General features: G+C 71.9%; 50 protein-coding genes and 2 tRNA genes (2 of these 52 only partly in view). 20 read left to right on the top strand and 32 right to left on the bottom strand.

The features are described 5' to 3' along the window. The 5 genes from ACWGJY_RS09660 to ACWGJY_RS09640 form a co-directional block, all read left to right on the top strand. Positions 1-134 carry the final stretch of an ABC transporter ATP-binding protein gene (locus tag ACWGJY_RS09660; protein ID WP_453260223.1) on the top strand. 961 nt of this gene lie to the left of the window's left edge, so only the last 134 of its 1,095 coding nucleotides appear in the window; the start codon falls outside the window, past its left edge; its stop codon occupies positions 132-134. Then, positions 131-949, top strand: a complete 819-nt coding sequence (locus tag ACWGJY_RS09655) for an ABC transporter permease (RefSeq protein ID WP_453260222.1) — start codon at positions 131-133, stop codon at positions 947-949. The genes ACWGJY_RS09660 and ACWGJY_RS09655 overlap by 4 nt, the downstream gene beginning before the upstream one ends. Positions 950-987: 38 nt before the next feature. Continuing rightward, positions 988-2,244 carry a sensor histidine kinase gene (locus tag ACWGJY_RS09650; RefSeq protein WP_453260221.1) on the top strand — a complete coding sequence of 419 codons (1,257 nt, stop codon included), beginning with the start codon at positions 988-990 and terminating at the stop codon, positions 2,242-2,244. Between the two features lie 91 nt (positions 2,245-2,335). Beyond that, entirely contained in the window at positions 2,336-2,941 is a 606-nt protein-coding gene (locus tag ACWGJY_RS09645) for a response regulator transcription factor (protein WP_453260259.1), read from the top strand. Positions 2,942-2,995: 54 nt separating this feature from the next. After that, positions 2,996-3,068 (top strand) — tRNA-Gly (locus ACWGJY_RS09640). A 186-nt stretch (positions 3,069-3,254) separates the two neighbouring features. On the opposite strand, the gene ACWGJY_RS09635 is transcribed toward ACWGJY_RS09640, so the two are convergent. Both ACWGJY_RS09635 and ACWGJY_RS09630 read right to left on the bottom strand, forming a co-directional pair. Beyond that, a complete protein-coding gene (locus tag ACWGJY_RS09635) occupies positions 3,255-4,154 on the bottom strand; it encodes a phosphoribosylaminoimidazolesuccinocarboxamide synthase (RefSeq protein WP_453260220.1) in 900 nt (299 codons plus the stop codon). A gap of 98 nt (positions 4,155-4,252) precedes the next feature. Next, the gene (locus ACWGJY_RS09630; RefSeq protein ID WP_453260258.1) at positions 4,253-5,545 is read right to left on the bottom strand and encodes an MFS transporter; all 1,293 of its coding nucleotides are present in this window, start codon (positions 5,543-5,545) and stop codon (positions 4,253-4,255) included. A 185-nt stretch (positions 5,546-5,730) separates the two neighbouring features. Between ACWGJY_RS09630 and ACWGJY_RS09625 the strand changes: the two genes are divergently transcribed. Then, the gene (locus ACWGJY_RS09625) at positions 5,731-6,630 is read left to right on the top strand and encodes a LysR substrate-binding domain-containing protein (protein WP_453260257.1); all 900 of its coding nucleotides are present in this window, start codon (positions 5,731-5,733) and stop codon (positions 6,628-6,630) included. Between the two features lie 134 nt (positions 6,631-6,764). Here ACWGJY_RS09625 and ACWGJY_RS09620 read toward each other — a convergent pair whose 3' ends face one another. From ACWGJY_RS09620 to purD, 3 genes are all read right to left on the bottom strand, one after another. Continuing rightward, complete coding sequence (locus ACWGJY_RS09620; protein WP_453260219.1) at positions 6,765-8,246, bottom strand: N,N-dimethylformamidase beta subunit family domain-containing protein; 1,482 nt, start codon at positions 8,244-8,246, stop codon at positions 6,765-6,767. Between the two features lie 372 nt (positions 8,247-8,618). After that, positions 8,619-10,424, bottom strand: coding sequence for a hypothetical protein (locus ACWGJY_RS09615; RefSeq protein WP_453260218.1), 1,806 nt, complete (start codon positions 10,422-10,424; stop codon positions 8,619-8,621). A 476-nt stretch (positions 10,425-10,900) separates the two neighbouring features. Continuing rightward, on the bottom strand, positions 10,901-12,175 hold the full coding sequence (purD, locus tag ACWGJY_RS09610; protein WP_453260217.1) for a phosphoribosylamine--glycine ligase: 1,275 nt from the start codon (positions 12,173-12,175) through the stop codon (positions 10,901-10,903). Positions 12,176-12,463: 288 nt separating this feature from the next. On the opposite strand from purD, the gene ACWGJY_RS09605 reads away from it, so the two are divergent. Further along, the gene (locus tag ACWGJY_RS09605) at positions 12,464-13,228 is read left to right on the top strand and encodes an SLATT domain-containing protein (protein ID WP_453260216.1); all 765 of its coding nucleotides are present in this window, start codon (positions 12,464-12,466) and stop codon (positions 13,226-13,228) included. 201 nt (positions 13,229-13,429) lie between these two features. Here ACWGJY_RS09605 and ACWGJY_RS09600 read toward each other — a convergent pair whose 3' ends face one another. The 3 genes from ACWGJY_RS09600 to ACWGJY_RS09590 form a co-directional block, all read right to left on the bottom strand. Further along, positions 13,430-14,080, bottom strand: coding sequence for a hypothetical protein (locus ACWGJY_RS09600; RefSeq protein WP_453260215.1), 651 nt, complete (start codon positions 14,078-14,080; stop codon positions 13,430-13,432). A gap of 106 nt (positions 14,081-14,186) precedes the next feature. Then, positions 14,187-14,864 (bottom strand): GntR family transcriptional regulator, encoded by a 678-nt coding sequence (locus tag ACWGJY_RS09595; protein WP_453260214.1) that lies wholly within the window; start codon positions 14,862-14,864, stop codon positions 14,187-14,189. A gap of 164 nt (positions 14,865-15,028) precedes the next feature. Beyond that, the gene (locus ACWGJY_RS09590) at positions 15,029-16,402 is read right to left on the bottom strand and encodes an aminotransferase class III-fold pyridoxal phosphate-dependent enzyme (RefSeq protein WP_453260213.1); all 1,374 of its coding nucleotides are present in this window, start codon (positions 16,400-16,402) and stop codon (positions 15,029-15,031) included. Between the two features lie 755 nt (positions 16,403-17,157). On the opposite strand from ACWGJY_RS09590, the gene ACWGJY_RS09585 reads away from it, so the two are divergent. Continuing rightward, entirely contained in the window at positions 17,158-18,891 is a 1,734-nt protein-coding gene (locus tag ACWGJY_RS09585) for a serine/threonine-protein kinase (protein WP_453260256.1), read from the top strand. 97 nt (positions 18,892-18,988) lie between these two features. Here the strand turns inward: ACWGJY_RS09585 and ACWGJY_RS09580 are convergent, their stop codons facing one another. Beyond that, positions 18,989-20,275 (bottom strand): adenylosuccinate synthase, encoded by a 1,287-nt coding sequence (locus ACWGJY_RS09580; RefSeq protein ID WP_453260212.1) that lies wholly within the window; start codon positions 20,273-20,275, stop codon positions 18,989-18,991. A 236-nt stretch (positions 20,276-20,511) separates the two neighbouring features. On the opposite strand from ACWGJY_RS09580, the gene ACWGJY_RS09575 reads away from it, so the two are divergent. Continuing rightward, positions 20,512-21,453, top strand: a complete 942-nt coding sequence (locus tag ACWGJY_RS09575) for a diacylglycerol kinase family protein (protein WP_453260211.1) — start codon at positions 20,512-20,514, stop codon at positions 21,451-21,453. Positions 21,454-21,506: 53 nt separating this feature from the next. Here the strand turns inward: ACWGJY_RS09575 and ACWGJY_RS09570 are convergent, their stop codons facing one another. Further along, on the bottom strand, positions 21,507-22,076 hold the full coding sequence (locus ACWGJY_RS09570) for a GbsR/MarR family transcriptional regulator (protein ID WP_453260210.1): 570 nt from the start codon (positions 22,074-22,076) through the stop codon (positions 21,507-21,509). Between the two features lie 282 nt (positions 22,077-22,358). Here ACWGJY_RS09570 and ACWGJY_RS09565 point away from each other — a divergent pair, with 282 nt between their 5' ends. Continuing rightward, on the top strand, positions 22,359-22,823 hold the full coding sequence (locus ACWGJY_RS09565) for a BP74-related protein (RefSeq protein WP_453260209.1): 465 nt from the start codon (positions 22,359-22,361) through the stop codon (positions 22,821-22,823). An 84-nt stretch (positions 22,824-22,907) separates the two neighbouring features. On the opposite strand, the gene ACWGJY_RS09560 is transcribed toward ACWGJY_RS09565, so the two are convergent. The 14 genes from ACWGJY_RS09560 to ACWGJY_RS09495 all read right to left on the bottom strand — a co-directional run bounded on the left by ACWGJY_RS09560 (position 22,908) and on the right by ACWGJY_RS09495 (position 37,763). Further along, positions 22,908-23,564 carry a response regulator gene (locus ACWGJY_RS09560; RefSeq protein WP_453260208.1) on the bottom strand — a complete coding sequence of 219 codons (657 nt, stop codon included), beginning with the start codon at positions 23,562-23,564 and terminating at the stop codon, positions 22,908-22,910. Then, the gene (locus ACWGJY_RS09555) at positions 23,561-24,931 is read right to left on the bottom strand and encodes a sensor histidine kinase (RefSeq protein WP_453260207.1); all 1,371 of its coding nucleotides are present in this window, start codon (positions 24,929-24,931) and stop codon (positions 23,561-23,563) included. The genes ACWGJY_RS09560 and ACWGJY_RS09555 overlap by 4 nt, the downstream gene beginning before the upstream one ends. A gap of 67 nt (positions 24,932-24,998) precedes the next feature. Next, complete coding sequence (locus ACWGJY_RS09550) at positions 24,999-25,778, bottom strand: alpha/beta hydrolase family protein (protein WP_453260206.1); 780 nt, start codon at positions 25,776-25,778, stop codon at positions 24,999-25,001. Then, positions 25,775-27,121, bottom strand: coding sequence for a kynureninase (kynU, locus tag ACWGJY_RS09545; RefSeq protein WP_453260205.1), 1,347 nt, complete (start codon positions 27,119-27,121; stop codon positions 25,775-25,777). Before kynU ends, ACWGJY_RS09550 begins: the two co-directional genes overlap by 4 nt. Continuing rightward, positions 27,114-28,022: a tryptophan 2,3-dioxygenase family protein gene (locus ACWGJY_RS09540; protein WP_453260204.1), complete on the bottom strand. Its 909-nt coding sequence runs from the start codon at positions 28,020-28,022 to the stop codon at positions 27,114-27,116. Before ACWGJY_RS09540 ends, kynU begins: the two co-directional genes overlap by 8 nt. A gap of 182 nt (positions 28,023-28,204) precedes the next feature. Further along, positions 28,205-28,618, bottom strand: coding sequence for a DUF3151 domain-containing protein (locus ACWGJY_RS09535; RefSeq protein ID WP_453260203.1), 414 nt, complete (start codon positions 28,616-28,618; stop codon positions 28,205-28,207). A gap of 280 nt (positions 28,619-28,898) precedes the next feature. Continuing rightward, a complete protein-coding gene (locus ACWGJY_RS09530; RefSeq protein ID WP_453260202.1) occupies positions 28,899-30,464 on the bottom strand; it encodes an MFS transporter in 1,566 nt (521 codons plus the stop codon). 202 nt (positions 30,465-30,666) lie between these two features. Beyond that, positions 30,667-31,689: a class II fructose-bisphosphate aldolase gene (fbaA, locus tag ACWGJY_RS09525; RefSeq protein WP_453260201.1), complete on the bottom strand. Its 1,023-nt coding sequence runs from the start codon at positions 31,687-31,689 to the stop codon at positions 30,667-30,669. 216 nt (positions 31,690-31,905) lie between these two features. Beyond that, complete coding sequence (pyrE, locus tag ACWGJY_RS09520; protein ID WP_453260200.1) at positions 31,906-32,448, bottom strand: orotate phosphoribosyltransferase; 543 nt, start codon at positions 32,446-32,448, stop codon at positions 31,906-31,908. A 10-nt stretch (positions 32,449-32,458) separates the two neighbouring features. Continuing rightward, positions 32,459-33,322, bottom strand: coding sequence for an aldose epimerase family protein (locus ACWGJY_RS09515; protein WP_453260199.1), 864 nt, complete (start codon positions 33,320-33,322; stop codon positions 32,459-32,461). A 165-nt stretch (positions 33,323-33,487) separates the two neighbouring features. Beyond that, positions 33,488-34,417: an SRPBCC domain-containing protein gene (locus ACWGJY_RS09510; protein WP_453260198.1), complete on the bottom strand. Its 930-nt coding sequence runs from the start codon at positions 34,415-34,417 to the stop codon at positions 33,488-33,490. 157 nt (positions 34,418-34,574) lie between these two features. Continuing rightward, entirely contained in the window at positions 34,575-36,296 is a 1,722-nt protein-coding gene (locus tag ACWGJY_RS09505; protein ID WP_453260197.1) for a polyamine aminopropyltransferase, read from the bottom strand. A gap of 302 nt (positions 36,297-36,598) precedes the next feature. Next, positions 36,599-37,120, bottom strand: a complete 522-nt coding sequence (locus ACWGJY_RS09500) for a DUF2617 family protein (RefSeq protein WP_453260196.1) — start codon at positions 37,118-37,120, stop codon at positions 36,599-36,601. Between the two features lie 325 nt (positions 37,121-37,445). Beyond that, positions 37,446-37,763, bottom strand: a complete 318-nt coding sequence (locus tag ACWGJY_RS09495; protein ID WP_453260195.1) for a hypothetical protein — start codon at positions 37,761-37,763, stop codon at positions 37,446-37,448. 198 nt (positions 37,764-37,961) lie between these two features. On the opposite strand from ACWGJY_RS09495, the gene ACWGJY_RS09490 reads away from it, so the two are divergent. Then, entirely contained in the window at positions 37,962-39,140 is a 1,179-nt protein-coding gene (locus ACWGJY_RS09490) for a pyridoxal phosphate-dependent aminotransferase (RefSeq protein WP_453260194.1), read from the top strand. Positions 39,141-39,281: 141 nt separating this feature from the next. Here ACWGJY_RS09490 and ACWGJY_RS09485 read toward each other — a convergent pair whose 3' ends face one another. Beyond that, on the bottom strand, positions 39,282-39,818 hold the full coding sequence (locus tag ACWGJY_RS09485; protein WP_453260193.1) for a YbjN domain-containing protein: 537 nt from the start codon (positions 39,816-39,818) through the stop codon (positions 39,282-39,284). Positions 39,819-39,974: 156 nt separating this feature from the next. Continuing rightward, positions 39,975-42,605: an ATP-dependent chaperone ClpB gene (gene clpB, locus ACWGJY_RS09480; protein WP_453260255.1), complete on the bottom strand. Its 2,631-nt coding sequence runs from the start codon at positions 42,603-42,605 to the stop codon at positions 39,975-39,977. 235 nt (positions 42,606-42,840) lie between these two features. On the opposite strand from clpB, the gene ACWGJY_RS09475 reads away from it, so the two are divergent. The 3 genes from ACWGJY_RS09475 to ACWGJY_RS09465 all read left to right on the top strand — a co-directional run bounded on the left by ACWGJY_RS09475 (position 42,841) and on the right by ACWGJY_RS09465 (position 44,783). After that, positions 42,841-43,416, top strand: coding sequence for a Uma2 family endonuclease (locus tag ACWGJY_RS09475; protein WP_453260192.1), 576 nt, complete (start codon positions 42,841-42,843; stop codon positions 43,414-43,416). A gap of 62 nt (positions 43,417-43,478) precedes the next feature. Further along, positions 43,479-43,883 carry a pyridoxamine 5'-phosphate oxidase family protein gene (locus tag ACWGJY_RS09470; protein WP_453260191.1) on the top strand — a complete coding sequence of 135 codons (405 nt, stop codon included), beginning with the start codon at positions 43,479-43,481 and terminating at the stop codon, positions 43,881-43,883. A gap of 495 nt (positions 43,884-44,378) precedes the next feature. Further along, positions 44,379-44,783, top strand: a complete 405-nt coding sequence (locus ACWGJY_RS09465) for a hypothetical protein (protein ID WP_453260190.1) — start codon at positions 44,379-44,381, stop codon at positions 44,781-44,783. 211 nt (positions 44,784-44,994) lie between these two features. Here ACWGJY_RS09465 and ACWGJY_RS09460 read toward each other — a convergent pair whose 3' ends face one another. Genes ACWGJY_RS09460 through dnaK form a run of 4 tightly spaced genes read right to left on the bottom strand, consistent with a single transcriptional unit; the run spans position 44,995 to position 49,188 of the window. Then, a complete protein-coding gene (locus ACWGJY_RS09460) occupies positions 44,995-45,447 on the bottom strand; it encodes a heat shock protein transcriptional repressor HspR (protein WP_453260189.1) in 453 nt (150 codons plus the stop codon). Between the two features lies 1 nt (position 45,448). After that, positions 45,449-46,624, bottom strand: coding sequence for a molecular chaperone DnaJ (gene dnaJ / locus ACWGJY_RS09455; protein ID WP_453260188.1), 1,176 nt, complete (start codon positions 46,622-46,624; stop codon positions 45,449-45,451). Between the two features lie 45 nt (positions 46,625-46,669). Then, complete coding sequence (gene grpE / locus ACWGJY_RS09450) at positions 46,670-47,320, bottom strand: nucleotide exchange factor GrpE (protein ID WP_453260187.1); 651 nt, start codon at positions 47,318-47,320, stop codon at positions 46,670-46,672. Beyond that, positions 47,317-49,188: a molecular chaperone DnaK gene (gene dnaK / locus ACWGJY_RS09445; protein ID WP_453260186.1), complete on the bottom strand. Its 1,872-nt coding sequence runs from the start codon at positions 49,186-49,188 to the stop codon at positions 47,317-47,319. The genes grpE and dnaK overlap by 4 nt, the downstream gene beginning before the upstream one ends. A gap of 289 nt (positions 49,189-49,477) precedes the next feature. Between dnaK and ACWGJY_RS09440 the strand changes: the two genes are divergently transcribed. The 4 genes from ACWGJY_RS09440 to ACWGJY_RS09425 all read left to right on the top strand — a co-directional run bounded on the left by ACWGJY_RS09440 (position 49,478) and on the right by ACWGJY_RS09425 (position 54,855). Further along, positions 49,478-51,745: a heterodisulfide reductase-related iron-sulfur binding cluster gene (locus tag ACWGJY_RS09440; protein ID WP_453260185.1), complete on the top strand. Its 2,268-nt coding sequence runs from the start codon at positions 49,478-49,480 to the stop codon at positions 51,743-51,745. Between the two features lie 96 nt (positions 51,746-51,841). Beyond that, positions 51,842-53,164 (top strand): FG-GAP repeat domain-containing protein, encoded by a 1,323-nt coding sequence (locus tag ACWGJY_RS09435; RefSeq protein ID WP_453260184.1) that lies wholly within the window; start codon positions 51,842-51,844, stop codon positions 53,162-53,164. Between the two features lie 72 nt (positions 53,165-53,236). After that, positions 53,237-53,800 (top strand): N-acetyltransferase family protein, encoded by a 564-nt coding sequence (locus ACWGJY_RS09430; protein WP_453260183.1) that lies wholly within the window; start codon positions 53,237-53,239, stop codon positions 53,798-53,800. 98 nt (positions 53,801-53,898) lie between these two features. Beyond that, complete coding sequence (locus ACWGJY_RS09425) at positions 53,899-54,855, top strand: Yip1 family protein (protein WP_453260254.1); 957 nt, start codon at positions 53,899-53,901, stop codon at positions 54,853-54,855. A gap of 387 nt (positions 54,856-55,242) precedes the next feature. Here ACWGJY_RS09425 and ACWGJY_RS09420 read toward each other — a convergent pair whose 3' ends face one another. Both ACWGJY_RS09420 and dcd read right to left on the bottom strand, forming a co-directional pair. Then, positions 55,243-55,740: a phosphoribosyltransferase gene (locus ACWGJY_RS09420; RefSeq protein WP_159481707.1), complete on the bottom strand. Its 498-nt coding sequence runs from the start codon at positions 55,738-55,740 to the stop codon at positions 55,243-55,245. 84 nt (positions 55,741-55,824) lie between these two features. Then, complete coding sequence (dcd, locus tag ACWGJY_RS09415; protein WP_453260182.1) at positions 55,825-56,400, bottom strand: dCTP deaminase; 576 nt, start codon at positions 56,398-56,400, stop codon at positions 55,825-55,827. Between the two features lie 639 nt (positions 56,401-57,039). Here dcd and ACWGJY_RS09410 point away from each other — a divergent pair. Next, positions 57,040-57,113, top strand: a tRNA-Gly gene (locus ACWGJY_RS09410). A 301-nt stretch (positions 57,114-57,414) separates the two neighbouring features. After that, positions 57,415-57,480, top strand: the 5' portion of a protein-coding gene (locus ACWGJY_RS09405) for a trypco2 family protein (protein ID WP_327688921.1). It continues 261 nt past the right edge of the window; only the first 66 of its 327 coding nucleotides appear in the window; its start codon is at positions 57,415-57,417; the stop codon falls past the right edge of the window.

Below are 57,480 nucleotides of genomic sequence, written 5' to 3'. Positions count from 1 at the left end.
AACTGCAGCGGGCCGCGACCGGAGTGCTGCTCTGGGCGCGGGACAAGGGGATCACGCTGCACGGCCTGGACGTCAGATCCGCGTCCCTGGAAGAGGCATTTCTGCACATCGCAAAGGGGCTGGAGAACACATGAGTGCAGGTACGACCGAAGCCGCCGGCAAGGTGCGGACGAAAATTCCCGCGGAAACCCGCACCGTGGGCCGTCTACTCTCCCTGGGGCGGGCCGAGTTGACGCTTCTCGGCCGCAACAAGACCGCGCTGTATGTGTCGCTGATCCTCCCGATTGCCATGGCGGTCGCCATGAAACAGACGGTCAGCTCGATGAACCTGGCCGGCACGGGGCTATCGGTCGAAACGATGCTGCTGCCCGGCACTCTCGGATGCGTGCTGATCTTTGCCGTCTACTCCAACCTCACCGGCGCCTATGTCGCCCGGCGCGAGGAACTGGTGCTCAAACGGCTGCGCACCGGAGAGCTGCGGGACCTGGAAATACTGACCGGCACCGCGCTGCCCTCCGCGCTGATAGGGCTGGCGCAGTGCGCGCTCCTCATCGTCCTCGGCAGCCTGGCGCTGGACACCGGACTGCCCACGGCGCCGCACCTCCTGATCGCCGGGGTGCTGCTCGGCATGGTCGTGGTCATCGGGCTCGCAGCGGCGTCCTCGGCCTTCGCAAAGTCCAGCGAGGCCGCTCAACTGACCGTGCTCCCCTTCACCCTGGTGTCGCTGGCCGGGTCCGGGATGATGGTTCCGCTGGACGTCTTTCCGAAGAACGTCGCCGCGTTCCTCGAATTCCTCCCGCTGTCACCGGCAATGGAGCTGATACGGGCAGGCTGGACCGGCGGCGGTGACGTCAAGCAGACGGTGCAGCAGCTGATTACCGGCGTGGTCTGGGCCGGGCTCGCGCTGTTGGCCGTACAGCGGTGGTTCCGCTGGGAGCCGCGGCGCTAGCGACACAGGGCGATCGGGACGACGGGGGCGGGCAGCGCATGATCGGACGGCTACGGGCGATGTGGCGGCGGCGGGGCCAGCTGGGCATGGTCGATGCGTACTTCCGCTGGACGCTGTACGCCCTCCCCTGGTTTTCCGTGTACGGCGGGGTCGCGCCCCTCATGGGCCGGACGGCAGACAACCCGTTGCCGCTCACTTTGGCCGCTGTCGCCGGGGCACTGAATGTGGTGCAGGGTGTGCTCGCCGTACCGCTGTTGAAGCGGGCTCTGGACCGCTATCTGAAGCTGAGGGCGACACCGCACAGTCTGCTGCTCGTCTCGGGTGCGCTGACCCTCGCCGCCGAGATCGCGCTGTGCACACTGGTCGCGGTCACGGGAACGGCCGACACGGAGAGCCTGGGCACGGTGGCCGTGGCGCTCTGCGCCACCCTCACACCGTTCTTCATGGCGTACTGCCTGGTGGTGTCCAAACGGAGATTTCTGGCAACGCTGGCCGGCGCCGCCGCGGCGCTCATCCTGCTGCTCGCCCTGATCACGGGGTCCTGGCCGGTCCCGCTGGCCCTGGCGATCCTGATGGTCGTCGCCGGCGTGTGGAGCTTCGGTACGGCCCGGCCCACGGGCTGGACACTCGGCGTCTTCCAGAAGCTGGACGCGGCGCGCAGCACGGAGACACGGCTCGCGATCGCCGAGGAACGGCTGCGCTTCGGCCGGGATCTGCACGACGTCATGGGCCGGAATCTGGCGGTGATCGCCCTGAAGAGCGAACTGGCGGTCCAGCTGGCCCGGCGGGAGCGGCCGGAGGCCATGGAGCAGATGGTGGAGGTGCAGCGGATCGCCCAGGAATCACAGCGGGAGGTGCGGGAGGTGGTGCGCGGCTACCGGAAGGCCGATCTGCAGGCGGAGTTGGCTGGCGCCCGCTCCATCCTGCGCGCGGCCGGGGTGGACTGCCGCGTCGAGGGCGAGGCGGAGACACCATTGTCACCGGAGGTGGAGTCGGCGCTCGGCTGGGTCGTACGCGAAGGCACCACGAACGTCCTGCGGCATGCTGCCGCGGTGCGGCGCTGTGCGGTGCGGACCCGGATCGATCCGCAGCGCTCGGTGCTCGTGATGACCATGGAGAACGACGGCGTCACCCACCCGCCGGCCCCGCCCGGCGCCGGCGCGCTCCCCGGCAACGGCCTCAAGGGACTGCAGGAAAGGCTCCATCCCCTGGGCGGCACCCTGACCTCGGGCCCGGTCCTGGACGGCTCCTACCGTCTGACGGTCGAACTCCCGATGGCAGCGGCTGCGGGATAGGGCGAGGGTATGGACGGTATGGACGGCTCGGTTCGGGGGTTCGTGGTGGGTGGAGAGGCGGTGGCGGGGTGAGTGACGGGTGCGTGACGCGATGATCCGGGTGTTGCTCGCGGATGACGAGCATCTGATCCGGGGGGCGCTGGCGGCGTTGTTGTCACTGGAGGACGATCTGCTGGTGGTGGCCGAAGCGGCCTCGGGTCCGGAGGCGCGGGCGATGGCGCGGGCCCACGGACCGGATGTGGCGGTGCTGGATCTGCAGATGCCGGGGGCGGACGGTGTGGCGGTGGCCACATCGCTGCGGGGTGAGGTGCCGGGGTGCCAATCCATGATCGTGACGAGTCATGGGCGGCCCGGACATCTGAAGCGGGCGCTGGAGGCCGGGGTACGGGGGTTTGTGCCGAAGACGGTGTCGGCGCAGCGGCTGGCGGAGATCATACGCACGGTCCATGCCGGAAACCGTTATGTGGACCCGGAGTTGGCGGCGGATGCGATCAGCGCCGGAGAGTCGCCATTGACGGTCCGGGAGGCGGAAGTGCTGGAATGCGCCGAGGACGGGGCGCCGGTCACGGAGATCGCGGAGCGGGCGTCGCTGTCGCCGGGGACGGTGCGGAACTACCTCTCGTCGGCGACCGCGAAGCTGGGCGCTGAGAACCGTCATGCCGCGGCGCGCCTCGCCCGGGAGCGAGGTTGGCTATAGTGGTGCCCGCACCGCGCGGCGGCGACTGATTCCAGGAGCTTGTGCCCGGAGCATGCGGACGTAGCTCAGTTGGTAGAGCGCAACCTTGCCAAGGTTGAGGTCGCGAGTTCGAGCCTCGTCGTCCGCTCAGCAGAAGAAGGCCCCGTCCGGCAGTGATGCCGGACGGGGCCTTTTCGTATGACAGGGGGTGCGGTGGCGCCTGGGGACGTACGGGTTGTCCCGGCCGGCCCGGCCCGGTGCGGGCCCCGCCGGGTGGCGGGCCCGGCCCGGGTGGCGGCCCCGGGCCGGGTGGCGGCCCCGGGCCGGAGAGAGGTCAGGACCAGCTGAGGCCCGTGAGGCGCTCGTAGGCCTCGACGTACTTGGCGCGGGTGCTCGCGACGATCTCATGCGGGAGGGCGGGCGGCGGCAGCTCGCCCGTACGGTCCCAGCCCGCGGCGGGGGAGGTCAGCCAGTCGCGGACGAACTGCTTGTCGAACGAGGGCTGGGCGTGTCCCGGCTGCCACAGGTCGGCGGGCCAGAAGCGCGAGGAGTCGGGCGTCAGAACCTCGTCGGCCAGGGTCAGCTGCTCGCCGTCGAAGCCGAACTCGAACTTGGTGTCCGCCAGAATGACGCCGCGCTCCCGGGCGATGTCACGGGCCCGGCCGTAGACGGCGAGGGTCGTCTGCCGAAGCTGGGCGGCCACCTCGGGGCCGACCTGGTGGGCGACCTCCTCGTACGAGACGTTCTCGTCGTGGTCGCCGACGGCGGCCTTGGTGGCCGGGGTGAAGATCGGCGCGGGGAGTTCGGAGCCGTCGACCAGGCCCTCGGGGAGGGCCAGCCCGCAGACCGTACGGGTCTGCCGGTATTCGGCGAGGCCGGAGCCGGTGAGGTAGCCGCGGGCCACACACTCGACGGGGACCATCCGCAGCGACTTGCAGACCAGGGTGCGGCCCGCCCAGTCGGCGGGGGCGCCGGCCGGGACGTCGGTGGAGACGACATGGTGCGGGACCAGGTCACAGAGCTGCTCGAACCACCACAGGGACAGCTGGGTGAGGACGCGGCCCTTCTCCGGGATCTCGGTGGGCAGCACCCAGTCGTAGACGGAGGTGCGGTCGCTGGCGACCATGATCAGGTCACCGGCGGCGTTCTGGTAGAGGCCGCGCACCTTGCCGGTGTGAAGGTGGGTGAGCCCGGGAACCTCCACCGGCTCAGGCTTTTCTACAAAACCGGGCACGCTTCCTCCGCGTAGGTTGATCCAGGAGTCATACCGATTCTCCCTTACGCGGGGCGGTGGTGGCGGACGGGGGCCGGGTACGCCGGTGGAGCCGGGCGTCAGACGGTGGCGCGGGCGCCCCGGCGGGCGATCAGCGCGAGGGTGGCCGCGGCCGGAACGACCGCGGCGAGCAACACCGTGGCCGGGGCGAACGGGCCGGTGAGCAGTGTGATCACGTACGGGGTGCCAAAGCCCAGGTAGCACAGGGCCCAGAAGCGGGCGGTCAGACGGGCCAGCCGGTCCGGGGGCGCAAGGGCGGCGACCTCGGTGAGGCCGTACGCCACGCACAGTCCGTATCCGGCGCCGAGTACGGCGGCGGCGAGCAGTGCGGCGTCGGGCCGGATGCGGGCCACCGCGAAGGCGGCGAGGAGCAGGCCGACGATGACGGCGGCGAGTCCGGCCACGGCGGTGGCGACACGGTGCCGGGCGGCGAGGCGTCGGGCGAGGGGTGCGACGAGCAGACCGGTGCCGGGGGTGACGGCGGTGACGATCCCGGCGTACACGGTCTGCCAGCCGGTGAGCCGGGCATCGACGAGCCCGGGGAGGGTGGCGAGGGCGATGCTGGGGGCGACGAACACCCAGGGGGCGACGGGGGCGACCAGATGGCGGAAGGCCGGGCCGGGGGCGGTGGACGGTTCCGGTGCGGGGCCGGGCGGCGCGGCGGTCCGGGCCGTCGTCGAGCCGTCGGGCACGGTTGCCGGCACCGACGCGGAGGCATCGAGCACGGTTGCCGGCACCGACGCGGAGGCATCGAGCACGGTTGCCGGCACCGACGCGGAGGCATCCGGCCCGGGAGCCGCCGGCCGGCTGCCGGTGCGGGCGGTTTCCGGCGCGCGGGCCGCCAGGAGCGCGGCCGCCGCGGAGAGGACGAGGTGGGGCAGGTACGCCGTGATCATGGGCGCCGGGGCCCACTGGGCTGTCAGCGCCGCCACCAGCCCCCCGGCGGCGAAGCCCGCGGAGAGGAAGAGTCCCGCGCGGCGGGCCGCTGCACCGCCCGTGGCGCGGGTGTCATAAGGAGGCGAGGACAGCTCCTTGATCCAGGCGCTTCCGGCGCCGAGCAGGGCGCCGGCGCCGATCCCGGTCAGGAAGCGGCCGGGCCACAGCAGGCCGGTGGCCACCGAACCTGCCATCAGCAGCACGGTCGCCAGCGCGGAGAGCGCGAGAGCGGCGAAGACGACGGGGCGGCGGCCGCGGCGGTCGGCGGCCGGACCGCCCAGGAGCAGGCCGGGGATCAGGCCCAGGACATAGACGCCGAAGAGGGCGGTGGTCGTGGCCACGGTCAGACCGAGACCGGAGTGGTAGGCACCGAGGAGGGCGGAGAACTGGTTGGCACTCCAGCCCGAGGTGGTCATCACCCAGCCCGTGCGCAGCCAGTGGCGGTGACCGAGCGGCCGGCGGGTGGTGCGGGGTGTGGCAGGGGGTGCCGTGGTCGTCATGGAACGTTTTGTACGGGCCGCGCGGGCCGCGGCGCCTCCCCCGTTCAGGAAAAGTGAACGACCCCCTGTGGCGGCGCGGGCCCGGAATTATTGTGGACCGCATGGATCTGCGGCGGCTCTCCTCCTTCCTTGCCGTGGTCGAGGAAGGGCACTTCGGGCGGGCGGCGGCCCGGCTGTTTCTGTCTCGCGCGGCGGTGACCGGCCATGTACAGCAACTGGAGCGGGAGTTCGGCACGCCCTTGCTGGAGCGCAGTCCCGTGGTGCCGACCGCGGCGGGGCGGCGGCTGGTCTCCCACGCCCGTACGCTGCTCGCCGCCGCCAACGCCGCCATGGACGATGTGACGGACGTGGCGCAGGGGACGGCGCCGGCCCGGCCGCTGCGGGTCGGCGTCATGGGGCACGGATCGGCGGAGGTGACCCCGGCCGCGATCAGCGCCTTCCGCCGGGCGCGGCCCGACGTCCCGTTGTCGCTGGAGCAGTTGACCTTTACCGAGCACTGCAGTGCGCTGTGCGAGGACCGGGTGGACGTGGCGTTCGTGCGGCCGTTGGTCCGGAGTGCGGAGATCGAGATCGATGTGCTGACGACCGAGCAGCGGATCGTGGCGGTGCCGGCGGCGTCACCGCTCGCGGACGCCGCACAGGAAGGGGTGCGGATGCCGGACATCATCGACCTGCCGTATCTGCGGCTGCCCTCCCACACACCGCAGCCCTTCACCGACTACCTGTACTTCAACGAGGGCCGGCGACGCGGCCTCGACCACGCGCTGACCCCGCAGGATGTGCTGACGAGCGTGGCGGCGGGGCGGGGAGCGGGCTCGGGGCTGAAGTCGTTCGCGCGCTACTACCCGTGGCCGGGGGCGGTGTTCGTACCGGTACTGGACGCGCCGTGGGCGCAGAGCGTGCTCGCCACTCGCGCCGGGGACCCGAATCCGGAGGTGCGGATCTTCCGGGCGCTGACGGTCGCGCTGGCACGGGAGTTGGGGCCGGCCGCCGCGCGCTAGCAGGCGGAGGCCGCGGCCCCCTCGGCGGGCGGGGCGCGGCAGGGGGCGGACGACGGGCGGGGCGTTGCGCGGAGGCGGGGCGTTGCGCCCAGGCGAGCCTCGGGCGGATGGCGGATGGCGGATGGCGGACGGGCTCAGTCGCGTTTGCAGATGCGGTCGAGGAGGTTGGCGGTGGCGCGTTGGACGCGCTCGTCGACATGGCCGGGGCGGTCGAGGGCCGGGGACCAGGCGAAGGTGCCGGAGGCGAAGACCCAGGCGCCGCTGGGGGCGCGGTAGAGGGAAGTCTCCTGATGGCGGCGGGCGCCTTCGCTGTCGCGGTAGGGGGAGTGGGCGAGCAGGATGCGATGGGTGTGCTCGGGGAGGCTGGTGCGCGGGAAGTAGCGGTCGGCCTCGCCGGCGACCAGGCCGGGGAGTTCGTCGCCTTCGTGGGCGCCGGTGGCGTCCCACAGCCAGTGCGCACCGTTGCGGACGACCATGGGGGCCGGCTCGGGGACCCGGCCCGCGTACTGGATGCCCATCAGCCGTTGTTCGGGGTCGCCGAGCTCCCGCCAGAGCGCGGGGCGTCCGGGGCCCTGGCGTTTGCGGCAGTGGAGCAGGGCGTCCGGGCCCGAGGGGGACGGGGAGAGTTCGACCTGCCAGTACATGGTGTTGGCGGAGAGGAAGACGAGGGAGGTGCCGGTGTCGCGGGCGTGCTCGACCGTACGGCGCATGGGCACCGACCAGTACTCGTCGTGGCCGGGGAAGACCAGGCCGCGGTAACGGGACGGGTCGACGCGGCCGGCGTGCAGATCGCGGGCGTCGGCGTAGGCGAGGTCGTAGCCGTAGCGCTCGGCCCAGCGGATGAAGTCGTAGGCATGGCCGACATGGAGGGGCAGTCCTGCGCCGGCGTAGGGGCGGTCGAAGGAGACGGTGGTGGCGGCGTCCGCTTCGCCGAGCAGGGCGCCCTGTTCGTCCCAGGCGTGGTAGAGGCTGGCGCCGGTCCGGCCGTCCTCCGGGTAGAGGTTGTAGGCCTGCCAGGTGATGTCGGGGAGCAGCAGGAGGAGGTCGGCGGGCTGGTTGTCGCGGACCGTGAAGGGGATGTGCGAGCGGTAGCGGCCGTCGGCGGTCGTCAGCACGGCGACATACGCGCCGAGCTGCCAGTAGGTGGGGACCTGGAGGCGCCAGGACAGCCACCAGTGGTGGCACGAAGCCGTGCGGTCGGCGGTCAGCGGGGGCGGCTGGACGATGCCGGCCAGCCGGGGGCTCGTGGTGATCTTGGAGGCGCCGGTGCCGGCGTAGTGGCCGATGCGGTAGATGTCGATGTTGAACGGCTGGGGTGGATCGACCGAGACCCGGAAGTCGATGGCCTCGCCGGGGGCCACCGCGCCGGGGCCGGCGAAGCCCTTGATCTGGCGGTGGACGTCATCGGCGGTCCGCGGGCCGTTGTGCTTGCTGGGGGCGGGCACCCGCAGATCGCCCTGGGCGACGGCGGGGTTGACGTACCAGGGAATGATGCGGCCGGAGTCGAAGTAGTTCTCGCTGCCGCGCAGCCAGGGCAGCGGGCCCTGGCCGAACGGGTCCGTGACCGCGTGGGCGAGCGCGCCCGACTCCCAGCGCCTGATCTGATCCGTCGCCACCTTCCACTCCCCTCCCGCGTCCCCGATCGGCCGCGACCGATCGGGCCGGTGCTGCGTCCGTCCGGGCTAACCCGGCCGGCCATCCCCCAGCACATCACATTACGCACTCACTTCGTCACCCTTCGTCGTGAATTTAGAGGGCACCGCACCCGAAATGCGAACTGGAAGGGAACATTCAGCCGGTGGTGCGGGAGATCCGGAACGACGGCCCCGGCCCCCGCCGGGCGGATAAGTGCGGCTTTCCGTTCCTACCGGCGGGACCGTTCCTACCGGCGGGACCGGCCCTACCGGCCCTACCGGCCTACGGTCCGGACCGTTTCCGTCTGCCGGACCGTTTCTGTCAGCCGGACCGCTCCCTACCGGTCGGACCGTTCACACCAGCCGGACCGGCTTCTCGGGGCGTACGCCGATCGTCATCAGCCAGCCGCGGAGCGGCTCCGCATCGCCGTCGTCGACGAGGCTGAGCACCGGGCGGCCGAAGTCGGCGCGGCGGGCGCCGTCGACCAGCAGCGCCGGGCCGTCGAGCCAGTCCAGGCCGGGGGCGGCGCCGGCGGTGTCGACGGCGGCGCAGCAGACCATGGCGGTGACGTGGTCGGCGAGGAGTTCGCGGCCCGTACGGGGCGGCTGCAGCGGGAACAGCGGCAGGCCACCCTCGGCGACCAAGCCGTCGCCCCAGGCCAGGCCGGCGGCGGCGTCCTGCGAGGGGCCGCCGCGGGCGGCCTGCCGGGCGGCTTCCTCGCGTTCCTCGCGCGCGACCTCGGCGCCCAGCCCGGCGGCGACCAGGTCGCCCGCCCGCTCGTCCTGGACGAGCCGGTCGATGACGCGGGCCAGCGTCGGACCCGGGGCCGGTGCGGCGGGCGGGTCGGCGGCCGGCGGGTCGGCGGGTCGGTGGCCGGCCGGGTGGTGGCCGGCGGGCGTACGGGCGGAGGAGCGGGCGTACGAGAGGGGCGGCGCGGAGGCGGGGTCCGGGGCGGGGGCCGCCGCCGGGAGCGCGGTCGCCGGAAGGTTGTCGAGAACGCGGTGCAGACGGGCGGCCTCCAGACGCCATTTCCGGTCCACGACCTCTTCCGGGTACTGGTTCCAGCCGACCGGCGACCAGTCCGGTCCCGCCTCGGCCGGGCCGCCGTGGAAGAGGCGGGCGGCCAGCAGGGAGGCGGCGCGGTCGATGGCGCCGGGCTCCTCCAGGAGGTCACAGGCGGGGCGCTCGCCGAGACGGGAGGCGAAGCCGTTGGCGAGGCGGTCGCGGCGGGAGAGTTCAGTGAGCGCAGCGACCACACCGGCGTCCAGCCGGGAGGGCCAGCGGCCCATCCGCCAGGCGGGCAGCGCGACCCGGGTCAGCAGCCGGTCCCAGCCCGCGTAGGCGAGGCCGACCTGTTCCTGGGCGACGATCCGCAGGCCGTAGTCGACGGTCTGGGCGCGCTCGGAGGCGGCGGCCGCAACGGCGCGTTCCATGATCGTGGCGTGTTCGCGGCCGGCGCGCAGCAGCAGCCGCGCGACCCGGCCGACGAAGCGGAGCGGGAGCGCGCGCAGCGGTCCCCGGGCGCGGGCCGCGACCGCGACGGCGGCGTCCAGGCCGCGGATGAAGCGGCGGGCGGCGGCTATGTCCGGGTGGGCGGAGGGGCCGGTGCCGGCGACGACGGGGGCCAGCAGGGCGCGCAGCTCGGCGACCCGCATCCACCACAGGAAGGGGGAGCCGATGACCAGGACGGGCGCCTCGGGCGTCCGGCGCCCTTCGCCGGCGGCCGCTCCCCCGCGGCGGGGCGGGCCGTGAGCGCGGTGCGTACGGTCCTCCAGCCAGCTGTCGCAGTCCGGGGTGAGCGCTATGGCCGAGGGCGCGGGGACCTCGAGGCGGTCGGCGAGATCGCGGACGAGGCGGTAGAGATCGGGGGCCGATTTCTCGGAGATCGGCACGGACGGGCTGAGCGCGGGTCTGGCGCGCGCGACGACGACGGCGACCAGCGCGGCCAGGAGCAGACTGAGCACCGCGAGGCCGCCGGCGATCCAGCGGGCGAGATCCCAGCCCGCGCCCGCGCCGAGATGGCCGGTCGCCCGGCCGGCGAACAGCACGACGGCGACGGCCGCCGGCAGCAGTGCGACGGCCAGTGCGGTGCTGCGGATCCGCAGCACGGCGAGGGCGCGGGCACGCGCCGCCAGGACGCCTGTTTCCGGACTTGCCACGAGCCTGTACACCCCCTGCTGTCCTGAGGAGCCGGACGGAGAGAACACGGGACGGACGTACGAGAATTGCGCGAGGTGCGGAGCGAGGGCACTCCACCACCACTGTGGCACCGGCCACTGACATCGCAATGCCGGTGAGCCACTTGCCGGACGCCGCCGTGGCAACCGTGCCGGATTCCGGCCCGGCAGTCACAGGACGCTTGCGCGGCACCCTAGTTGGGGGTGCGGGCCTCGTCAGCCGTATACCTGGTGCGGTCACTCGATGGAATGGCTTTGGGGAAAGCCGGGAACCGGTGGCGGGCGGGTATGGGCCGTGGACACCCCGGCCCGGTCTGCGCCGGGAGGACTGGGGCACATGTCAACGTATGTGGCATATGCCCCAGGAGAGATGTTACCGACCGGAGCGGCCGCGCCGAGCGCGCCCGCACGCCCGGCGCGCGCCGGGCCCGGTCCGCCGGACCGGGGCCGGAGAGTTCCTACGCGCCCTGCGCCCGGACCGCCGCGTCCGCGACCTCGGCGGCGATGTCCGTGCGGTGCTGCGAGCCGTCCAGAAAGATCCGGCCGACGGCGCGGTAGGCACGCTGCCGGGCGGTGGTGAGGTCGGCACCGGTGGCAGTGACGGACAGCACCCGGCCGCCCGCGCTGAGCACCGCTCCGGAGTCGTCGCGCCGGGTACCGGCGTGCAGGACGTACGCCTTGGGGCCGTCCTGCTCCGCGACGTCGGCGAGGCCGTCGATCGGGTCGCCGGTGCGCGGGGTGTCCGGGTAGTTGTGGGAGGCGATGACGACGGTGACCGCCGCGCCGTCGCTCCAGCGCAGCGGAGGGAGGGTGGCGAGGGTGCCGGTGGCCGCGGCGTGCAGCAGACCGGCGAGCGGGGTCTTGAGGCGGGCCAGGACGACCTGGGTCTCCGGGTCGCCGAAGCGCGCGTTGAACTCGATCACGCGCACCCCGCGGGAGGTGATCGCCAGGCCCGCGTAGAGCAGCCCGGAGAACGGGGTGCCGCGGCGGCGCAGCTCGTCGACGGTGGGCTGCAGGACGGTGGCCATGACCTCGTCGACCAGCTGGGGGTCGGCCCAGGGCAGCGGGCTGTACGCACCCATGCCGCCCGTGTTGGGGCCCTGGTCGCCGTCGTAGGCGCGCTTGAAGTCCTGGGCGGGCTGCAGCGGGACGACACTCTCGCCGTCGGTGACCGCGAAGAGGGAGACCTCGGGGCCGTCGAGGAACTCCTCGATGACCACGCGGTCACAGGCCAGGGCGTGCGCACGGGCCGCCGCGATGTCCTCGGTGACCACGACGCCCTTGCCGGCCGCCAGGCCGTCGTCCTTGACGACGTAGGGAGCACCGAAGGCATCGAGGGCCGTGTCGACCTCGGCGGGGGTGGTGCAGACGTAGCTGCGGGCGGTGGGGACGGCCGCGGCGGCCATCACGTCCTTGGCGAAAGCCTTGGACCCCTCCAGCTGGGCGGCCTGGGCCGAGGGGCCGAAGACCGGGATGCCACGGGCGCGTACGGCGTCCGCGACGCCCGCCACCAGGGGGGCTTCCGGGCCGACCACGACCAGATCGGCCTGCAGACCGGCGGCGAGTTCGGCGACGGCCGCGCCGTCGAGGGCGTTGACCCCGTGCAATTCGGCCACCTCGGCGATGCCGGCGTTGCCGGGAGCGCAGTGCAGCGCGGTGACGTCGGGGTCGAGGGACAGAGAGCGGCACAGGGCGTGTTCGCGGGCGCCGCCGCCGATGACGAGGACCTTCACGGTGGCAGCCTAGACGAGAGTGCCGGGCCGCCGGACGGCGGCCGGGCGCGGGCGGCGGGAGGGCCGGGCGCGGCCGGAAACCGTGCGTCGCCGCGGTGGCAACTCTTTCGGGTGAGATACCCGGCGGCCTTATATCCGATCCCGCACCACTTCCGGGCGGAAAGAGCGTGATCGTGGGGCCGACGCCAGCCGTTCGGCGGTAGGAAGGGGGCTGTGCGCAACGGCCGTCTCGTACGTCACGCATGCACCGCACGTATCCGTGGAGAGCTATAGAGAGGGAGTGCACGGGTGAGTCATCCGGAGATGCAGCCCGAGGGGCCCCCTCGGGAGGGCGGCCGCCCCACGCGGGAGAGCGGCAGCCGGGGCCGCGGCCGGAAGGATCTTGCGGGGCGGGTCTTTCCGCTCGGCGACTGGGGGGAGCCGGCCGACCGGCTGGACACGCTCTATCTCTGGACCGAGGCGGGCGCGCTGCGCGCCGCCGACTGGTATCTGCACGGCCGCCTGGCCAAGCGCCGCGGCGCGCGGGCGCTGCGGCTGGGTGCCGCGGCCGGAGTGGCCATGGGCGGGGTGCTCCCGCTGCTGGATCTGGCCGGGATCTGGGAGGGCGGGGCGCCCTGGGGCTGCCTGTCGCTGCTGCTGGCGGCGGTCTGCGTGGGCGGCGACCGGTATTTCGGGGTGACCGCGGGCTGGATGCGGGATCTGGCGACCGCCCAGGCGATTCACCGGCGGCTGGAGGCGCTGCAGTTCGACTGGGCGGTGGAGAGCGTGCGTGAGGTGCTCGGGCCGGCCGAGGGCACGGCGGGCGAGGCGGCGGAACGCTGTCTAGGCGTGCTGCGGCGGTTCAACGAGGACCTCGGTGAGCTGGTGCGGGCCGAGACGGCGGACTGGATGGCGGAGTTCCGGGCCGGTCCGGTGCCGCAGACCACCCAGTCGATGGTGCCGTGGGCGGCGGCGCGGCAGGAGGGTGCGGGGCAGCCGGGACGGTTCCCGCTGCCGCCGCCCGGTGCGCGCCCGAACATGCCCCGGCAGCGTCCGCCTGAGTCGCCGCGCTGAGGACCGGCCGCCCGCGCCTCCGTATGCGCGCGGCACCGCGGTCGTACAGCACCGCGGTCGTACGGCACCGCGGTCGTACGGCACCGCGGTCGTACGGCACCGCGGTCGTACGGCACCGCGGTCGTACGGCACCGCGGTCGTACGGCGCGGGGACGGCCCCAGTGCGCTCCCCCGGCCGTCCCCGCCCGCACCGGTCCCGTATCAGCTGAAGACGATCATGGAGCCCTGCCCCAGGCTTCGGGTGGCGGCCGCGTGCAGGCCCAGCCACACATGCCGCTCCCGGGCGAACGGGCTGTCGTCCAGGGGCACCGCGCCCGCCCGCTCCTCCAGAGAGGTGGGGCCGGCCGGCGGCGCGGGGGCGGCCGGCGGATTGGCCGGATCGATACCAAGAGATGGCGCAACCAGTTCCAGCTCGCGCAGCAGGCCGTGCGAGGAACCCAGCGGGCCGCCGCCCTCCAGCAGTTCGTCATCGGCGAGCGGGTGCGGGAAGTCGACCGGGACGTACGCGCCCGCATGGTCGTAGTGCCACACCAGATGGGACTGCTGGGCGGTGGTCTCGAACATCTCCAGCAACTGCTCGTAGTCGCCGCCCAGTTCGTCGACCGGCGTCACCTCCAGGCCGCACAGGCGCAGCAGGTAGGCACGGCGCAGGAAGTGCAGTGCGTCGTAGTCGAAGCCGGCGACGGGGGCGACGTCACCGGACAGGCCGGGCATATAGCTGAAGACCGGGACCGGTGGCAGGCCCGCTTCCGTCAGGGCCTTGTCGTAGACGGCGATCTCTTCGGAGAACGGGTTGTCGGGGCTGTGGCACAGCACATCGACGAGGGGTACCAGCCACAGGTCACATGCCACGAGTGAGGGCTCGCTTCCGGTCGGGAACAGGGACACCGGGCGCACGTACAGCTACGGGTACGGCCCATTACGGCCCATTACGGCCGATGGTCGGGACAGCGTAGTGCTAGCCGCGCGTTCCGACGAGAGCGAGGGAGTGCTCGTTGTACTCCGCGATCAGCCGCTGGACCGCGGGCAGGTCGTGCTGGAGCAGCGCGTCGGCCAGCGCGCTGTGCGCCGACCACAGATGCCCCTTGAGGTCGGCCTCGCGGCGCAGCAGCGGCACCGCGAACATCCATGTCTGGACGCGGATCCGGTCCAGGAAGTCACTGATGTAGGCGTTGTTCACCATGCAGCTCAGCTCGCGCCAGAACCGCAGGTCGTAGCCGATCAGCACGTCCAGGTCGCCGCCCCGCGCGGCCCGTTCGGCCTCGTCGGCGCGGCGCCGGATGGAGATCAGCACCTCGGCGGGGGTGTCCCGCAGCGCCCGCTCGGCGCCGCTGCGGAAGATGCCCTCGATGATCAGGGTGCGGGCCTCGACCATGGCGCGGAAGTCGTCGGCCGTGAAGGCGTGCACCTTGAAGCCGCGGTGCTGTTCGACGTCGAGCAGGCCCTGCGCACACAGGTCGAGCAGCGCCTCGCGCACCGGGGTGGCGGAGACGCCGTACTGCTCGGCGATCTCCTTGACGGTGAAGGGGTGGCCGGACGGCAGCCGGGCGGCCAGCACCTCGTCACGCAGTGCCTCGGCGATCTGCTGACGCAGGGTGCTGCGTTGTATGACTGGGCTGTCTCCGCCGGCGGCCATCGTGTGCGTCTCCTTCGACGTCCCTGACCGCGCAGGTGGGAGCGGCCCCCGCCCACGATAGGCGAGGGCCGTGCCGGTACGCCGCGCGAGGTGACCGCCGGTCGGCCCCGGGCCACGCCCGTGACCTGCGGTTCCGCTCACCCCGACGGCGTCGCCCGGCGGGCTCAGACGGTGTGGGCGTCGGCCGCCGCCAGCGCCTCGTCGAGGGCCGCGAGGCCCTCCTTGGCCTCGGCCTCGGTGATCGTGCAGGCCGGGACGACATGCGTCCGGTTCATGTTCACGAACGGCCACAGACCGCCGCGCTTACAGGCCGCGGCGAATTCCGCCATCGGGGCGTTGGCGGCACCGGCGGCGTTGTAGGGGACCAGCGGCTCGCGGGTCTCCTTGTTCCTGACCAGGTCCAGCGCCCAGAAGACACCCATGCCGCGGACCTCGCCGACGGACGGGTGCCGCTCGGCGATCTCGCGCAGCGCGGGGCCGATGACCCGCTCGCCGATCTCGGCGGCGTTCTCCACGATCCGCTCCTCGGCCATCGCGTTCATGGTGGCGACGGCGGAGGCACAGGCCAGCGGGTGGCCCGAGTAGGTCAGACCGCCCGGGTAGGGGCGCTGGTCGAAGGTCGCGGCGATCTCGGCGCTGATCGCGACGCCGCCCAGCGGGACGTAGCCGGAGTTGACGCCCTTGGCGAAGGTCAGCAGGTCGGGGGTGACACCGAAGTGGTCGGCGGCGAACCAGCTGCCCGTACGACCGAAGCCCGCCATGACCTCGTCGAGGATGAAGACGATGCCGTGGCGGTCGCAGATCTCGCGGACGCCGGCGAGGTAGCCGGCCGGCGGGACCATGATCCCGGCGGTGCCGGGGACGGTCTCCAGGATGATCGCCGCGATCGACTGCGGGCCCTCGAAGGCAATGGTCTGCTCCAGGTGCGCGAGGGCGCGCTCGCACTCCTGCTGCTCGTTCTCGGCGTGGAAGGCGGAACGGTAGAGGAACGGGCCCCAGAAGTGCACGACACCGGCCGAGGCGGTGTCGGAGGGCCAGCGCCGCGGGTCGCCGGTCAGGTTGATCGCGGTGGCGGTGGCGCCGTGGTACGAGCGGTAGGCGGACAGCACCTTGGCGCGGCCGGTGTGCAGCCGGGCCATCCGGACCGCGTTCTCCACGGCCTCCGCGCCGCCGTTGGTGAAGAAGATCTTGTCGAGGTCGCCGGGGGTGCGCTCGGCGACCAGCCGTGCGGCCTCGGACCGGACGTCCACGGCGAAGCCGGGCGCGATGGTGCACAGCTTCGCGGCCTGCTCCTGGATCGCCGCGACGACCTTGGGGTGCTGGTGGCCGATGTTGGTGTTGACCAGCTGCGAGGAGAAGTCGAGGTAGCGGTTGCCGTCGTAGTCCCAGAAGTACGAGCCCTCGGCGCCGGCGATCGCCAGCGGGTCGATCAGGCCCTGGGCGGACCAGGAGTGGAAGACGTGCGCGCGGTCCGCGGCCTTGACCGCCGCGCCGGCGGCGGGGTCGGCAGCGGCGGAGGAGGAGTGCGTCGTGGTCACGTTCAGTACCTCGGATCGGGTCGCTCGGGTCCGCCGGGGGATGGGCGCGGCGAACGCTCTCAGCCTAGGGATCGCCGTCCGGCGACCGGTACCGACACTGTGTATGGCACTCACCACGCGCACGGACAGAATGTCTACGGGCTGGAGGAAACTCCAGGGGAGGGGGCCCGGCGAGGGGGGTGTCCGAGGGGGACAGCCGGGGCGGCCACGGGAACGGCGGCCGGGAAACTGCCGGAAGGCCCTCAGCCCGCTGCGGGAAAGGCACCCGCCGGAGCGTGCAGCGCATCGCCGGCCTTCCGGTGGACCGTGGTCCGGCCGCATACCGGCCCGCTCCTGCGCACCGCCGCGCCCAACTCCTCGCCGTCACCGGCGAAGGCCGCCCACCGTTGCCCGTATCGCCCCCCGCCCTGCGGAGTTCGCAGGCCGGCCGGGCGAACAGCCCGGCGGACCGGGCGACTTCCGGCGGGTCATGACGGCGCCGGAAGAGCTGTCGGCGGCGCTCGAAGAGCAGCCCGGCCCGCCGCGGACACCGCCCGCGGCCCAGACTTGAGGACCCACGGCCTGCCGGGAGCCGGGGAGCCCTCGATATCCTCATTGCAGAGGAGGGGCCGCGGGCAGTCCGTGCAGGCATGCGCCTGCGCCTCCTCGCCCGCAGGACGGATTCGGGGTAAAGGGCGGGGATCGTGGAACAGCCAAGACAGCCAAGACAAACGGGTCAGCAGGGACGGCCGGGACGCACGGGAAAGTCCGGGGGACTGGCCCCCCTGGGGGCGCAGGATCCGCGGCGGATCGGGGACTACCACCTGATCGGGCGGCTCGGCGAAGGCGGCATGGGGCGGGTGTTCCTGGCCCGTTCGGACCGCGGCCGGACGGTCGCGGTCAAGCTGGTGCGTGCGGAGCTGGCCGGTGAGGAGGAGTTCCGGACGCGCTTCCGGCGGGAGGTACGCGCCGCGCGGCAGGTCGGCGGGGAGTGGACCGCGCCCGTACTCGACGCGGACACCGAGGCCGAGACCCCCTGGGTGGCCACGGGCTACATCGCGGGCCCTTCCCTGCAGCAGGTCATCGGCGGCAGCGGCACTCCGCTGCCCGAGCGGACGGTACGGATCCTGGCCGCCGGGCTGGCCCGTGCGCTGGGGTCGATCCACGCCGCCGGCATCATTCACCGCGACCTCAAGCCGTCCAATGTGCTGCTCACCATCGACGGGCCGCGGGTCATCGACTTCGGCATCGCGCGGGCGCTGGAAGGCTTCCCCGGCGGTGGTGTGACCCATACTGGCGGGGCGGTCGGCTCGCCGGGCTTCATGTCGCCCGAGCAGGTGCGCGGCGAACCGCTCACCCCGGCCTGCGATGTCTTCTGCCTCGGGTCCGTGCTGACGTACGCGGCGACCGGGCGGCAGCCGTTCGGCACGGCCGACAGCATCGCGCACACCATGATGTACCGCATCGTCCAGGAGGAGCCCGAACTCTCCACGCTGCCCGAGGGGCTGCGGGAGCTGATCGCCGGCTGCCTGGCCAAGGATCCCGCACAGCGGCCCACGCCCGCGCAGTTGGTGGCGCAGGCGGAGGGCGGCGGTGCCGGGGGCGGGCCGGCCGCGGACGACGAACCATGGCTGCCGGGGGCGCTGACCGCCCGTCTGGGGCGGCACGCCGTGGAACTGCTGGAGGCGGAGCACCCACAGGGCCCGGGAACGGCGCACCCACCGGGGCTGGAGCCGCAGACCCCGCAGAGCGGGGCGACGGCGAACCCGCAGAGCGGGGAGGGCACCCCGGGCGGTACGGACCCGGCCGGCGCACCGTCCCCGGCGCCGTCACCGCCCGCCGCCGACACCCCCGGGCGGTACGCGCTGCCCACCGCCGTCCCGCCCATCCCCGCGCCGGGCGACACCCCGGCGACACCGCCGCCTCCCCCGGGCCGGGCCCCGGCGTCGTACCCGCCCCACGAGGCCCACCACGGTGCCACGGGTCCGGCACCCGCCGTGCGACCGCGCCGCCGTGGTGTCGGTGCCGCCGTGCTCACCGCGGTCGCGCTGACGCTCGCCGGGGCCGGTGCGGCCACCGGCTACGCCCTGCTGACCGGGGACGACGGCGGCGTACGGTCGACGGACGCCAAGGCCGGTGACGGGAGCGACAGCCACGTCCAGGGGGCGGGGCGGCCCGCCGCGAACGGGGGAATTCCCGCGGAGTACCTGGGCATCTGGGAGGCGAGGGTCGGCGACTCCGCCGCCGATGTCCGGCGCTTCACGCTCACCCAGGGCAAGCCCGGTGACACCGTACTGACGATGACGGCGACCGGGGCGGCCTACCGCTGCGAATTCGCCGCCACCCTGGCCGACCCGGGCCCCCCGGTCCGCCTCGGCCCCTCCACCGTCGTCTCCGGACCGGCCGACAGCTGCAGTCCGGGCTCGCCCAGCACGCTGGAGATGGTCGCCGGCAAACTGCGCCGCCTCTTCGACGACGGGAAGGCACTGTCGTACAGCCGAAGCCACTGACGGGCGACGGCAGACAGCCGCGCAGCCACTCCACCGGGGTGAAGTAGCTGCGCGGCTGCTGTGCTGCGGCGTCCCGGGGGACGACCGCGAGCCGTCCCTACGACAGGAACGAGTTGATCTCGATCGTCTCGTCGCGGCCGGGGCCGACGCCGATCGCGGAGATCGGGGCGCCGGACATCTCCTCCAGTGCCTTGACGTAGGCCTGGGCGTTCTTCGGCAGGTCGGCGAAGGACTTGGCCTTGGTGATGTCCTCGGACCAGCCCGGCAGCGTCTCGTAGACCGGCTTCGCGTGGTGGAAGTCGCTCTGGCTGTAGGGCAGTTCCTCGACGCGCTTGCCGTCGATCTCGTAGGCCACGCAGACCGGGATCTGCTCCCAGCCGGTGAGCACGTCGAGCTTGGTGAGGAAGAAGTCCGTCAGGCCGTTGACGCGGGTGGCGTAGCGGGCGATGACCGCGTCGAACCAGCCGCAGCGGCGGTCGCGGCCGGTGGTGACACCGCGCTCGCCGCCGATGCGGCGCAGCGCCTCGCCGTCCTCGTCGAACAGCTCGGTCGGGAACGGACCGGCGCCGACGCGCGTCGTATATGCCTTGAGGATGCCGATGACGCGGTTGATCTTCGTGGGGCCGACACCGGCACCCGTGCAGGCACCGCCCGCGGTCGGGTTCGAGGACGTGACGAAGGGGTACGTGCCGTGGTCGATGTCCAGCAGCGTGCCCTGGCCGCCCTCGAAGAGGACCACCTTGTCGTCGTCGAGCGCCTTGTTGAGGATCAGGGTGGTGTCGGTGACATAGCCCTTGATCTTGTCGGCGTAGCCCAGCAGCTCCTCGACGACCTGCTCGGCCTCGATGGCACGGCGGTTGTAGAGCTTGCTGAGGAGCTGGTTCTTGACCTCCAGGGCCGCCTCGACCTTCTGCATGAGGATCGACTCGTCGTAGAGGTCCTGCACCCTGATGCCGACGCGGTTGATCTTGTCGGCGTAGGTCGGGCCGATACCGCGCCCGGTGGTGCCGATCTTCCGCTTGCCGAGGAACCGTTCCGTCACCTTGTCGACGGTGATGTTGTACGGCGTGATCAGATGCGCGTTACCGCTGAGCAGCAGCTTGGACGTGTCGACACCGCGCTCGTTGAGTCCGCTCAGCTCGGAGAGCAGGACCGCGGGGTCGACGACGACGCCGTTGCCGATGACCGGGGTGCACCCCGGCGAGAGGATTCCGGAAGGGAGAAGGTGCAGCGCGTACTTCTGGTCGCCGACGACGACCGTGTGGCCGGCGTTGTTGCCGCCCTGATAGCGCACCACATAGTCAACGGACCCACCGAGCAGATCGGTGGCCTTTCCCTTGCCCTCATCACCCCACTGAGCACCGAGCAGCACAAGTGCGGGCACAGGCGTACACCCCTTCCGGGCGGGGCATGTCCAACGTGCGGGGATGGCGTCGGCGTGCGTGTTCACGCGTACGTCATCGCTGGAGCCGTCGGACCGGTGCCCCGGAATAGACGAAGCCCCTGGCGCAATAGCGCAAGGGGCTCTTGCACCGAGATGCTACCTGAGGAAGGACCGAGGTGTCGGCGCAGCCTTCTGGGCACTCTCCCGTGGACTCCGTTCGGGGGTACCCCCTGCTCGTGGTCATCGACCCGGTCGCCCGTAGTACGGACGGCGAGTCCGTGCGGATCGCGAAGGACGTCCTGTGCGCGGGCGCGGGGGCGAAAATCTGCCTTCCGGACGGGCCGGAGGAATTCGCGCGGATCCTGGCCCGGCGCGGCCACCGGCGGCCGGTGGTGATCGGTGACGACCGGACGCTGCTGCGGGTGGTGGGCCTGCTGCACAAGGAACGCGAGCTGGCCGCGGTGCCGCTGTCGATGGTCCCGGTCGGCGCACCGGCCGCCGTCGCACTGAGCCGCGCCCTGGGCATCCCCACGGACACGGTGGCCGCCGCGCGGGCGGTCCTGGACGGCGGGGAGCGGCCGATGGATCTGCTCACGGACGACAGCGACGGCATTGTGCTCGGCGGGCTGCGGATCCCCTGCGGGAGCGAGGCGACCCGCCACGGCCACGGGGTCCATGTGCCGGTGCCGTCCCCCGCGGTGGCGCCGGCGGATCCGGTGGCGGCCGTGGAGGGGCGGGACGCTCCGGCGGGCGGCCCCGACGGGCACCGGCCGTGGTGGAAGCCGGCCGCGCGCACCGCCCGTACGGCGCTGGCGCTGCTGGCGGCACCGGCCGCCGGGCTGGGCGGGCGGCGCGTACGGGTGCCGGGGCAGCGGCTGCGGATCGAGGCGGACGGGGTACTGCTGGCGGATCTGGACCGGCCGGTGCGCGGGGTGTCGGTGATGCCCGGCGGCCAGGTCCGGGCGGACGGGCCGCGGCCCGGGGCCGCCGGTGAGCTGGCCGAGGTCGTGGTGCACTGGCCGGGCGGGAGCCGGCCGGTACGGACCCGGGCGCGGGCGGTGACGGTGTCCGGCGCGGACTTCCACTACCGGGCGGATGCGGTGGTCGGCGGACCGGTCAGGACCCGTACGTGGACCCTGCAGCCGGGGGCCTGGCGGCTGCAGCTGCCGCGGGAGTGAGCCCCGGGCTGCACCTCAGCGGCCGGACTGCACCTCAGCGGCCGGACTGCACCTCAGCGGCCGGCCTCGCCCAGCTCGGCCCGCAGCTGGTCGCGGTGCTCGCGCCAGCGCTCCAGCAGCCCGGCAAGTTCCTTCTGCAGGAACTCGAAGAAGATGAGCGTCTCGCCGATCCGGCGGCCCGCCGGGGAGTCCTCGCCGAGGCTGTCGACGCCCGCGCGCAGGGTGCCCTCCCAGCGGGTGAGGACGTTGTCCCGGCGGGCCAGGGCCTCGTACCACTGGTCGCTGTGCACGCGGTAGCGGTCGCGGCGGGAGCCCGGCTCCCGCTCCCGGCTGACCATGTCGACCTGGGAGAGAGAGCGGATCGCACCGGAGACGGCGGCGGGGCTGACCTGGAGGCGCTCACCGAGTTCGGCGGACGTCAGCACGCCGGAGTCGGAGGCCAGCAAACAGGCGAAGACCCGGGCGGACATCCGCTGCATCCCGGCGTCGACCAGCTGTGCGGCGAACCGCTCGACGAACTGCGAGACCGCTTCGTCATTGCGCTTGTCCTCGCGCGTGTCGTCGCCGAGATCCTGGCGGGTGCCCTCGGTCCGCTCCGCGCTCCGCTGTTGCTGCTCGCCCATGTCCGCATCATCTCCCCTGATCCCCTGATCCCCTGATCCCCTGATCCCCTGATCCCCCGATCAGAGCTGTCCACGGTCAGAGCCTCCTGCCCAGGGCGCCGAGTCGGCGCGACAGTATCCACACCCTGTGGATACAGCACAGGAACCTCCCCGTCGTCCGTCACTCTTCGCCATTTCACCTGCCCGCGCGATAACCCGCAGTAACTCTGGAGCGGTGAGTGACTCTCCCCTTACTTTCCGCATGCAGGGTCGTGACCACGACCCGCGGCACCGGAGGGGTTCATGCGACGCATCACCACCAGGATCGGCATGCTCGCGGCGGCGGCACTGCTCGCCGTCACGGCGGCCGGGCCCGCCCAGGGCAAGCAGGCGGGCGACGCCGCACACCGCACCCGGGCCGACGCGGCGGCCTACTTCGTGATGACCGACATCACCCGCGAGGAATTCGTCATCAAGCTCACCGACCCCCGCAAGATCCAGCACGCACGGGACCTGCTGAGCGGTGCGTCCCGCTCCGAGCCGCATGTCATCGGCCGGATCGAGAAGCGCCCCGCCCCGTACAACTGGCGCTGGAGCTTCCACCTCCGCCCGGAGACGATCGACTTCTTCGACTTCGCGGTCGAGGTCTGCGATGCCACCACGCCCTATGTCGAAGACCATCTGGACGAGGCCGGCGGCCCGTTCCTGCCCGGACTGATCTGGTGCCCCTGGACATCGAGGCTGGTGCGGGAGGTCCCCCAGCCGTAAGACCTGCCGTTCCGGGCCACCGGCCGGGCCCCGCCCGCCGGCGGCCGCCGGCGCCCCCGCGGGGGTGATCCCCCGGCAGCGGCCTCAGCCCCCCGGCGTCACCAGCCGCGCCTCGTACGCGAACACCGCCGCCTGGGTGCGGTCGCGCAGCCCCAGCTTCACCAGGATGCGGCTGACATGCGTCTTCACCGTGGATTCCGCGACGACGAGATGCTCGGCGATCTCGCCGTTCGACAGGCCCTGGGCGACCAGCACCAGCACCTCGGTCTCGCGCTCGGTGAGATCGGCGATGCGCTCCTGGGCGGGCGCGCGCGGGGTGCCCAGCCGGGAGAACTCCGAGATCAGGCGCTTGGTGACGGTGGGCGCGAGCAGGGCCTCGCCGGAGGCGACGATGCGAACGCCCTCGGCGAGCTGCCCGGCCGAGGCGTCCTTGAGGAGGAAGCCGCTGGCCCCGGAACGCAGCGCCTGGTAGACGTATTCGTCCAGGTCGAAGGTGGTCAGCACCAGCACCTTGGCGTCCGCGTCGGCGGCCACGATCTCGCGGGTCGCCTCCAGACCGTTCATCTCCGGCATCCGGATGTCCATCAGGACGACATCGGGCTTGAGGACCGCGACCTTGCGCACCGCCTCGCGGCCGTCGACCGCCTCTCCGACGACCTCGATGTCGGGCATGGCGTTGAGCAGGACGGAGAAGCCCTCACGGACCATCACCTGGTCGTCGACGATCAGTACCCGGATCATTTCCGCATCCCCCCGGAGGTGTTCTCCGCCGCCGTGCCCGTCACCGGGATGAACGCGGCGACCTCGAAGCCGCCGTCCTCGGTGTGATCGGCCGTCATCTCGCCGCCCAGCATCTGTACCCGCTCCCGCATCCCCAGCACACCGTGACCCGCGCCCGGTGAGGGCTTGGCGAGACGGCTCGGCACGCCGTTGACGATCCGTACGCCCAGCCCGCCCAGCACATAGGAGATCTCCACCCGGGCGTCGGCACCCGGCGAGTGCCGCAGCGCATTGCTCAGCCCCTCCTGCACGATCCGGTACGCGGACAGCTCCACGCCCTGCGGCAGCGGCCGGGGCGCACCGGTGGTGACCGCCTCGACGGTCAGCCCGGCGCTGCGGACGCTGTCGAGCAGCGAGTCGAGGCTGCCGAGCGTCGGCTGCGGGGCCTCCGGGTCGCTGTCGGCGAAGGCGTCCGGGTCCGCGGAGCGGACCACGCCGAGGATCCGGCGCAGTTCGGCGAGCGCGGCGACGGCGTTCTCGCGGATCGTCGCGAAGGACGTGGCGAGCTCGGGCGGGGTGTTCTCGACGCGGTACGGGGCGGCCTCGGCCTGGATGGCGATCACGGACATGTGGTGGGCGACCACATCGTGCAGCTCACGGGCGATGAGGGCGCGCTCCTCCAGAAGCGTGCGCCGGGAGCGCTCCTCCGCGGTGGCGGTCAGCGTCTCGACGACCTGTTGGCGCTCCTCGCGCCAGGCACGGACCGCGGCGGCGGTCCCCAGCACCACACCACAGAAGACGGCCACCGGCGGCAGATCGCCCGTGTCGTTGCCGAGGAGCGCCGTCAGCACGGCCATCGTGGCGAAGGTGACCAGCCACATCTCGATGGCCAGCCGGGGCCGGGTGCGCAGCACCACCAGGACCATCACGGCGAGGTGGGTGGGGAAGGCCACGTCCCCGACGATGCTGACGGACGAAGACGAGAGGGCCGCGTAGGTGACCGCCGACACGACAACCGCGCCCAGCGACAGCCAGTAGGCGCCCACCGGGCGGAAGAGCGTGAGCACCGGCCCGGCGGCGACCAGCCCGCTGAAGCCGGTGACCAGGATGCCGCGCAGCGTGCCGGTCCCGGAGCTGTCGGTGAGGTTCCCCAGGAAGACACACACCGAGAAGAAGCCGACGACGAAGTGCGGCAGCCAGCGCGCCCAGTGCCGCAGCCGCTTCGGCAGGAACGGCAGCCACCGGGACACCTTGGCGTCCTCCAGCGGCGGCAACGGGCGGAGGGCGAAGGCGTCGACGAACAGGTCCTGGCGCAGCCGTTGCAGCGCGCCGTGGGCTATCCGGGCCTCTGAGCGCAGGTGGCTCTGCGTCTGGGTCGTGTCGTTCACGCTGACAACGGTAAGCAACGGCGGGCACCCGGGCGTCCTCATCAGTGGGGATCTGCCGAGGTCCGCCTCAAGTACTACGAGATCGGTGCAGGTGGACGACGAGTGTGTGACAGCTGGAGCTGCCGGGGGTGACGGGGCCGTAGTGGCCGACGCCGGGCAGCTCGCACAGGTCCGTGGTGCCGGGGTGGAGTGCGGCGTAGCGGCGGGAGAGGTCGAGGGGGACGTCCGGGTCGTCGGTGCCGTGCAGGATGGTGACCGGGACGCCGGGAGGGTGGCACGCCGGGTCGGCCGCGGCGATGCGTTCCGCCAGACCGGGTCCGGCGCCGAGCAGCTCGGCGACCGCGCCGTCGCTCAGGCCCAGCGCATGGGCGCGGGCGAGATCCGCGACCGGGGAGACGGCGAGCACGCGGGACACCGGCGTGCCGGGCCGGGCCGCGGCGAGCAGCGCGAGATGGCCGCCCGCGGAGTGGCCGACGAGGACCGGATCCCCGCCGGCGGGCACCGCGCGCACCGCCGCCGCAATGCCCGCCGTGACGTCCTCGAACGTCTGCGGTGCCCCGCCGCCGGCACCGGCCCTGCGGTACTCGGCGAGCGCGACCGGCAGCCCCCGCCCGGCCAGATCGGCGGCGAGCGGCGACAGATGCCGGCGGTCGTAGGCCGCGCGCCAGAAGCCGCCGTGCAGGAGGACGACCAGCGGGCCGCCCGGCACCTGTGCCCGCGGGCCGCCGGCCGCCGACGGCACGTACAGATCGACGATCTGGTCCGGATGCGGCCCGTACGCCACCGTCCGGTCCGGCGCCACCGGGGCCAGCCCCAGCAGCGCCGACTCCTCGTCCGGCACGCTCACCCGCCGGCCCCGGCCGCCCCGGGCTCGACATCGGGCAGCGCCCCCAGCACCTCGCCGAGCACCCATGCCGCCCGCTCCGCGTCCGCGAAGGAGGTGTAGAGCGGGGTGAAGCCGAAGCGCAGCACGTCCGGCGGGCGGAAGTCGCCGACCACCCCGCGGCGGATCAGCTCGTCCATCACCTCGCGCGCCGTGGGGGTACCGTCCTGCCCGGCCGGAGCGGAGAGCTTGGGGGAGCACTCCAGCGACACCTGGCTGCCGCGCCACCGGTGGTCGTACGGCGTGACGGAGCGGGCCCGGTCCGGCGGTACGTAGGCGCTGACGCACTCCAGGAAGAAGTCGGTCAGGGCAAGGCTCTTGGTACGCACGTCCTCGACGGACACCCCGTCCCAGACCTCCAGCGCCGCCTCCAGCGCGAGCAGCGAGAGGATGTCGGGGGTGCCGACCCGGCCGCGCGCAATGCCCTCGGCCGGGGTGTAGGCGGGCTCCATGCCGAAGGGGTCGGCGTGTGAGTTCCAGCCCGGCAGCGGCGATTCGAACCGCTCCTGGAGGCTTTCCCTGATGTACAGGAAGGCGGGCGAACCCGGGCCGCCGTTGAGGTACTTGTACGTACAGCCGACGGCGAGGTCGACATGGTGCGCATCGAGGCCGACCGGCAGCGCGCCGGCGCTGTGGCACAGGTCCCAGACGGCGAGCGCGCCCGCGGAGTGCAGCGCATGGGTGATGCCGGGCAGGTCGTTGAGCCGGCCGGTGCGGTAGTCGACGTGGTTGACCAGCGCCAGCGCGGTCCGCTCGGTGACCTCGTCGGCGATCCGCGCGGGCTCGACCGGACGCACCGCGAGGCCGGTCATCCGGGCCGCTGACCGGGCGATATAGCCGTCGGTCGGGAAGGTGGTGGCGTCGACGAGGATCTCCGTACAGCCCTTGCCGGCCATCCGGACGCCGCCGACCACGGCCTTGAAGAGGTTGACGCTGGTCGAGTCACCGACCACCACCCGGCCCGGTCCGGCCCCGATCAGCGGCGCGATCTTGTCGCCGACCCGCTCGGGCGCGGTCCACCAGCCGGATTCGGTCCAGGACCGGATGCGCAGCTCACCCCACTCGCGCGCGATGACATCGGCGAGGCGGCCGGGCACCGTACGGGGCAGCGCGCCGAGGGAGTTGCCGTCGAGATAGACACCGGCATCGCCGGAGGCGTGATCGGGCGCGGCGTCGAGGACGAAACGGCCGCGGACCGCGGCCAGCGGGTCGGCGGCGTCCAACTCGGCGGCGCGCGCGGCCTGTTCGCGGGCGCCGGAGGGCTCGTGGCGGCCGGTGCCGTCGGGGAACTCCGGGGTCTCAGACATGGCTGCGCGCCGTCCACAGCTCGGGGAAGACATTCTTGCGGGCCCGCTTCTCCAGCCAGGAAACCCCCGCGGAACCACCGGTACCCATTTTCGCTCCCATGGCCCGCCGGGTCGCGACCAGATGGTCGTTGCGCCAGCGCCAGACCAGCTCGGCAACATCGGTCAGTGCCTCGCCCAGCCGGACGAGTTCGGACTCCTGCGAGCCCGTATAGATCCCGGCCCAGACCGCCTCGACGGCCGGGTCCGGTTCGTAGCGCAGCGCGGGGTCGCGCCACAGCACGGCCTGGGGGACGGCATGGCCGCGGCGGGCGAGCAGCCGCAGCACCTCGTCCCACAGGCTCGGCTCCTGGAGGGCCTTCTCCAGCTCGGCGTGCTCCCGCGCGGCGCCGCGGTGCGGCACCAGCATCGACGCGGACTTCTCGCCGAGCAGGAACTCCATCCGCCGGTACATCGCGGACTGGAAGCCGGAGCCCTCACCGAGCGCGCTGCGGTAGGCATTGAACTGCGCCGGGGTCAGCCGGGCGAGCGGCTTCCAGGCGGCGTTGAGCGCCTCCAGCTCGTAGGTGGAGCGGCGCAGCGCCTCCATCGCCACCGTCACGTCGTCACGGCGCAGCGCCTCGGCGGCGGTGTGCCATTCATGGACGATGACCGTGAACCACAGCTCCATGACCTGGGTGGTGACCAGGAAGACCATCTCGCCGGGGTCGTCGGAGAGCGGGTGCTGCAGGTGGGTGAGGACACCCGCCTGGACATAGTCCTCGTACGGGGTCGTGCCGCTGCTGCCGATGCTGAGATCCGGGGCGAACGGCGGGTCGGACTCGGCGGCGCCGGCGGGTACGGAGCCCGCGGCGGGTGCGCTCGGCGCGCTCTTCGCGGGATCGGTGGGAGACGGCTGCGACATGAGGGACTCCTCAGGTGCGAACTACCGGGTAGCGGTCCGCCCCTTCCTCGTCGGCTCGGGAGCCCCGGTCCCCTCGGGCGCGGGATGACCCGGCCCACTGGAAATCATCCGCGCTGGGCTCCGACCGCGCAAGGGCCGGCCGCGCGCACGCGGCCGGCCGTCGGTCCTGCCCGGCGGTCCCGTCAGGTGAGGGTGTCGGCCGCGGTCGGCGAGGAGTCCCGCAGGAAGACCGAGCAGCGCTCGTACTCCTCCTGCTCGCCGATCGTCTGGGCGGCACGGGCGAGGGCGTGCAGTGCGCGCAGGAAGCCGCGGTTGGGCTCGTGCTCGAAGGGCACCGGGCCGTGGCCCTTCCAGCCGGCCCGGCGCAGCGAGTCCAGACCGCGGTGGTAGCCGGTACGGGCGTAGGCGTACGACTCGACGACCCGTCCTTGCTCGAACGCGTCGTCCGCGAGCTGCGCCCAGGCCAGCGAGGAGGTCGGGTACTTCGCGGCGACGTCGGAGGGCGCCGTGCCCGCGGCGAGCAGCTCGCGGGGCTCGGGGTCGTCGGGCAGATGGGTCGGGGGCGGTCCCCCGAGGAGATTCTCGTGAATGGCCATGCTTCCCAGTCTGCCTGGTCGCCGGGGCCGGGTGGGGAGCGGCCGGGATCTTGCATCCCGGGCGGCACACACAGCGGGACCGGGCGGCACGCAGCGGGACCGGGCGGCACAGAGCAGGACCGGGCGGCACAGCGGGGGACCAGGCGGCACACAGCGGGACCGGGCGGCACGGAAGGCGGATACGGCGGACGGCGGGTGGCACCACGGCGGACGGCAGGTGGCACGGCAGGCGGAAGCCGGCACCGGCCGCCACGCCCCGGTCCGCACGACGGGCCGGGCCCTACGGCCCCCCGCCCGGTCGCCCCGGCCCCCCGGCGCCCGGCAGCTGCTCCGCCTCCCGGGCCACGGCCTCGCCCGGGTCCAGCGGCGGTGCGCTCACCCCGCAGTGGTAGATCGTCCTCGCCCGGCACGGCTCCTCGGCACCCGGTTCGGCGCGCAGCACATTGCTGCGTACGGTCAGCAGGGCGATCAGCGCGCCGATCACCAGGATGCCCGCACACAGCGGCATCGCGCGCCGGAAGGCGGCGCCGAATGCGTCCGCCGAGCGGTAGGCCTCCGGGCCGATGCCCGCCAGCAGCGGCAGGGCGGCCACCGCCATCAGGCTCGCGGCCCGCGCCGCCGCGTTGTTGATACCGCTGGCCAGGCCCGCCCGGTCCACGTCCACCGACGCCAGCACGGTCGAGGTGAGCGGCGCGACCAGTGTCACCATCCCCGCGCCCAGCACCACCAGCGCGGGCAGCACATCGGCGAAGTACGACGCGCCCTGCCCCACCCGCAGCATCAGCAGCATCCCCGCGGCACACAGCAGCGGACCGACGGTGAGCGGAATGCGCGGCCCGATGCGCTGCCCCAGCTGCCCGGAGCGGGCGGACAGCAGCAGCATCAGCACGGTGGTGGGCAGCAGCGCGGTACCGGCCTGCAGTGCCGAGTAACCCACCACGACCTGGAGCTGGAGCACGGCCAGGAAGAAGAAGCCGCCGAACGCGGCGTAGACGCACACCGTCACCGCATTGACGGCGGAGAACAGCCGGATGCCGAAGATGGCCGGCGGCAGCATGGGATCGGTCCGCCGCCGCTCGACATGGACGAAGAGCACCCCGAGCAGCACCCCGGCCACCGCCGGAATGATCACGCCGGGCCCGGCGCCCCCGCCCGGCGCGGCGATCAGCGCATAGGTCACCCCGGCCAGCGCCAGCGCCCCCAGCACCGCGCCCTGCACATCGAAGCCGCGGCGCTCGCGGGCGTCCCGCTCCCGGGTCTCGGGGACGTGCCGCAGCGCCACCGGCACACACACCGCCGCCAGCGGCACATTGAGGAAGAACACCCAGCGCCAGCCCGCGCCGTCCACCAGCCAGCCGCCGATGAACGGGCCCACCGCGGCGGCCACCCCGCCCAGCCCCGACCAGGAGCCGACCGCCCGTGCCCGGTCGTCGGGGTGGAAGACGGCCTGGATCAGCGCCAGCGAGCCGGGGGTGAGCAGCGCCCCGCCGATGCCCTGCAGCGCACGGGCCGCGATCAGCACCCCGGCGTTCGGCGCGAGCCCGCACAGCAGCGAGGCCGTGGCGAACCACACCACGCCGATCACGAACACCCGGCGCCGGCCGAAGCGGTCGCCGAGGGCACCGCCCAGCAGGATCAGCGAGGAGAGGGTGAGCATGTAGGCCGTGACGGTCCACTGGAGAACCGCCAGATCCGCGTTGAGGTCCTCACCGATCCTGGGCAGCGCGACATTGACGACGGTGCTGTCGAGCATCGCCATACCGGACCCCAGCACGGCCGTCGCCAGCACCCATCGGCCCTGCGCCGAGGTGAGCCGGACCCCGCCGGGCGCACTCGGTTCGCTCATACCGCGAGCATGCCCGTATCCGCGCCCGCTCGCCCGCCCTGAGCCGTCCGGCGGGCCCCAACGGCCCGGCGCGGCGCGGCACCCGGGCCACGCGGACACGGCACGGGGGACGCCGCCTCGCCGGGCACGTGCAAGGGCTCCGCATCCCGGCGGATGCGGAGCCCTTGCACGCCGCGGGGACGGCCGTGCGGCCGTCCCGGGCTTACTTGATCTTGGTGCCGGTGGAGCGCAGGTTCTCGCAGGCCTGGGTGACGCGCTGGGCCATCCCGGCCTCGGCGAGCTTGCCCCAGCTGCGCGGGTCGTAGGCCTTCTTGTTGCCGACCTCGCCGTCGACCTTCAGCACACCGTCGTAGTTGCGGAACATGTGGTCCGCGACCGGGCGGGAGAAGGCGTACTGGGTGTCGGTGTCCAGGTTCATCTTGACCACGCCGTTCTCCAGCGCGGTGGCGATCTCCTGGGGAGTGGAGCCGGAGCCGCCGTGGAAGACGAAGTCGAACGGGGAGGACTTGCCGTACTTCGCGCCGACGCCCTCCTGCAGGTCCTTCAGCAGCTCGGGGCGGAGCACGACATTGCCCGGCTTGTAGACGCCGTGGACGTTGCCGAAGGAGGCGGCGAGCAGGTAGCGGCCCTTCTCGCCCAGGCCCAGCGCCTCGGCGGTGCGCAGCGCATCGTCGACCGTGGTGTAGAGCTCGTCGTTGATCTCGTGGGTGACGCCGTCCTCCTCGCCACCGGTCGGGGTGATCTCGACCTCAAGGATGATCTTGGCAGCGGCGGCCTTGGCCAGCAGCTCCTGGCCGATGGCCAGGTTGTCGGCCAGGTTCTCGGCCGAGCCGTCCCACATGTGGGACTGGAACAGCGGGTTCTGGCCCTTGGCCACGCGCTCCGCGGAGATGTCCAGCAGCGGGCGGACATAGCCGTCGAGCTTGTCCTTGGGGCAGTGGTCGGTGTGCAGCGCGACGGTGATGTCGTACTTCTCGGCCACGACGTGCGCGAACTCGGCGAGCGCGACCGCGCCGGTCACCATGTCCTTGTTGTACTGGCCGCCCAGGAACTCCGCACCACCGGTGGAGATCTGGATGATGCCGTCGCTCTGAGCCTCGGCGAACCCACGCAGCGCGGCGTGCAGCGTCTGCGTCGAGGTGACGTTGATGGCCGGGTAGGCGAACTTTCCTGCCTTCGCCCGGTCCAGCATCTCGTTGTAGACCTCGGGGGTTGCGATGGGCATCTGTCCGCTCCTTAGGTGTGCGGGTGTGCTTTCGTGGCCCTGACCAGGGGGCGAGGACTTCGCCGAGCACATCTTCCCAGACTCGGCTGATTGCTCCACATCCCGCGCCCGGCCGTCCCGCACTGTGGGCGGCCGGTTTCACGTGAAACCAGCCGCCCCTCGGTAAAGCCGCAGTTCAGCGCATTTTTACGGCGCGATGCCGCCCCTCGGCCGGCCTCAGCTCAGGCCGAGGTCGCCGAGCTGGTAGCCGGTGAGGTAAGGGAGGCCGGCCTCGGCGATGGCCGACGCGGCACCCCGGTCGACGATCGTTGCCACCGCAACGACCTCGGCACCCGCCTCGCGCGCCGCCTCGACGGCGGTCAGCGGGGAACCGCCGGTGGTGGAGGTGTCCTCGACGACCAGGACCCGGCGGCCCGTGAGGTCCGGGCCCTCGATACGGCGCTGCATGCCGTGCGCCTTCTGCGCCTTGCGGACGACGAACGCGTCCAGCCGGCCGCCCCGCGCGGCGGAGGCGTGCAGCATCGAGGTCGCGACCGGGTCGGCGCCGAGCGTCAGCCCGCCGACCGCGTCGTAATCCAGATCGGCGGTGAGCTCCAGCATCAGCCGGCCGACCAGCGGCGCGGCCGTACCGTCCAGGGTGATCCGGCGCAGGTCGATGTAGTAGTCGGCCTCCTTGCCGGAGGAAAGCGTCACCTTGCCGTGCACCACGGCCTTGTCCTTGATCTGCTGCAGCAGCTCGCCGCGCACGTCGTCACTCATGCGCATGAGCTTAGGCGGTGTCCTGCGACAGGCTCCGCCAGCTCCAGGTCGTGGAGATCTCCAGCGGGTCGATGGGGGTGACCAGGCGCGGCAGGGTGTTGAGACCGTTCGGCGGGCCGGACTGCGGCTCGACGCAGACCGCGGCCTCCTGCTCGTCGTAGACCACGGCCCACTCGGCGCGACTGGTGATTTTCAGCTCCAGCCGGCCCGGCCAGGTCAGCGTGGCCTCGACCCCCTGCGGCATACCGAAGCAGTCGTCCCAGGGCCCCGGTGCCGGCGGGATCCGCCGGCCGGTCGGCAGATGGTCGTCGCCCCGCTCCTCCTGCCACTCGGGCGCGAAGTCGAGGCGTACGTCCTCGCCTCCTTCGCCGAGATTCCGCAGGAACCAGGGGTGCCAGCCGGCCTGGGCGGGGAACGAGTCGCCGGTCGCCTCGACCCCCATGGTGAGGGTGAGCGAGCCACCGTCCGCGGCGAGCTCCACGAGCTGGGTCACCCGCCCCGGGTACGGCCAGGGCGCCGCCGGATCGGCGAGGTCATAGGTGAAGACCGCCTCCGTGGCGCTCGAACGCGCCGTCCGCCAGCGGAGGTTGCGGCCGGTGCCGTGGATGGCGTGCGGCGCGGCATTGAGGGGCATCCGGTGTTGTTCGGCCCCGTTGCGGAACTGCCCGTGCTCGATCCGGCCGCACCACGGAACCATCGGGAAACAGCCGTACTTGGCGCCCTGCCGCAGCAGTTCCGTACCGCCGACACGGAGGCCGGCGATCCGGCAGCCGTTGTCCGGCCGGACGGTCAGTTCGGTGTCGCCCGCGGCCAGCCGTACGCCCTCCGGCGCCTGCGAGGGCGCTGCGCTCCGCGTGGTGTTGTCGGTACTCACGGGACCGACCCTAGCGGTGCGCCGGCGCCCGGCGCGGGACGCCGTGACGGCCCGCCGCCGGCCGCCGCGGCCGGTGGCGCCGAGGCGGGCGGCGGCCACGGTCGACGGAGGCCGGGGTCAGCAGGGGCCCGGTCAGCGGGGGCCGGGGCCAGCGGAGGCCCGGGGTCAGCGGCGCCGGCGCAGCACCCGGCCGACGACCACGGCGGACGCCAGCACCACCGCGGCGGCGGGCGCCGCCCAGCGCAGGGTCACCGAGGTGGCGTTCGGCTCGGGCGCGGGCACCGGTGCATACCGCCCGCGTGGCGGGGCGTGGTCGACCTCCTCCGCGCTGCGCCCGATCATCGTCCGGCGGGCGTGCGCGGCCTCGGCGGGGGCGATGTCATCCGCATCGTGGCCGTAGGCGTGCTCGGGGTGGGCATCGTGCGCCGCAGGGACCGCGTCCGCCGCGTCCCCCGCGTCGAGGTCCTCGGCGGCGTCGGCCGCATCGCCGGGGTCCGCCGCTTCGACGGCGTCGTCGTCGCTGCGCCGAGCCGACGGCGGCGGCACCTCGGCGCCGGCTGCCCGCGGCCCGGCCGCCTCGCCCGCGCCCCCGTCCGGACTGCCGTCGCCGGCCTGCCCCGCCACCGGCCGCTGCCGCAGATCGGCTGCCAGGTTCTCCGCGAAGCGGTCCAGCAGCCGGCGGCCGGCGGTTTCGGCGGAGTGGCCGGTGGCCTCGGCCAGCCGGCCGTCGCCGTGCACCGTGCCGGAGCAGGCCAGCGTCGTGCCGGGGCCGGGCTCGGTGGCCGGGGAGAGCCGCACCGCCAGGGTCAGCGCGACCGAGCCGTCCCCCCGCGCCTCGGTGCCCTTGGCCTCGACCGTCACTGCATCGGCCGCGCCGTCGTCGCCCGGCCCGCCGTCCTCGGCAGCGACCGTCAGCGTGCCGCGATAGGTGATGGTGGAGCTTCCGATACGCAGCCGCAGCCGGCCCACCGGGGAGTGCGGGGGCGCGTCGGCATCGAGCTGGACTCCTGGGACACACCGCGCCACCCGCTCCGGCTCGGTGAGCGCCTGCCGCACGGTCCCGACGGGAAACGGAACGTACACCTCATGCTCCATGACATGGGAGCCTACCCAGCGCCCCCGTGCCCCGTGCCCGCGCACACAGAATTTCTGCGCAGCGGCCCCGGCCTCGGACGGCACCGGACTCCGTACCGCGGCCCGCGCACCCGGCGCCCGCCCGGCCGGCGGGCCGCCCGGGACCCGCCCCGACCGCTCAGTCGAGATACCGCGGATGCATCAGCGTCGACGCCGGCAGCCCGGACATCCGGTCGCGGGTCTCCCCCCGCCGGCCGGCCTGCAGCTCCGCGCAGCTGAGGCCCGCGGGCGGCGGCGCATCGGACGCCAGACCGAAGTACGGCCGGTGCCGCGCGGCCAGCACAAAGCCCCAGTACCGGGCCCGGCCGGCCGACGGCGCCGCGGCGGGCACCTCCGCGTCCACCGGCGGGACGGGGACCGTACGGTCCGGGCCGCCGTAGAACGCCGCGGGCCGGCCGGACAGGCGGTACGGCACGGTCGCCAGGCCCACCGACCGGACGGTCGACTCCACCGTCCAGTACAGGCGCGCCCGCTCGACCGGCGGCCCGGCGTGCACCACCAGCCGTCCGTCACCGGCCAGCAGCCGGGCCGCGAGGCCGTAGAACTCCTGTGAGTAGAGCTTGGTGCTCGCGGCGATCCCCGGATCCGGGAGGTCGGAGACGATGACGTCGTACGGCGCCGGCCGCCGGCCGCGGCCACCCAGGCCCTGCTGCCGCAGCCAGTCGAAGGCATCGGCGGTCACCACATGCACCCGCGGATCGCCGAGCGAGTGGTGGTTGAGGCGGGAGAGGCCGGGGTCGGTACGCGCCAGCCGCAGCACACCGGGGTCGAGTTCGACGACGGTCACCGAGCGGACCGCACGATGGCGGAGGATCTCGCGCACCGCGAGGCCGTCGCCGCCGCCGAGGACCAGTACCCGGCGGTGCGGACCACCCGCCATCGCCGGGTGCACCAGCGCTTCGTGGTAGCGGAACTCGGTCTCCGCGCTGACCCGGAGGCGGCCGTCCAGATACAGCGCCAGCGGTCCGCCTAAACCTTTCCTCCCCCACCCCGCACCGGCTCCGGCCCCCGTGCCGCCGGTCATCACCACTTCCTGGATGCCGGTCTGCACCGCGACCCGCGCCGAGGAGCCGTACACCGCCTGCCGGGCCGCCCGCTCGAACGGCGTGGCCAGCATCATGCCCGCGGCGAGCAGCGCGAGGACCAGGGCGTTGACGGCGAGCAGTGCCCAGCGGGCGCGGCCGCTCAGATCGCGGCGGAAGAGCCAGAGCACCAGCACACCACCGGCCACCGCGTTGACAGCGCCGGTGAGCAGTGCGCCGGTCAGCTGGCCGAAGCTCGGCAGCAGCAGAAAGGGAAAGGCCAGGCCGCCGACGAGCGCGCCGACATAGTCCGCGGCGAAGAGGTCGGCGACCGCGCCGCCCGCGTCCTGCCGGCGCACCCGCTGGATCAGCGTCATCAGCAGGGGCACCTCGGCGCCGATCAGGATGCCGATGGCCAGGGAGAAGCCGACGAGCGCGGAGCGGGACTGGCCGAACCAGGCGAAGCAGGCGTAGAGCGCCATCGCGGAGCAGCCGCCGACCAGCGCGAGACCCGCCTCGACCGCACCGAAGCCGACCGCCGCCCGGCAGCGCAGCCGCTTGGCGAGCAGCGCCCCGACGCCCATCGCGAAGACCATGACGGACAGCACGACCGATGCCTGGGTGACGGAGTCTCCGACCAAGTACGTGGCCAGCGCGACGAGTTCGAGTTCGTAGACCAGACCGCAGGCGGCGCAGACGAAGACGACGGCGAGGACGAGCAGCCGGCCGAGCCCGGCCGGCACAGGCAGTCGCGCCGGCGTCATGGCCTCCGGCACCCCGGGGGTGCCGTGGAGAACAGGCTCTGGCGGGTCGATCATAAAGTGAACGCTACGTGACAGATCCGTGGCCCTCCGTCACCCACACGGGTGCAGTCCATGGGCTGCACCCGTCAGTTGGAGCGCTGCCTCGGCGCGGGGCGTGGCCGCCGCGTCCGCACTCCACCGGCCGGCCGGACCGCGCACGCCACACCGTGCGCGCCCCGCCAGGCATCCACCCCCCGGCGCACCGCCTTCGCGCCCCTCGCACCGCCCACGCCCCACTCCCCCTGCCGGCTCGCGACGACTCCCGCCGGCTCCCGGCGCCCTCTGCCGGCCGGACCGGTTACTTCCGCCCGCCGCGGCTAGACCGCCGCGACCGCCGCCCGTACGCCCACGCGGGTGCGGGTGGCCACCAAGCGGCCCTCCTGCGGATACGCGTGCCAGGTCCGCCAGCGCACCTGCCCCTGCTGGCACTGCGCCAGCATCGCGGTGAAGGCGTGCGGCGAGCCGGGGAACGTACCGGCGAGGCCGTGCGGATGCTCGGCCACCAGCGCGAGAAGTTCCTGCGCCCGCCCCGCGAACGAGCCGCGCGACAGCTTCTCGACATGGGCGGCGAATTCGTACTCCCAGTCGCCGAGGCGTTTCGCCACGCCCAGCGGCAGCGGCGTACTGCTGCCCGGCATACAGGCGACCGTTTCGGAACAGGTACCGCGCTCCTCTTCGAGAAGCACCTGGTGAGAAGCGCCGAGAAGCCTCAACTGAAGCTGGGCACCGTGGAGTTGGAGATCGAGTACGGCAAGGGCCGGCAGGGGTTCCCTGCCCAGCGCCCAGGCCAGGTCGGAGGCACGGGTATCGGTGTACGCCGTCTGCAAAGTGGTGAGCATGGGTCGGCTCCGCAAGCACGCAGTGGAATGGTGGGCCGGCCCGCCCGTTGAAGGCCAGGGATATGCGAATGCCTGCCGGCTCGTGCCCACGTGGGATCGGAGAACGTGGGGGATTCTCCAGGGAGAGGGAATCATGAAAGCCCTGTCGCCCACAGCGCTTTTACCCATCTCTGCCGGGTTTCCATCCGCTAGGGGGCCCTGCAGTTCAGTTGTTCAACGACCAAGCGCCTGGCGGGTGTTGGTGTGTTCACCAGCACCCGCCAGGCGCATATGCGCGATACAACAAGCCTTCCGCGCAAGTGGAGTTGGGGCAAATCGCCGCGGCTCAGGATCCTCCGCCGCCACCGCAGCCACCACCGCCGCCGCAGCCGCCGCCCCCGCAGGAGGACCCGCCGCCGCACGAGTGGCCGCCGTGTCCGCCGCCGTGGTGCCCGCCGCCGTGATGGCCGCCGCCGTGATGGCCGCCGCCCAGGCTCGAACCCCCGTCACCGCCGGCCCACCAGCTGCCGCCGGCCGCACCACCGGCACCCCGTCCGCCGAGGCCCCGTCCGCCGAGGCCCCGTCCGCGGGCGCCGCCCCGCGAGGCGAGGGCCACCACGCCGATCACCCCTGCACAGATCGCCACGAAAACCACAATCCCCATCTGCCTCACACTCCTTCCGTTCCCCCGAAGCGAGGCACCCGCTCCGTCCGGCGCCCGGTGCGCCGTTGCGGCGGCGTCCCGCGCCGCGGACCGTCCGCGTCGACGGCCGTCACTGTCCTTCGTGCGGGGCTGATGCCCTGGCTCCGAAGTCTCAAAGCACAGTTGAGGAACTCCTGAGGTTCGACGGAGGATGGCCCCATGGACCGACCGCTGCTGAACCGCCGCCTCGCCGAATTCGGCACCACGATCTTTGCCGAAATGTCGGCACTCGCCGTACGGACCGGCTCCATCAACCTCGGCCAGGGCTTCCCCGACACCGACGGCCCGGAAGAGGTCAGGGAGGCAGCGGTGCGCGCCCTGCGCGACGGCCGCGGCAACCAGTACCCACCCAGCCCCGGCGTCCCCGAGCTGCGCGAGGCCGTCGCCGCCCACCAACAGCGCTTCTACGGGCACCGCGGACTGGCCTACGACCCCGACACCGAGGTCCTGGTCACCACGGGCGCCACCGAAGCCATCGCCGCCGCGCTGCTGGCGCTGCTGGAGCCGGGCGACGAGGTCGTCGCGCTGGAGCCGTACTACGACTCGTACGCGGCCTGCATCGCGCTGGCGGGCGGCCGCCGCGTCCCGGTGACCCTGCACGCGGACCCGGAGTCCGGCGCCTACCGCCTCGATCTGGACGAACTGCGCGACGCCCTCACCGACCACACCCGCCTGATTCTGCTCAACACTCCGCACAACCCCACCGGCACCGTCCTGTCCCGCGAGGAGCTCACCGAGATCGCCCGCCTCGCCTGCGAGCGCGACCTCCTGGTCATCACGGACGAGGTCTACGAGCACCTGGTGTTCGAGGGCGAGCACCTCCCCCTCGCGTCGTTCCCCGGTATGCGCGAACGCACCGTCACCATCGGCTCGGCCGGCAAGACCTTCTCCTTCACCGGCTGGAAGGTCGGCTGGGTCACCGCGCCCCCGGAGCTGATCGGCGCGGTCCGCTCGGCCAAGCAGTTCCTCACGTTTGTCTCCGCCGGGCCCTTCCAGTACGCCGTCGCCGAGGCCCTCGCCCTCCCCGACAGCTACTACACGGAGCTGCGGGACGATCTGCGCGCGAAGCGCGACATCCTGGCCCGCGGGCTGTCCGAGGCCGGCTTCGGCGTCTTCCGCCCCTCCGGCACCTACTTCATCACCACCGACATCCGCCCCCTCGGCCACGACGACGGCTTCGCCTTCTGCCGCGCCCTGCCCGAGCGCGCCGGCATCGTCGCCATCCCCAACGCCGTCTTCTACGACCACAAGGACCAGGGCGCGCCGTATGTGCGCTTCGCCTTCTGCAAGCAGGTGGAGGTGTTGGAGGAGGTGGTCAGCCGCCTCCGGAAGCTCTGACGGGCGCCGCCCGCCGCGGGTCCGCCGCCCGCCGCGCGGCGCCCCCGCCGGACCCGTCCGCCCCGTGACACACGGACACGGGCCCCCGGAGCCAACGCTCCGGGGGCCCGTGCAGCGGGGTGGGTGTGAAACGAGCGGGGCTCAGGCCTCGTCGTCACCCTGCTTCTTGTCGGAGTCGCCTTCGATCTCGGCCTCCAGACCGAGCTGCTCGACGATCCACTTGTCGAATTCGATCGAGGCGCGGACCCAGCTGACCGTGCTCGACACAAAGTGTTCGAGCGAGACGCCGGTGCCGATCAGCATCGATGCCTCACCGATCAGACGGACCGTGCCGTCGTCATGGGTGTGGGTGTAGGCCTTGGGCCACAGCGTCCGGCGGTTCCAGTCGTCGATCGCCTCCAGCAGCTTCGACTTGTCGTCGATGCCGTGGGCACGGTCGTAGAACGTACGGACGGAGAAGATCTGCTGCTCCTCCTCGCCCCGGAACATGAAGTACGTGCGGAACTGCTCCCACGGGGCGGCGAGGTCACCCTCCTCGTCGACGACGTACTTCAGCTCCATCTGGTCGAGGAGCTGCTTGACCAGGTCCTGGTCAGGCACGACGGGACCATCAGGCCCCGAGGGCTCGGGTTCGGGCTGGCCCCCGAAATTCGGAATCGAGGACGGGTCGATGCTCACCGTGGAATTCCCTTCGTATGGTCCCTGCCATCCTCCCCCACATCCGCCCCGTCCTGGCAACCCGGGACGGAGCGGATACGGGCAAGGTGTCGGTCAAGGACATGATCCGCGGGCCCGGCGCGGCGGGACGACCGGGCCCCCGGATCGCGGCGGCGGTCAGCCCACGGCCCGCCCGTCCGGCTCCACCGACAGCTGATCACCGTCCACGTCCACCCGCACGGTGTCCCCGTCCCGCACCTCGCCCGCCAGGATGGCGCGGGCGAGCGGGTCGCCGATGGCGGTCTGGACCAGACGGCGCAGCGGCCGGGCGCCGTAGGACATGTCCGGGGCCGGGGCGTCGGGCACCGGCTCCTGGCCGAGCCAGGCGAGCCAGGTCAGGGCGCGGTCGCTGACGTTCAGCGTCAGCCGGCGGTCGCCGAGGCGGCGCTGCAGGTGGTCGAGCTGGATCCGGGCGATCCGCTGGAGCTGGCCGGTGCCGAGCGGGTGGAAGACCACCACGTCGTCGAGCCGGTTGAGGAACTCGGGCCGGAAGGCACTCCGGACCGTCTCCAGCACCCTCTCCTTCTTCTGGTCCTCCTTGAGCAGCGGGTCCATCAGGAAGGCGGAGCCGAGGTTGGAGGTCAGGATGAGGATGGTGTTGCGGAAGTCGACCGTGCGGCCCTGGCCGTCCGTGAGCCGGCCGTCGTCGAGGACCTGCAGCAGGATGTCGAAGACGTCGTGGTGGGCCTTCTCGACCTCGTCCAGCAGGATGACGGAGTACGGCCGGCGGCGGACCGCCTCCGTCAGCTGGCCGCCCTCCTCGTAGCCGACATAGCCGGGCGGCGCGCCGACCAGCCGCGCCACGCTGTGCTTCTCGCCGTACTCCGACATGTCGATACGGACCATCGCCCGCTCGTCGTCGAAGAGGAAGTCCGCCAGGGCCTTGGCCAGCTCGGTCTTGCCGACACCGGTCGGGCCGAGGAAGAGGAACGAGCCGGTGGGCCGGTCCGGGTCGGCGATACCGGCCCGGGTACGGCGCACGGCGTCCGACACCGACCGCACGGCCTCGGTCTGGCCGATCAGCCGCTTGCCGAGCTCCTCCTCCATCCGCAGGAGCTTCTGCGTCTCGCCCTCCAGCAGCCGGCCGGCCGGGATGCCGGTCCAGGCGCCGACCACATCCGCGATGTCGTCGGGACCGACCTCCTCCTTGACCATGGACTCCTTGGACGCCTCCTGCTCGGCCTCGGCGGCGGCCGCCTCCTCCAGCTCGTGCTCCACACCCGGGATCTCGCCGTAGAGCAGCTGGGAGGCGGTGTCGAAGTCGCCGTCGCGCTGGGCGCGCTCGGCCTGGCCGCGCAGCTCGTCGAGCTTCTCCTTGAGCGCACCGACGCGGTTGAGGCTCTCCTTCTCCTTCTCCCAGCGGGCGGTCAGACCGCGCAGCTCCTCCTCCTTGTCGGCGAGGTCCTTGCGCAGCTTCTCCAGCCGCTGGAGCGAACCGGCGTCGGACTCGTTGCGCAGCGCCAGCTCCTCCATCTTCAGCCGGTCCACGGCGCGCTGGAGCTCGTCGATCTCCACGGGGGAGGAGTCGATCTCCATACGGAGGCGCGAGGCCGCCTCGTCGACCAGGTCGATGGCCTTGTCGGGCAGGAAGCGGGAGGTGATGTAGCGGTCCGAGAGGGCGGCGGCGGCGACCAGGGCGGAGTCCGCGATCTGCACCTTGTGGTGGGCCTCGTACCGGCCCTTGAGCCCGCGCAGGATCGCCACCGTGTCCTCGACGGTCGGCTCGGCGACCAGCACCTGCTGGAAGCGCCGCTCCAGCGCCGGGTCCTTCTCGATCCGCTCGCGGTACTCGTCGAGGGTGGTCGCGCCGACCATCCGCAGCTCGCCACGGGCCAGCATCGGCTTGAGCATGTTGCCCGCGTCCATGGACGAGTCGCCGCCGGCGCCCGCGCCCACGACGGTGTGCAGCTCGTCGATGAAGGTGATGATCCGGCCCTCGCTGGACTTGATCTCCGCCAGGACGGTCTTCAGCCGCTCCTCGAACTCACCGCGGTACTTCGCGCCCGCGACCATCGCCCCGAGGTCCAGCGCGACCAGCCGCTTGTTGCGCAGCGACTCGGGCACATCGCCCTTGACGATCCGCTGTGCCAGCCCCTCGACGACGGCCGTCTTGCCGACGCCGGGCTCGCCGATCAGCACCGGGTTGTTCTTCGTCCGGCGGGAGAGCACCTGCACCACCCGCCGGATCTCGTGGTCCCGGCCGATGACCGGGTCGAGCTTGCCCTCGCGGGCGGCCGCGGTGAAGTCCGTACCGAACTTCTCCAGCGCCTTGTACGTGCCTTCCGGGTCGGCATTGGTCACCCGCTGCCCGCCCCGGCCGGCCTCGAAGGCGGCCAGCAGCTTCTTGGCGGAGGCACCCTGCTGCTCCAGCAGCTCGCCGGTGCGCCCGCCCTTGGCGGCGAGCCCGACGAGGAGGTGCTCGGTGGAGACATAGGCGTCACCCAGCTCCTTGGCGCGCTGGGTGGCGTCCGCGATGGCGGAGAGCAGATCGCGGTCCGGCTGCGGCGGCGCGACCGTCGAGCCCTGCACGCTCGGCAGCGCGGCGAGCTGCCGCTCGGCGCCGTTGCGCAGCACGGCGGCGTCCGCCTCGACGGCGGACAGCAGATCCATGATGTTCTCGTTGTCCTGCCCGGCCAGCAGCGCGAGCAGGAGATGCGCGGACGTCATGTCCGCATGCCCGGCGGTGACCGCCCGCTCGTTGGCGGCGCTCAGCGCCTCCCGGCTCTTGTTGGTCAGCTCGGCGTCCACGTCCTCGCGATCCTCCTCGTAGTCGTTCTGCACGGCCTCGTTGCCCAGTCTGGACCCACCCGGGCAAACCCTGCTCATGCCAACGTGCGATAAGTTGAGTCTATTCCACTCAAGGCGGCTTCGGGAGCGTCACCCGCTCATCCGGAACCCACTCCTGCGGGTGAATTAGGCCGAACGCCCCTTCGCCCTCGAAGCGGTCTTGGAACGCTGGCCTTCGACCACAAGGAGGTGCAGCATGACGGCTATGGCACACGAGCCGATGGCGACGGACCACGAGACCCTCCTGGATTATTTCCTCGCCCTGGAGACCCCCGAGGGCTTCCGGGCCGAGCTGATCGAGGGGGAGATCATCGTGACGCCACCGACCGACGGGAACCACGAGCGTTTCTTCAGCCGGCTGTCCAAGCAGATCCTGACGAAGTCCGCGACGGATATGGATGTCTCCGGCGGCAAGGGACTCCTGCTGCACCCCGGCGACCGGAAGAACCACGTGATTCCCGATGCCACCTTCGCGCCCACGGAACTGGACCTGTTCCTGGACGCCGAGCCCTGGATGCCCAGCGAAGGCGTCGCCCTGGTCATGGAAGTCACGTCGAGCAAGCCGGAGCACGACCGCATCGCCAAGCGGCGCTGCTACGCCCGCGCCGGTATCCCGCTCCACCTGCTCGTGGACCGCAGCAAGGCCACCATCACGATCTTCAGCGATCCCTCCGGTGACGACTACGTAGGGAACAACACCGCCCCCCTCGGCAAGCCCCTCCCCCTCCCCGCCCCCTTCTCCTTCGACCTGGAGACCGCCGACTTCCTCTGAATCCCGGACCCCGGCCCCCGGCCCGGAACCCGGCGCCCGGCCCCGGAACTACCCTTGCCCCCATGGCCCACGACCTCAGCGCCCTCAGCCCGGAGTACCTCGCCTTCTGGGGCGAGTACCAGATGCCGACGCTCACCACGCTGCGTACGGACGGGACACCGCACGTCGTCCCGGTAGGCGTCACCTACGACGCCGGGCAGCGGATCGCGCGGATCATCACCCGCAAGGACAGCGCCAAGGTCAAGAACGTCCTCGCCGCCGGGGCGGACGGCGCCACCGTCGCCGTGTGCCAGGTCGACAAGGGCCGCTGGGCGACCCTGGAGGGCATCGCGCGGGTGCGTACGGACGCCGGGGCGGTGGCCGACGCGGTGAGCCGGTACGCCGAGCGCTACGGCCGGACCCCGGCGCCCAACCCCGATCGCGTCATGATCGAGATCGCGGTGACCAAGGCGATGGGCCGGGCCTGAGAGCCGGGCCGCCGCTTCCCCGTCCCGCGCCGGGCCGCCGCACCTCCGGCCCGTCGCCCCGCCGGCCCCTGGCCTCCTGGCTCCCTGGCCCCCTCGCCCCCTCGCCCCCTCGCCCCCTCGCCCCCTGGCCGAAAACGGACCCTCCCGCTCCGCCGTAGGCCGTCCACCTGGTGTAGTCAGGAGCGACGGGAACCGAACAGCTCCGTGCAAGGACGGGCGGCATCGGGCCTGTCCCCTGCAAAAGACGGCAGCTGGAGGCCGCATGGCGTCGGCAGTGCACATCGTGACCACCGTTCCTCGCCGTCCGCCCCCCGCCCGTCCGCACCCGCACGCCGAGCTCTGCCCGCGCTGCGGCGGCCGGCTGGCCGTCAACCAGGACGGCTGGAAGATCTGCCACGCCTGCGGATACGCTTCGCCGCCCGGTACAGCCCCTCCTCCACGGGCCACCCGCGGGGGTATCGTCGCCCCCACAGTCGCCACGCCCCGGAGGGCACGATGAACTCGGTCCGAGTGACGGCGATCGCCTGCCTGATGCCGCTGTCCGAGCTGGACGAGGATCCGTTCCTGGTAGATGACCGGAGCCAGCACGACATGTGCACACAGTGGGCGGCTGCCCGTGACTACCGCCTGACCTGCCGGCTCAGCCTGCACCACCTGCGGGCCGACCACGGCGCGCTGTGGCGCGATGTCGAAGAGGGCCTGGTGGATGTGTTCGTGGCGCCCAACCGCCGGGCGCTGGAGAACGCCATCGACGGCACCGCCGAGTTCACCGCACGGTGCGCCGCGGCCGGGGTGCGCCTGGAGACCGCCGACCTCGACGAGCCGGTTTACACCCTGGCGATGAAGTCGCATGTGCACCGCCGGCTGTCGATGCCGACGGCCGGGTACAACGGCTGCTGAGCGGGCGCGGCCCGGGACGACGCACGCACGCACGCACGCACGCACGCACGCAGCACCAGCACCAGCACCAGCACCAGCACCAGCACCAGCACCAGCACCAGGAATGTACCGGGAAGCCCCGGGAGACACCGCGCACAGACGCGACAAGGGCCGGGTTTCCCCGGCCCTTTGCCACCTCACACACCGGGTGCTCGCGCCCCGGCCGGCCGGATCATTCCGGCCGCTTGGGGCGCCACACCACCAGCGCGCTGGTCTGCTGCACATCCTGATACGGCACCAGATCGCGCCGGTAGGAGGCGTGTACCGCCGCCTCCCGCTGCTGCATCGCGCTGGCCGCGCCCTCCAGGGCGCCCTGCAGCTCGACGACCCGCTGCTGCAGGGCCGCGACCTGGTTCTCCAGCTCGATGATGCGCTTGATGCCGGCGAGGTTGATGCCCTCGTCCTGGGACAACTGCTGCACCGTACGGAGCAGTTCGATGTCCCGGGCCGAATAGCGGCGGCCCCGCCCGGCCGTACGGTCGGGCGAGACCAGCCCCAGCCGGTCGTACTGGCGAAGGGTCTGCGGATGCAGGCCGGAGAGCTGAGCCGCGACGGAGATGACATATACCGGCGACTCTTCGGTCAGTTCATAGGGGTTACGACGCTGCCCGCCCCGGCTGTCCATCTCATGCTCCCTTCGCGGCCTGGAACAGCTCTGCCCGCGGGTCGGGGCCCGCGGTCGCCTCGCGATAGGACTCCAGCGACTCCTTCGCCTTGTCGCTGAGGTCGCCGGGGACCAGCACCTCTATGGTGACCAGCAGATCACCGCGGGTGCCGTCCTTACGGGTGGCGCCCTTGCCCCGGGCCCGCATCGTGCGCCCGTTGGGGGTGCCGGCCGGCAGCTTCAGCGTCACCGGCGGACCGCCCAGGGTCGGCACCTTCACCTCGCCACCGAGCGCGGCCTCCGGGAAGGTGACCGGCACCGTGACGGTGAGGTTGTCGCCCTTGCGGCCGAAGACCGGATGGGCGTCGACATGCACGACCACATACAGATCGCCGGCCGGGCCGCCCTGCTCGCCCGGGGCGCCCTTGCCGCGCAGCCGGATGCGCTGCCCGTCGGAGACGCCCGCGGGGATACGGACCTGCATCGTGCGGGCACTGGTCGCCCGGCCGCTGCCCTTGCAGACCTCGCAGGGATCCTGGGCGATCAGGCCCCGGCCCTTGCAGTCGGCGCACGGGTCGGTGAGCGAGAAGCCGCCGCCCGCGCCCCGGCTGACCTGGCCGGTGCCGACACACGTCGGGCAGACCCGGGGCGTACCGTTTTTGTCGCCGGTGCCCGAACACGCCTTGCACGGCGCCTGGCTGGACATCCGCAGCGGGACCGTGGCCCCGTCGACCGCCTCGGTGAAGCTGAGCGTCACCTCGGACTCGATGTCCTGGCCGCGGCGCGCGTGGGTACGCGTACCGGCGCCGCCGCGGTTGAACAGACCGCCGAAGACGTCCCCGAGCCCGCCGCCGAAGCCGCCGCCCCCGCCACTCTGACCGGGCGTGCCCCCGAAGAGGTCACCCAGGTCGAAGTTGAAGGAGCCGCCGCCACCGGCGGGACCCGGCCGGTAGCCGCCGTTGCCGAACAGCGCACGCGCCTCGTCGTACTCCTTGCGGCGCTTGCTGTCGCCCAGGATGTCGTTGGCCTCGGAGATCTCCTTGAAGCGCTCCTCAGCCTTGGCGTCACCCTTGTTGGCGTCCGGGTGGAACTCGCGGGCGAGCTTGCGGTACGACTTCTTGATCTCCGCTTCGGTGGCGTCCTTCGGGACGCCGAGGACCTTGTAGTAGTCCTTCTCGACGAAGTCCTTGGTGCTCATCCCCGACGTCCCTCCTCCCGCACGGATGCTCTTGCTGTCCTCGCGTCAGCCCTCGTCCGGGCCACCGCTCTCCTCGTCCGAAGCCTTGGTGTCCTCGTCGGAGGCGGACTTGGCGCTCTGCGCGCCCGGCTGCGGCTCGGCGACGGCGACCCGCGCGGGGCGGATCGTTCGCTCACCGATGCGATACCCGGGCTGCAGGATCGCCACGCACGTCGTCTCGGTGACATCCGGTGCGTACGAATGCATCAGCGCTTCGTGGATCGTCGGGTCGAAGGGCTCGCCCTCCTTGCCGAACTGCTGCAGACCCAGCTTGGCGACCACGGTCTCCAGCGATTCGGCCACCGACTTGAAGCCGCCGACCAGTTCGCCGTGCTCGCGGGCACGGCCGACGTCGTCGAGGGTGGGAAGGAGCTCGGACAGGAGGTTCGCCGCGGCGATCTCCTTGACCGTGATCCGGTCCCGTTCCACCCGACGGCGGTAGTTCTGGTACTCCGCCTGGAGCCGCTGGAGGTCTGTCGTGCGCTCGTTGAGCGCCGTACGCACCTGGTCCAGCTGCGCCTGGAGCGCTACGTCCGGTACGTCCCCGGCCGGGGCCGAGCCCGCCTTGTCGGCGGACTCGGCCTGCGCCGCGTCTTCGGGAGCGGCGTCGGAAGGGACGTCGGGCTTCTCGTCGAAGCCCGGGGTCTCCTCCGTCACGCGGCACCATCCTTCTTCGGCTTCTCGTCGTCGACGATCTCGGCGTCCACGACGTCGTCCTCGGCCTTGGCCTGCCCGCCGTCAGCGGCGCCCTCGGCACCCGCGGCGGCCTGCGCGCCCTGGGCGTCGGCGTACATGGCCTGGCCCAGCTTCTGGGAGACGGCCGCGACCTTCTCGGTGGCGGTGCGGATCTCGGCTGTGTTGTCGCCCTCGGCGGACTCGCCCTTGAGCTTCTCCTTCAGCTCACCGACGGCTTCCTCCACCTCGGTCTTGACCTCGCCGGGAACCTTCTCCTCGTTGTCCTTGAGGAACTTCTCGGTCTGGTAGACGAGCTGCTCGGCCTGGTTGCGGGTCTCGGCGGCCTCGCGGCGCTTGGTGTCCTCGTCCGCGTACTGCTCGGCCTCCTGGCGCATCCGGTCGACCTCGTCCTTCGGCAGCGAGGAGCCGCCGGTGACGGTCATCTTCTGCTCCTTGCCCGTGCCCAGGTCCTTCGCGGTCACGTGCATGATGCCGTTGGCGTCGATGTCGAAGGAGACCTCGATCTGCGGGACCCCGCGGGGGGCCGGCGGCAGACCGGTCAGCTCGAACATCCCGAGCTTCTTGTTGTACGCCGCGATCTCGCGCTCGCCCTGGTAGACCTGGATCTGCACGGACGGCTGGTTGTCCTCGGCCGTCGTGAAGATCTCGGAGCGCTTGGTCGGGATCGTGGTGTTGCGCTCGATGAGCTTGGTCATGATGCCGCCCTTGGTCTCGATACCGAGGGACAGCGGGGTGACGTCCAGCAGGAGGACGTCCTTGACCTCACCCTTGAGGACACCGGCCTGGAGGGTGGCGCCGATGGCGACGACCTCGTCCGGGTTGACACCCTTGTTGGCGTCCTTGCCGCCGGTCAGCTCCTTGACGAGCTCGGCGACGGCCGGCATCCGGGTCGAGCCGCCGACCAGGACCACGTGGTCGATCTCGGACAGGTTGATACCCGCGTCCTTGATCACGTTGTGGAACGGCGTCTTGCAGCGGTCCAGGAGGTCCGAGGTGAGCTGCTGGAACTGCGAGCGCGTGAGCTTCTCGTCCAGGTGCAGCGGGCCCTCGGCGGAGGCGGTGATGTAGGGAAGGTTGATCGTCGTCTCGGTGGAGGACGACAGCTCGATCTTCGCCTTCTCGGCGGCCTCGCGCAGACGCTGGAGCGCCATCTTGTCCTTGGCCAGGTCGACGCCGTGGCCGTTTTGGAACTGCTTGACCAGGTAGTCGACGACGCGCTGGTCCCAGTCGTCACCACCGAGGTGGTTGTCACCGTTGGTGGCCTTCACCTCGACGACGCCGTCACCGATCTCCAGCAGCGAGACGTCGAAGGTGCCGCCACCGAGGTCGAAGACCAGGATGGTCTGGTCGTCCTTCTCCAGGCCGTAGGCCAGGGCGGCCGCGGTGGGCTCGTTGACGATGCGCAGGACGTTGAGGCCCGCGATCTCACCGGCCTCCTTGGTGGCCTGGCGCTCGGAGTCGTTGAAGTAGGCCGGAACGGTGATGACCGCGTCGACGACCTTCTCGCCCAGATACGCCTCGGCGTCCCGCTTGAGCTTCTGCAGGATGAAGGCGCTCATCTGCTGCGGGTTGAAGCCCTTGCCGTCGATGTCGATCTTCCAGTCGGTGCCCATGTGGCGCTTGACCGACCGGATGGTCCTGTCGACGTTGGTGACCGCCTGGCGCTTCGCGACCTCGCCGACCAGCACCTCGCCGTTCTTGGCGAAGGCGACAACGGACGGCGTGGTCCTGGCGCCCTCGGCGTTGGTGATGACGGTGGGCTCACCGCCTTCGAGAACACTGACGACGGAGTTCGTCGTGCCCAGGTCGATGCCGACCGCACGTGCCATTTCAATTCCTCCAGCTGACTTGAGTGGAACAGGCTCAAGAGTGCAGTACCGAAGAAAACCTGTCAACAGACATGAGTCACTGGCACTCAAGTTTTATGTCGTCCTTATCGTCACCAGGGCTCCACCCGACGACGCCCGGGGCACACACAGGGTTGCCTTCGCGACGCAGATCACCGGCCGGGCGGCTTCATGGCGCAGGGGAGAATGGGTAACCTCAGCGCAGACCCGAAAAGTTACCGCTTAGTAGTTCCACTCAGATTTCCGCTCTCGCAGGTTCGAGGAGCCCCCAATGCAACTCGCCGCGATCATCGTGTCGCTGGTCCTCATCGCGGTCGGCGTCGCGCTGTTCGGCCGTGCCATCCTGCAGATCTACCGCTTCGTACGGCTGGGCCAACCCGTACCGGCAGGTACCCGCACGGATGACCCCAAGCAGCGCACCTTCACCGTCGCCAAGGAGTTCCTCGGCCACACGCGGATGAACCGCTGGGGCGTGGTCGGCGTGGCGCACTGGTTCGTGGCGGTGGGCTTCTGCTCGCTGCTGCTGACCATCGTCAACGCCATCGGCCAGCTCTTCCAGGCCGACTGGCTGATCCCCGTCATCGGCGACTGGCTGCCGTACGAGATCTTCGTCGAGTTCATCGGGCTGATGACGACGGTGGGCATCGTGACCCTGATCGTCATCCGTCAGCTGAGCAAGCCCGGCAAGGCGGGCCGCAAGTCCCGCTTCACCGGCTCGAACTTCGGCCAGGCGTACTTCGTCGAGGCCGTCATCCTCATCGTCGGCCTGTGCATCATGGCGCTGCGCGCGCTGGAGGGTGTGCAGCACGGCGTCAACGGCTACGAGATCGGGTTCTTCGCCTCGTACCCGCTGATCGTGGCCTTCAAGGGGCTCAGCCTCGGCACGATCCAGAACCTCACCTACCTCATCGCGGGGATCAAGATCGCGACATCCTTCATCTGGATGATCACGGTCGCGCTGAAGACGGACATGGGCGTCGCCTGGCACCGCTTCCTGGCCTTCCCCAACATCTGGTTCAAGCGCGAGGCGGACGGCGATGTGGCGCTGGGCGCGCTGCAGCCGATGACCAGCCAGGGCAAGCCGATCGACTTCGAGGACCCGGGCGAGGACGACCAGTTCGGCGTCTCCCAGATCGAGCACTTCTCGTGGAAGGGCATCCTCGACTTCTCCACCTGCACCGAGTGCGGCCGCTGCCAGTCGCAGTGCCCCGCCTGGAACACCGGCAAGCCGCTGTCGCCCAAGCTGCTGATCATGGCCCTGCGCGACCACGCGCACGCCAAGGCGCCGTACCTGCTCGCGGGCGGCGGCAAGGACGAAGAGGGCAACGAGCGGGCGACCGCCGAGCAGCTGGCCGGCGTCCCCGCGTCCGCGCTGGCCGAGGCGGGGCGCCCGCTGATCGGCACCCTCGAAGAGAGCGGCGTCATCGACCCCGACGTCCTGTGGTCCTGCACCACCTGCGGCGCCTGCGTCGAGCAGTGCCCGGTCGACATCGAGCACATCGACCACATCGTCGACATGCGCCGCTACCAGGTCATGATCGAGTCGTCGTTCCCGTCCGAGGCGGGCACGATGCTCAAGAACCTGGAGAAGAAGGGCAACCCCTGGGGCCTGGCCAAGAAGCAGCGGCTGGCGTGGACCAAGGAGGTCGGCTTCGAGATCCCGGTCGTCGGCAAGGACATCGAGGACCTCACCGAGGTCGACTACCTCTACTGGGTCGGCTGCGCCGGCGCCCTGGAGGACCGCGCCAAGAAGACCACCAAGGCCTTCGCGGAGCTGCTGCACATCGCGGGCGTGAAGTTCGCGATCATGGGCGGCGACGAGGCCTGCACCGGTGACTCCGCCCGCCGTCTGGGCAACGAGTTCCTCTTCCAGCAGCTCGGCCAGCAGAACGTCGAGATGCTGAACATGGCCTTCGGCGAGGACAGCGAGGACGAGTCCACGAAGAAGCCGAAGGCCAAGAAGAAGATCGTCGCGACCTGCCCGCACTGCTTCAACACGATCGCGAACGAGTACCCCCAGCTGGGCGGCGAGTTCGAGGTCATCCACCACACGCAGCTGCTGCAGCACCTCATCGACGAGGGCAAGCTCATCCCCGTCACCCCGGTCGAGGGTCTGATCACGTACCACGACCCCTGCTACCTGGGCCGCCACAACAAGGTCTACACCCCGCCGCGCGAGATCATCGCCAAAGTGCCGGGCCTGCGGAACGAGGAGATGCACCGCCACAAGGAGCGCGGCTTCTGCTGTGGCGCCGGCGGTGCCCGCATGTGGATGGAAGAGCGCATCGGCAAGCGCATCAACAACGAGCGCGTCGACGAGGCGCTGTCGCTCAACCCCGACATCGTCTCGACGGCCTGCCCCTTCTGTCTGGTCATGCTCACCGACTCGGTCAACGCCAAGAAGAACGACGGCAAGGCCAAGGAATCCATCCAGGTCGTCGACGTGGCCCAGCTGCTGCTGGACTCCGTCAAGACCCCCGTCGACCCGGCGGACGACGCGGAGCCCGAGGACGCGCCGGAGCCGGAGCCGGTGAAGTAGCGGCACGGACAGCAGCGTTGGCCGGCGGGCCACCGGGGAGCATCGGGGCTGCGGAAGACAACACGACAACAGCGGTACGGGTGGGGTGGGGACGCAGTGCGAAGAACGGTCATCACGGCGGCGGGGCTCGGGCTGGCCGTCCTCCTCAGCTCCTGCGGTCTGCTCTCCCCCTCCGGCGACGCCCACCGCGCCGCCCCGCACCGCGCCTCCTCGCTCCCGGCCGCGCGCCCGGTCCCGGCGGGCCACGGCAGCACAGCCACCGACGACTTCAACGGTGACGGCCACCCCGACCTCGTCCTGGACAGCCTGCTCGCCCCCGCCCGCGGCCACGACGACGACCCGGGCATCGGCATCGTCTACGGCTCCGCGCACGGACTCGCCCCGGCCACCCGGGAGTTGCTGACCCCGGCCCGGAACGCCGCCCCCACCGACGGAGCCGTCCCCGCCTCCTTCGACGCCGAGACCGTCTGCGACCTCGACCAGGACGGCTTCAGCGACCTCGTCGTCACCACCGACCCGCCCTACAACGGGGTGGGCCGCCCGCCCGTCCCCGTACAGCTCCTCTTCGGCTCGGCGCACGGCCTCGGCTCCGCCCGCGCCGTCACGCTCCGCATCCCCGGCCGGGCGCGATTCGGCAACGAATGGCCCGACCAGCCGGTCTGCGGCGACTTCGACGGCGATGGCGCACCCGACCTCGCCGTCACCGCCTCCGGCCCCCGGATCAGCTACCTGCGAGGCCCCTTCACCCGCACCGGCGCCCCCGCGGCGGCCGGCGCCCCGGTCGGCATCCCCGGGACCGCCCTGGCCGCCGCCGGGCCCCTCGCGCCGGCTTTCGACACCGACCACGACGGCGCCGCCGACCTCCTCGTACGCTCCGCCGACCCCGGCCGCCGCGCCCGCAGCCGCCTCGCCCTCGGCGGCCCCCGGGGCCCGCTCCGCGCCGGCCCGGCCGCCTACCCGCCCGGCTACGCCACGGTCTTCGGCCGCTTCGCCGCGGCCGGCCAGGGGGTGACGTCCGTCACCGCCGACACCGACGGGCTGCTGTCCGTCGGCGGCCGCCCCGGCCCGATCCGTACGGATACGGGCGGGATCCCGACCCTCGCGGCCGCCGATGTGCAGCACGACGGCCACCCCGATCTCGTCATCGGCGGCACCCGCCCCGCCCTGCTGAGCGGCACCGCACACGGGCTCTCCGCCACCCCCAGGCGCCTCCCCGTGCCCCGCCTCCCCGGCACCGGCCGCCCGTACTCCACGGTGCTCGCCCTCACCGACTTCGACGGTGACGGCCGCGCCGACCTCGTACTCCTCACCCGGCGCGGCCGCACCCACGACCGGGTGACGGTCCTCACCGGCGGCCCGTCGGGCCTCTCCGCACGGCCCGCCCTCTCCTTCACCACGGCCGACCTCACGGCGCCCTGACCGGCACCCGGCGGATTGTGGTGCGTGGCTAATACAGTTGCCCGGTGCCCCCCGCGCGCCGACCATGACGCCATGGACACCGACACGGGCAGTGCCGCGGCTGGCGATCCGAGCGCCCTGGCACGCCCCGCCCCACCGGGGACGCCCCCCACCGTGCCCGTCACCATCCGGCGCGCCCTGCCCATCGACGCCCCGGCGATCGCCGCCGTCCACCAGGCGTCACGGCAGGCCACCATGCCCTACCTGCCGCCCCAGCGCCGTACCCACGCGGAGGTCACCCGCTGGATCCGGGAGATCGTGCTGCCGCAGTGTCACACCGTCGTCGCCGTCCGTGGCCCGGAGCTGCTCGGCTATGCGGCCGTCCAGGGCGAGCTGCTCGACCAGCTCTATCTGCGTCCGGACGTCCGGCGGGCCGGCATCGGCACCCGCCTCCTCGCCGAGGCGCAGCGGTACCGCCCCGACGGCCTGTCCCTGCACGTCTTCCAACTCAACGCCGACGCACGGGCGTTCTACGCCCACCACGGTTTCCGGGTGGTGGCCGTCAACGACGGCAGCGCCAACATGGAGAACCTGCCCGAACTCACCCTCCGCTGGACCCCGCCCCCCGGCCCCCCGCGCCCTCGGGGAACCCCTTAGGGGATGTCACAGCTCAGATGCAAACCCCGCCCCGATCCCCGGCTCTGCCACCGGATCCGCGCGGACCAGGTACTTTCGAGTACGTGGCTGGATTCAGGATGGGTCGCGGACGGGCTGACCGCCCCGCGCAGAACGGACAGCAGGGACAGCAGGGGCAGCAGACCCCGTACGGGCAGCAAGGGCCGTACGGGCAACAGCCCCCGCCGCCGCACGGGCAGTGGCAGCAGGCACCCCAGCAGGCCCCCCAGCAGTACGGGGCCGGGCCGCAGGGACAGCCGCAGCCGCACGGGCAGTACGGCGAGCCCGAGTACTTCGGCGACGGCGGCTACCAACCCCAGCAGCAGTCCTACGCGCCGTACTCGAACGACAACAACGCTGGTCACACCCAGCAGTTCAGCGTCGGCGACACCCCGGACGCCTACGGCCCGCCCCCGGGCCCCTACGACAGCCCCGACGGCGAGTACGCCTCCGGCGGCACCTACCGCGCCGGACAGGCCTCCGCACCGCCGGCCGGCCCCCGGCTGCACTGGAAGCAGCTGCTGTCCGGCATCGTGCTGCGCCCCGACGCCACGTTCTGGCAGATGCGCGACCACGCGGTCTGGGCGCCGGCACTGATCGTCACCTTGGTCTACGGCCTGCTCGCGGTCTTCGGCTTCGACAAGGCCCGCGCGGATGTGCTGAACGCCACCCTCTCCAACAGCATCCCGTGGGTGCTGATCACCGCCGTGATGTTCATCATCGGCAGCCTGATCCTGGGCGCGGTCACCCACACCCTGGCCCGCCAGCTCGGCGGCGACGGCGCCTGGCAGCCGACCGTCGGCCTGTCCATGCTGATCATGAACATCTCGGACGCGCCCCGGCTGCTGTTCGCGATGTTCCTCGGCGGCGACTCCACCCTGGTCCAGGTCCTGGGCTGGCTGACCTGGCTGGCCTGCGGCTATCTGCTGACCTCCATGGTCAGCAAGTCGCACGACCTGCCGTGGCCCAAGGCGCTCGGCGCCTCCGCGATCCAGCTGGTCGCGCTGCTCGCCCTGCTCAAGCTCGGCACCCTGTAAAGCCGGACCGGCCACGCCAAGGGGCCCGCTCCGGAGCACCAGGCTCCGGAGCGGGCCCCTTGCCGTACGGCGGGCGCACCCTGAGGACACCGCGAGGCCGCCCTACGGGCGAACCAGGGGACCGTGAAGACAGGCCCTGGGTTGAACCACTGCCCAAGCCACCCACGTAACGCCCCCCGCCCGCGTCTCGCGCGCACCCTTGGGCCTTCCCTCCGGTCTGCTGTCACCGCGGGCTGTCCTCGCAGGTACGGCAGCGGCGGCACACCGGGAACAGGATGGGCCGAAACCGGCTTGGCCCAAACCGGCTTCGGCCAAAACCGGCGCGGAAAACCCACCCGACCGTCAATTCCCCTGCCGGGTACGGCAGTCGGTGGCCCGCCCGGCACCTCAGGCGTCGAGGATCTGCCCCTCGCGCCGCACCACCGGCGGCTCGACGCTCCACGGGAAGTTGATCCAGTCGTCCGTGCGCTTCCACACGTACTCGCACTTCACCAGCGACTGCGACTTCTCATAGATCACCGCGCTGCGGACCTCCGCCACGGTCCCCTGGCAGAAGTCGTGCACGAGCTTCAGCGTCTTGCCGGTGTCGGCGACGTCATCGGCGATCAGCACCTTCTTGTCCGAGAAGTCGATCGCATTCGGCACCGGCGCCAGCATCACCGGCATCTCCAGGGTGGTCCCCACCCCGGTGTAGAACTCCACATTCACCAGGTGGATGTTCTTGCAGTCCAGCGCGTACGCCAGGCCGCCGGCGACAAAGACCCCGCCCCTGGCGATCGACAGCACGACATCGGGCTCGTACCCGTCATCGGCGATCGTCTGCGCCAGCTCACGGACCGCCCCGCCGAACCGCTCGTACGTCAGGTTCTCCCGCACGTCACTCACGTATCTCTCTCAGACCTTCTGTGTCCACGCCCTCTGCCACGCGCCCGCCCTGTCGGGCGCGCCCCCCACACCGAAGCGGCTGCGTCACACCTGCGTCCGGTGAAAGTTCCTGAACGACCGGGACGGCGTCGGGCCGCGCTGCCCCTGATAGCGGGAGCCGTACTTCTCACTGCCATACGGGTGCTCGGCCGCCGAGGTCAGCCGGAACATGCACAGCTGCCCGATCTTCATGCCCGGCCACAGCTTGATCGGCAGCGTGGCGACATTGCTCAGTTCGAGCGTCACATGCCCGCTGAACCCCGGGTCGATGAACCCCGCGGTCGAATGCGTCAGCAGCCCCAGCCGCCCCAGCGAGCTCTTGCCCTCGAGCCGGGAAGCCAGGTCGTCGGGCAGCGTGATGACCTCGTACGTCGAGGCGAGCACGAACTCGCCCGGGTGGAGGATGAACGCCTCCTCGCCCTCGGGCACGACCTCACGGGTCAGATCCGACTGCTCGACGGCCGGGTCGATGTGCGGGTAGCGGTGATTCTCGAACACCCGGAAATAGCGGTCGAGCCGCACGTCGATGCTGGACGGCTGCACCATCGACTCTTCGTAGGGGTCGATACGCACCCGACCAGCATCGATCTCGGCCCGGATGTCCTTGTCTGAGAGAAGCACGCAGATGAGGATACGCGCCCGCCCGGCCACCCCCGCACGACGAGGGGCCCGGCCCCCACCGGGGAAGCCGGGCCCTGACAACTCCTCGCTCCTACGCTTGCCGCCACATCTCTGACTGCCTGCCTTACTCCGTACCGCTAAGTCTCTCGACCGCTACGTCTCTCGACCGCTAAGCCTCTCGACCGCTCTGTCTCTCGACCGCTACCGCTTCGAGTACTCGACGGGCACCGAGTGCCGCAGCCGAGCACAGCGCGGGCAGCGCAACAGCCGTCCGGGACCGAGCCGGTCGGTGGTCTGCATCGGGAACGAAGCGGTGCTGAACACGTGGCCCTCGGCACAACGTACGACGGTGCGCTCCATCAAGTCCCTCTCCCAACTGCGTGGACAACAAAAGCCACATTAGGGGATGAACTGGGCGCCCTCACACGCGGCACTCCGACGCCCCACCGTACGCCTCAACTCCCGTGCCCGGCACCCGCATCCCACCCCGGGAACACGACCCGGCCCCACCCCCGACACCCCGCCCCACAGCCCCACCGGACACCCCACAGACCTCGCCCGGACACGCCAAATGCACCGCGAGGCGGCGATGGGGTAGAGTGTGCAACGATGTTCCGCCCTCGATCGAGGCGGGATTATGCGGGTGTAGTTTAATGGTAGAACATGAGCTTCCCAAGCTCAGAGCGCGGGTTCGATTCCCGTCACCCGCTCCATAACGAAGGCCCAGGTCAGCGACCTGGGCCTTGTTTGTTGTCTAGACCTCTCCGAGGCGGGCGTGCCCTCTGCGTGCCCCAACTCCCCTCTACGGATCGCACGGAGAGGTGCCGCACGAAACCTCTGGAGCCCCGCGTCGAGCAGCGTCTCGAATCCCGAGACGAGATTCCTGTGACCTGCACCACTAACGTGTCAGTGGGTGTGAACTCACGTCTGCAAAGGGGGCGGTTTCCGGGCTTTAGGTAGCGCCCATCAGTAGCTGGCTGGCCTACTGGAGTTCAGGTCTACGAGGGGGAACCTATGGAGTCGAGCGGAACGGAACTGGCCGAGGCGCTCAAAGCCGTTCGGGAGGGCCTCGCGGCAGCA

The sequence above is a fragment of the Streptomyces sp. NPDC054765 genome (assembly GCF_053612065.1).
Note: the sequence above shows the minus strand (reverse complement) of the source record. Positions and strands in the feature narration are given on the sequence as shown.

Bases quoted from the DNA above. Each gene is read 5' to 3' on its own strand.
- ACWGJY_RS09655 (WP_453260222.1), top strand. From the start codon at position 131: ATGAGTGCAGGTACGACCGAAGCCGCCGGCAAGGTGCGGACGAAAATT.
- ACWGJY_RS09650 (WP_453260221.1), top strand. From the start codon at position 988: ATGATCGGACGGCTACGGGCGATGTGGCGGCGGCGGGGCCAGCTGGGC.
- ACWGJY_RS09645 (WP_453260259.1), top strand. From the start codon at position 2,336: ATGATCCGGGTGTTGCTCGCGGATGACGAGCATCTGATCCGGGGGGCG.
- ACWGJY_RS09630 (WP_453260258.1), bottom strand. From the start codon at position 5,545: ATGACCACCTCGGGCTGGAGTGCCAACCAGTTCTCCGCCCTCCTCGGT.
- ACWGJY_RS09625 (WP_453260257.1), top strand. From the start codon at position 5,731: ATGGATCTGCGGCGGCTCTCCTCCTTCCTTGCCGTGGTCGAGGAAGGG.
- ACWGJY_RS09595 (WP_453260214.1), bottom strand. From the start codon at position 14,864: ATGGCCGCCGGCGGAGACAGCCCAGTCATACAACGCAGCACCCTGCGT.
- ACWGJY_RS09570 (WP_453260210.1), bottom strand. From the start codon at position 22,076: ATGGGCGAGCAGCAACAGCGGAGCGCGGAGCGGACCGAGGGCACCCGC.
- ACWGJY_RS09565 (WP_453260209.1), top strand. From the start codon at position 22,359: ATGCGACGCATCACCACCAGGATCGGCATGCTCGCGGCGGCGGCACTG.
- ACWGJY_RS09560 (WP_453260208.1), bottom strand. From the start codon at position 23,564: ATGATCCGGGTACTGATCGTCGACGACCAGGTGATGGTCCGTGAGGGC.
- kynU (WP_453260205.1), bottom strand. From the start codon at position 27,121: ATGTCTGAGACCCCGGAGTTCCCCGACGGCACCGGCCGCCACGAGCCC.
- ACWGJY_RS09540 (WP_453260204.1), bottom strand. From the start codon at position 28,022: ATGTCGCAGCCGTCTCCCACCGATCCCGCGAAGAGCGCGCCGAGCGCA.
- ACWGJY_RS09535 (WP_453260203.1), bottom strand. From the start codon at position 28,618: ATGGCCATTCACGAGAATCTCCTCGGGGGACCGCCCCCGACCCATCTG.
- ACWGJY_RS09530 (WP_453260202.1), bottom strand. From the start codon at position 30,464: ATGAGCGAACCGAGTGCGCCCGGCGGGGTCCGGCTCACCTCGGCGCAG.
- fbaA (WP_453260201.1), bottom strand. From the start codon at position 31,689: ATGCCCATCGCAACCCCCGAGGTCTACAACGAGATGCTGGACCGGGCG.
- pyrE (WP_453260200.1), bottom strand. From the start codon at position 32,448: ATGAGTGACGACGTGCGCGGCGAGCTGCTGCAGCAGATCAAGGACAAG.
- ACWGJY_RS09510 (WP_453260198.1), bottom strand. From the start codon at position 34,417: ATGGAGCATGAGGTGTACGTTCCGTTTCCCGTCGGGACCGTGCGGCAG.
- ACWGJY_RS09505 (WP_453260197.1), bottom strand. From the start codon at position 36,296: ATGATCGACCCGCCAGAGCCTGTTCTCCACGGCACCCCCGGGGTGCCG.
- ACWGJY_RS09500 (WP_453260196.1), bottom strand. From the start codon at position 37,120: ATGCTCACCACTTTGCAGACGGCGTACACCGATACCCGTGCCTCCGAC.
- ACWGJY_RS09495 (WP_453260195.1), bottom strand. From the start codon at position 37,763: ATGGGGATTGTGGTTTTCGTGGCGATCTGTGCAGGGGTGATCGGCGTG.
- ACWGJY_RS09490 (WP_453260194.1), top strand. From the start codon at position 37,962: ATGGACCGACCGCTGCTGAACCGCCGCCTCGCCGAATTCGGCACCACG.
- ACWGJY_RS09475 (WP_453260192.1), top strand. From the start codon at position 42,841: ATGACGGCTATGGCACACGAGCCGATGGCGACGGACCACGAGACCCTC.
- ACWGJY_RS09470 (WP_453260191.1), top strand. From the start codon at position 43,479: ATGGCCCACGACCTCAGCGCCCTCAGCCCGGAGTACCTCGCCTTCTGG.
- ACWGJY_RS09465 (WP_453260190.1), top strand. From the start codon at position 44,379: ATGAACTCGGTCCGAGTGACGGCGATCGCCTGCCTGATGCCGCTGTCC.
- ACWGJY_RS09460 (WP_453260189.1), bottom strand. From the start codon at position 45,447: ATGGACAGCCGGGGCGGGCAGCGTCGTAACCCCTATGAACTGACCGAA.
- dnaJ (WP_453260188.1), bottom strand. From the start codon at position 46,624: ATGAGCACCAAGGACTTCGTCGAGAAGGACTACTACAAGGTCCTCGGC.
- dnaK (WP_453260186.1), bottom strand. From the start codon at position 49,188: ATGGCACGTGCGGTCGGCATCGACCTGGGCACGACGAACTCCGTCGTC.
- ACWGJY_RS09440 (WP_453260185.1), top strand. From the start codon at position 49,478: ATGCAACTCGCCGCGATCATCGTGTCGCTGGTCCTCATCGCGGTCGGC.
- ACWGJY_RS09430 (WP_453260183.1), top strand. From the start codon at position 53,237: ATGGACACCGACACGGGCAGTGCCGCGGCTGGCGATCCGAGCGCCCTG.
- ACWGJY_RS09425 (WP_453260254.1), top strand. From the start codon at position 53,899: ATGGGTCGCGGACGGGCTGACCGCCCCGCGCAGAACGGACAGCAGGGA.